We start from the raw sequence: 57,671 nt of genomic DNA, 5'->3' as shown, positions 1-57,671 counted from the left end.
GATGATCTTTTTACTCCCGGCGGCATCACCTTCAGCGCCGAAAATCCACACCTGTTGCTGCACATCGCCGACTCGCACAGCGATGTCGAACCCGTGACCACTCCGCCCGCTCAAGCCTTGAAAGGCAAACCGCAGTTACGCTTCGAGGGCGCGGAACACACGGCTATCGGCGATAACACCCGGCTGCGCTTTGTTGAAAATGCCGAGCCGGTGCTTGCGCAAAACGTAGCGCTGCATCTGCCGAACGGGTTGGCGCTGACCTACGGTCAGGTGCTGGCGCTGGGCGGTGATTTCTACGGAGTCGTCGACCGTCCGATCAACGAAGGTGCGACTCCGACTGATCGCCTTCAGCGCTTCACGGCGGCCTTCGACAGCCTCGCCGTACTGCCCGCTTCAAAGGCCGAAGCACCACAGATTCTCGCGATCATGCAGAAGGAGATCGACGCGGTTAAACAGGCGATCAAGGACGGCAAGAAACCCCATGAGGCTTATGACGCTTTGGGAGATACGTTGTCGGAAGAGTGGAACAAGATTACCGGCGGCGGCAGTTTTGTCTCGGCGCTGTTCCCGCTCGGTCGCTATCTGAAACTGGCGGCGAACAACGCCGACCACTTCGGCGAATGGGCCCGACAGGCCTACATCGCCGGGCACACCGCCGCCCTGCAAACCGCCGCTGCCGCCCACGCCAGTCAGGACGAACTGCAACTGGAACGGGCCTACGCGATGAACGCGTTCGCCGACCACTACCTCACCGATCTGTTCTCCTCCGGGCATCTGCGGGTGCCGCGCAAGGCCATGGCCGCAGCGGTGACACCGAGCGACCTGGGCTCGCTGATCACTCGCTTCATGCATGACGAAGACAGCAAGTTCGGCCTTAAGGTGCGTAACGGACATGGCGAGCAATGGCGGGCGTTCGGTGACAAGCGCTACTTCGACGCCACGGACGCCGACAACCGAAATCAGGTGAATCTGGCGGTGCAGGACTCGGCGGACGAGGTGTATGCCGCCTATTCAAGCGGCAACGTGCCGGCCACCTTCAACGCACTGCAACGGCTGCCGGACCTGACTTTCGTGATGAGTCTGGCCAACAACTTCTCGCCACTGTTCCGCGTTCAAGGCAACAAAGTCCTGCGGCGCAAGGACGTCAACAACCTCAACGACACCGCCACCGTCGACGACTGGTGGGGCTGGAGCACTTACCTGCTGCTCAAGGACTATCACCCAACCGGCAACACGAATTAAGGAGCGATTCGATGACTATCAAATTGAAACTGGAACTGGCCTCGGGCCAATCGTTGAAAGGTGCGCCGCTGCAACTGCTGCGTGACGGCGTGGCCATCGCCCGGGCGTCGGTGGATGCTCAGGGCCAGGCAACGTTCGACGTCAGGCCCGGCCCGGGCAAACTGGCGATCAGGGTGGATCGATCGATTCTGCCCCGCAGCTGAAATGCCCGGACAAGATTGCCCCGGCGCGCCTCACCGATTCGCCGGGTAAAGTGCGACGACTGCCGCGAAGGATCGCGGCAGATCTTTCAAGGAGAACGAAGCATGACGTTTGCCGCTGCACACCTTCCGCAATTCCCCGACCACGCCAGCGACTCGATCATCCTGCGGTTATCGACTCTGGATGACGACCTGACCGTTCAGGTACCCGATGGCCAGAACACACCGCCGAACTGGGATGTGTACCCGATCCTCGGCGATGATCCGGAAGAGCCTGAATGGCAGGGTTTGTCGGAGCCGACCGGCGCCTGGGATGACGCACTGGATGACATGGTCGGCATGACGGGAATTGAACTGAGCATCCCCAGATTCGAACTGGAAAAGTACCTGAACAGTACCGTTGAGCTGCGCTACAAGTTCGCCGATGAGTCCAGTCTGGAGCCGTGTTCCGAACCGTTGAAACTGTACATCGAAGCTTGATCGTCACGCATGACGGGATCAATGACGACCGTTTGTCGCCACTGTCATTTCTGACAGTGGCGCACCGGCACACAAAGAAGCTCAACTGGCGGGGTGCAATAAGATTGCACTCACCCCGACTCAAGGAGAGTTTGTCATGCAGACACTGCAAGTATCACCTTTAAATCTACTTGCCCCAGCGGAAGCACCTCAGGCGCCAAATGGAGTGCTGGACACCCAAAAACTGAATGGCGTTTTTCTGCTCGATTTCTTTTATGAGGGGAAAGCAGCAAACCAACAGATCGACATAACAATTGAAGTCAAGCCCGACCGCTTTAGCCCCCCTATTCCATGGGGCACCAGATTTACGACCTCGACAGCCGGAAAGGAACAGGTCTCTCTGAATTCAAGAAGCCTTTTCGGCTATCAATTCAAAAGTGGGTCCGTAGTAATCAGCTACCTCGTAACGATAGACGGCCCCCCGCAACCATCAAAGGCATTACCGTTATCTATCGTCGACACCGCATGACGTTTTCCCGCCCTTCCAGAGTTCAACCCTGCGCCTGCGCCTCTTCATGCGCCTGACGCAGCCGTTCGCGGCTATTGGTCAGGTGCAGGCGCATGGCCGCGCGGGCGGCATCGGAATCCTGGCGGGCGATGGCCTCGTAGATTTCCTCGTGCTCGCGGCTCAGGCGATTCATGTAGTGCTGCTGATCGTCATGGGCCAGACGCGCCGAGTTCAGGCGCGTGCGCGGAATGATGCTGGTGCCCAGGTGGGTCATGATGTCGGTGAAGTAGCGGTTGCCGGTGGACAGCGCGATTTGCAGGTGGAACTGGAAGTCCGACGCCACCGCATCACTGGCGTGGGCCACGCTTTCGTTCAGCGCATCGAGGGCAGCACGCATGGCGGCCAGTTGTTCGGCACTGCGACGCTGCGCGGCGAGGCCGGCGGATTCGGTTTCGAGGCTGATGCGGAGTTCGAGAATCGCCAGCACGTCACGCAGGGTGACCACGGTGGCGGGGTCGATCCGGAAGCCACTCGGGCTCGGTGTATCGAGCACGAAAGTGCCGATGCCGTGGCGGGTTTCAACCTGACCTGCGGCCTGTAGCCGGGAGATCGCCTCGCGCACCACGGTGCGGCTGACGCCATGAGCTTCCATGATTGCCGACTCGGTGGGCAATTTGTCGCCACGCTTGAGCAGACCATCGCGGATCTGCTCGGTCAGCACCGTCACCAGTTCCTGAGCCAGGCTGCGGCGCTTGCGAGGGAGGCGCGGGGTGTCGATCGGGTTTTCCATGGTCTGCGTTTGTCTCGAAATATCGGCTTGAAGGGCATCATAGCGCAAGCGGGTTGTACGATCACTTGTCACACCATCTCTGTGGGAGCGAGCTTGCTCGCGAAGCGGTTTTTCAGGCAACAGATTTGTCGTCTGAGATGACGCCTTCGCGAGCAAGCTCGCTCCCACAAAGGGTGTGTGATCAGGCCGTCACGGTCTGTTCCACCAGATGCCCGCCATCGATCCGCACATGCCGTGGATGGAAGCGCTTGAGGCTGCTGCGATGGCCGACGCTGACGATGCTCAGGCCCGGCAACTGGTCGATCAGCGCCTGATACAGCGTGGCTTCGTCTTCTTCATCCATCGCCGATGTCGCTTCGTCCATGTACAGCCATTGCGGTGCATAGAGCAGCGCGCGGGCGAAGGCCAGACGTTGCTGTTCTCCCGGCGAGAGCATGCGCTGCCAGTGGTTGGCCTCGTCCAGTCGAGCCACCAGATGCGGCAGACGGCAGGTTTCCAGCACTTGTGCATAACGCTCAGGCGCGTAGGTGTCGCCCGGTTGTGGATAACTCAAGGCGTCGCGCAGGGTGCCGATCGGCAGATACGGTTTTTGTGGCAGGAACAGATAACGCGAGGCCGGCAAGCGAATACTGCCGTGCCCGGCTGGCCACAAATGGCCCATCGCCCGCAGCAGCGTGGATTTACCGCTGCCGGAGCGGCCACTGAGCATCACGCGGTCGCCCTGCTCCACGGTCATGTCGGCGCTGGTCAGCAGATGACGACCGTCGGCTAGATCTAGGCCCAGGTTATGAACCTTCAACTCATCGCCCTGATTCTGCACGTCGATGGCCGGTGCACGTTCTTCGTTGTCGGTCATGGCCTGGCGGAAACTCAGCAGACGATCACACGTGGCGCGCCACGCGGCGAGATCCGAATAGGCGTTGATGAACCAGCTGAAGTTCTCCTGCACGTTGCCGAATGCCGAGTTGATCTGCATCAGCTCACCCAGTTCGATCTTGCCGGTCAGATAACGCGGGGCCGCGACGATGAACGGGAAGATGATTGCGATCTGGCCGTAACCCGAGGTGAAGAACGTCAGGCGCTTGGACACCCGCATGATGTCCCAGAAGTTGTGCCAGACCAGACCGAAGCGATTGCTCAGGCGACGGTTTTCGTTCGGTTCGCCGTTGTACAACGCAATGCTCTCGGCGTTCTCACGTACTCGCACCATGGAGAAACGCAGGTCCGCTTCGAAACGTTGTTGTTGGTTGTTCAGGCCGATCAGGCGTCGACCGATCAGGTGCGTCAGCCAGCTGCCGACCGCCGCATACAGCAGCGCACACCAGAACATGTAGCCGGGAATCTCGATGCCGAACACCTCGATGCTGCCGGACACGCCCCACAAAATGATCGAGAACGATACCAGGCTGACCACCGTGCGGATCAGGCCCAACGCGAGGCTCAAAGTGTTGCTGGTGAAGGTGTTGAGGTCTTCGGAAATCCGCTGGTCAGGGTTGTCGGTGTAGCCGCCCTGCTCCAGCTGATAATAGTTTTTGTGCCCGAGCCAGCGCTTGAAATGGTTCTCGGTGAGCCATGCCCGCCAGCGGATGGTCAGCATCTGCGTCAGGTACAGGCGATACACCGCGCCGAGGATCGCCACCGCCGCAATGCCGCAGAAATACAGGATCAACTGCCAGAACGCCGCCTCGTCCTTCTTTTGCAGGGCGTTATAGAAATCCTTGTACCAACTGTTGATCCACACCGAGATCGCCACGCTGAACAACGTCAGCGCGATCACGGCGATCAGCAACGTCCAGGCCTTGCCCTTCTCTTCGCTGCGCCAGTAAGGCGTGGTCATGGCCCACACCTTGCGAAAAAACTGCCCGCGCACAGTATCGTTGACCGCGGAATATTCAGCGTTCTGATTCATGGAAAAGGCTCGATAAAGAAAAGAACAGACACGCACCGATCATAGATGATCGGTGCGCTTTATCGCGAGGGCTGGCGATGGTCGTTCAGCGCAGGTTCAGCGACGAACCGGGCGCTTCTGCAGTTTGCGCTGCAGGGTGCGACGGTGCATGCCCAGGGCGCGGGCCGTGGCGGAGATGTTGCCTTCGTGCTCGGTCAGCACACGCTGGATGTGCTCCCATTGCAGACGGTCAACCGACATCGGGTTTTCCGGCACCAGGCTGTCGAGGTCGGCGTGCTCGGACAGCAGCGCTGCCAGCACATCGTCGGCGTCGGCCGGTTTACACAGATAATTGCAGGCGCCGCGCTTGATCGCTTCGACCGCAGTGGCAATGCTCGAGTAACCGGTGAGGATCACCACGCGCATTTCCGGGTCCAGCTCCAGCAGCTTCGGCAGCAGGACCAGACCGGAGTCGCCGTCCATTTTCAGGTCCAGCGCGGCGTAGTCCGGCAGATCGGCCTGGGCGATGGTCAGGCCTTCTTCGGCGGAACCGGCGGTGCTGACGCGGAAACCACGGCGGGCCATGGCACGGGCCATCACCCGGGTGAAGGTCGCGTCGTCATCGACCAGCAGCAAATGCGGCAGTTCTTCGCCTTCGACTTGGATTTCGTCACTCATGTTGCTCTCCTCGGGCGCCGTGGGGCAGGCGCAGCTCGGTGAGCGTGCCGCCTTCCTCATGACTATAGAGTTTCACTGAGCCGCCGGCGCGTGTCACGCTGGCCTTGCTCAAAAACAGGCCCAGGCCGAAACCTTTGCCCTTGGTGGTAAAAAACGGTTTGCCGATCTGCTCGGCGATGGCCAGCGGCACACCGGCGCCATGATCGCGGATGCTGATGGTCAGGTCTTCGGCGGTCCAGTCCAGGGTCACCTGAAGGTTTTCCGGGCAGGCGTCGGCGGCGTTGTTCAACAGATTCAACAAGGCCTGGGTCAGATCCGGCGGCGGCGCCACACGCGGCAACGGGCCCTGGCCCAGACGCTGGAAGCGATAACTGGCCTCCGGGCGCATCAGGTGCCAGCGGTTGAGCGCCTCGTCGAGCCACTCGGTGACGTCCTGCATCTCCACCGCCATCCGGCGATTGGCTTCAGCGGCGCGCACCAGTTGTTGCAGGGTCTCCTTGCAGAGCTTCACCTGATCCTTCAGCACCTTCAGGTCTTCCTGAAGCATCGGGTCGTGATGATCCTGCTGCATTTCGTTGAGCAACACGCTCATGGTCGCCAGCGGCGTACCCAATTCATGTGCGGCGCCCGCAGCCTGAGTCGCGACGGCCAACAATTGCTGATCGCGCAGGCCCTCCTCACGACGGATCGCGCGCAACTCTTCCTGCCGGCGCAGCTCTTCAGCCATACGCGCGGCGAAGAAGGTAATCACCGCTGCCGCCAGGGCGAAGCTCAGCCACATGCCGTAGATCTGCAGGTTCTCCCGGGCGACCGGCAGGGTTTCCAGCGGATAGAAATGCGTCAGCATCAGCGTGTACAAGGCCAGCGCAATGCCCGACAGCACCACCGAATAACGCCATGGCAGCGTCACCGCAGCGATGGTCAGCGGCACCAGATAATACGAAACGAACGGGTTGGTCGAACCACCGGAGAAATACAGCAAGGCACTGTGGATAACCAGATCGCAGGCCAGTTGCAACGCGTATTCGAGCTCGGTGACCGGCCACGAAGTACGCAGACGCACAGCGGTGAAAACACACAGCAGAATCGAACAGCCGAGGGTCATCACCAGTTGCACCCACGGCAACGGCAACAGATCCAGCCAGTAGGCCAGGCCCACGGAACCGGCCTGCGCGGCGAGCACCAGGGTGCGGATGAAAGTCAGCCGCCAGAGGTTCTGGCGAGTGGCGGAAGTCAGTTGTACGGGGGCGAGCATGAGCTCTCCTGATGAGCGCTCCAGGCGGATCGCACGGAGTATAACCAAGGCGCGGGCTTGAGAGGCGAAAGTGCGGCAAACGACCACATGGCGCAAAGATTTTCTGCGGCTATAAGGGCGTCTTCGCGAGCAAGCTCGCTCCCACAGGGGAACGCGTCCCAAATGTGGGAGATTCTATGTTGCAGGGGAACCCTGCAATCTTAGATTCGGTTGGTATTCGCTCTGATTTTTCATGAGGGCGAATGCCACCCGGCAAAGCTTACGGGCGAGGATGACCAAAGCCTGAGTTCTGGCTAGACCTCTTGCCAGATAGGATTCATAGAACGGTTTCCAAACAGGGGACCGGCAAGCTGCCATAGCTGCATTGTGTGCAAGACGCCGTAATTCCCCGTCACCTTTTTTGCTCAAGTGGCGAGGACTGTGTTTCTTGCCTGAGTCCTTTGCCTTCAAGTCCATTCCCAGAAAGGCGATGAACGCATCGGCGCTGGCGAACTCACCTCGCATATACGTAGTTGCCAAGCCCGTTGCCGTGAGTTCGCCAATCCCTTCAATAGCTTTGCAGCGTCTGATGTTTTCGCTAATGCCGGCCTCTTGGCTGACTTTGCGAAGTAATTCCTGAATGGCCTGATCAAGCTGTTTGAAATGCTCCAACCCATGGGCCAAAAGATCTTCAAGGAGAGGTTCGTTTGACCAGCTCAGCATGATACTGACTCGGGCCTTCATCAGCTGCGCACGCTTGTTAAGCAGACTTTTCAACACCGTGTAGTGCCGTGGTGGTGGGCTCCAGACCCGCAGCCGGTGCTGTTCACTGGTTAGATAACGCGCCAGAAGACGTGCATCACAAGGGTCGGTTTTTGCACGCTGACCGATGCTTTCGCGGTAATGGCTCACCCGGTAAGGGTCCACGACGTAAACCCGATGCCCCATACCATGGGCCAGTTCGGCCGTGTCCAGGTGGTAGAGATTAGTGGCTTCCAGGGCGATCGAGCTTTGTGCGGGCAGGGTCTTCAGCCAACGACCTACAGACGTGCGGTCGTTGTTGATGACCTGGATAATTTTCAGATCTTCGCGGTAAACGACGATTTCGGCCTTGGCCACATCGACACCAATCACCGTTGGCGAGGTAAGGATTGTCATGACGAATCCTCGGAGATAGGGTTTAAGAGCTTGTCGGGGTCTACCGTAGCGCTGGCTTGCCTCTATCGTCGGTTTTACCGATGAATTCCTTATCGGCGCTTTAGGTAGAAAGGGCGGGACGAGAAGTCTCCCACGGTCCGTACTGGCTAGAGTCGGAATCGAGCTTTTAGTCCCGCCCACCCCTTCAAGTCTAAACATACAAGCGAGCTTGCTCGCGATTGGCTGCGCAGCAGCCACCAGCCATCTGTATAGAAGTTGTAACTGGGCGAACCGGATCATAAAAGCTAGAGTCTGATGGTTTCACGCAGGCCCCCGAACCATCACCTGCGCCCTCATCAAGGAGCTTTCATGCACACATTTCGCCGCAGCGCCGCCCTTCTCGCCCTGACCGTCGGCAGCGTCGCCAGCCTTCCGGCCCTGGCCGCCGATGAGCTGCACTACAACCAGATTTCCCTGCGCGCCGAAGTCAGCCAGGAAGTGGCCCGCGACCTGATGATCGTGACCCTCTACACCGAAGAACAAAACACTGACCCTGCCAAACTCGCCGCCGACGTCAGCACCACCATGAACAAGGCCCTGGCCCAGGCCAAGCAGGTCAAAGACATCACCCTGCGCCAGGGCAGCCGCAACAGCTACCCGATCTACGACACCAAGGGCCAGAAAATCACCGGCTGGCGCGAACGCGCCGAACTGCGCCTGGAAAGCGCCGACTTCGCCGCCCTGTCCAAACTCACCGGCGAACTGCTGACCGACCTGAAAATGGGCGGCATGGACTTCGCCATCGCCGACCCGACCCGCAAGGCCAGCGAAGACAAACTGCTGAAAGAAGCCGTCACCGCCTTCAAGGCCCGCGCACAACTGGCCACCGACGCTCTGGGCGGCAAGGGCTACAAAATCGTCAACCTGAACCTCAACAGCAACGGCTTCCCACAACCGTACATGCGCGCCCCGATGATGATGAAAGCGGCTGGCATGGATTCCGCACCCGTGACGCCTGAAGTCGAAGCCGGCACCAGCCAGGTCAGCCTGACCGCTGATGGCTCGATTGAAGTGTTGATGCAGTGATTGAATGACGGCTGAATGAAAAACCGGCGATCAGAAAATGATCGCCGGTTTTTTTATGCCCGGAATTTGTGGTGAATCATCCACCGCCATCGCTGGCAAGCCAGCTCCCACAGGAACTCCAAATTTACTGAAAGGGCGCAGGAGCCTGTGGGAGCGGGCTTGCCCACGATGAACGATAACGCGGTCGTCAGGTTTGCGGGTCAACTCGATCCAGCGCGCGGTTCACTGCGAGCTCGGCCAGCATGATGATCTGCTGGATGCCGAGCGCCGTACTGCGCTGCGGGCCCGAAAGCTCATTGGCGAAATTGCTCGCGATGGTACTGGCCGACGCCAGGGATTCGCAGGCATTGGCCAGCAGGCTTTCGGTGTCGACGTTGGGCGTGACCATGTACATCGTGCTCGGGCGCGGTTTGGAAGGGTTGGGGCAAAGATAGAAATCGAGGGCGCGTTTGATGGCTTCGCGGTTGCGGGCGAGGTCTTCGGCGCGCATGGCTTCTTCGAGTGGGGTGGGTGTTTCGAGGGGTGGGTCGGGTACGGGCTTGTTCATGGAGCATTTCCTTATGAATTTGCGCCACTCATTTCCGATCTCACTCGAGAAATGAGGTGGCAACTATGTACGGAGTGAGATTACCGGTAAGGAAACCAACCCGGCCGGACCGAAGTCCGCCCGTACATAGCCGCCATAAAGAACTGCCGACAGCATGAACTGGCGGCGATTATGGGGCGGCTTGCTCTGGTTTCCAAATTCAGTAACCGGGAATCTCACCTCCCGATCGCAGAGTCTTCTGCGACAACCAAAGACTAGGGATCGTGCTTCCGACGGACAACCTGAAAACCTTGTGGGAAGGTTCGGTGAATCCCACACATCTTTAAACATTCGAAAATGGAACGCGGAGCGTCCCGGGCTGCATTCCCACGCGGAGCGTGGGAACGATCAAGCAGTCCGCAGTTGCCTTCCGCTTTCCGCTTTCCGCTTTCCGCTTCTCGCTTCTCGCTTCTCGCTTCTCGCTTCCCACCACTCAACACGATGAGCGTTAGCTCGAGTAAAGCTCTTGATCTTTTGGCCCCTTCGGCAGGCTGAGTGGAGGGATTCATCCGGGGGTGGGAGCGCAGCGACCGTGCGGCGAAGCCGCATGCATCGAGAGGAGGTGCAGCGAAGCAAACCGTAGGCGATGCCCCCGGATGAATACCGGAACGAAGGAACCCCGAGCCCCAGCGAGGGGCCGAACGCCGGGGCCCAAGACCTTTGGTTACTTTGGGGCGTTTGCCAAAGTGACCCGCCGTAAGGGCGGAACCCTAAGAAGCCGTTACCGCAGCAACGGATATGCCCCCAACCACCCCAGATATACCGAGATAGACGCATCCCCTCAAAAAACGATATTTCCGCCCCCCCCCAAATCCCCGCTAACCTCAAACAACAACCACCTAAAAACCCACGGGCCACACATGCATAGATCCACCCTAAAACCACTCCTGATCACCCTGGCCCTGACCGCCATAACCCCAATCGCAAACGCAGCAACAACCCTGGTCTACTGCTCCGAAGCCAGCCCCGCAGGCTTCGACCCCAGCCAATACACCAGCGGCACCGACTTCGACGCCTCCGCCGAAACCGTCTTCAACCGCCTAACCCAATTCAAACGCGGCGGCACCGAAATCGAACCCGGCCTGGCGACGAATTGGGACGTAACCCCGGACGGCCTCCAGTACACCTTCCACCTGCGCCAAAACGTAAAATTCCACACCACCGACTACTTCACCCCAACCCGAACCTTCAACGCCGACGACGTCCTGTTCACCTTCCAGCGCCTGCTCGACCCGGAGAACGCCTTCCGCAAGGCCTACCCCGCCGAATCCCCGTACTTCACCGACATGGGCCTCAACACCACGATCAAATCCGTGGAAAAGCTCGACGAAAACACCGTGCGTTTCAACCTGAACAACGTCGACGCCGCCTTCGTGCAAAACCTCGCCATGAGCTTCGCCTCGGTGCAATCGGCCGAATACGCCGCCCAACTGTTGAAAGAAGGTCACGCCGCCGACCTCAACCGGAAACCGGTCGGCACCGGCCCGTTCGTGTTCAAGCGCTACCAGAAAGACGCGCAGATCCGCTACGCGGCAAACAGGGATTACTGGAAACCCGAGGACGTGAAGCTCGACAACCTGGTGTTCTCGATCACTCCGGACGCCGCCGTACGCCTGCAAAAGCTCAAGACCGGCGAATGCCAGGTCAGCGGCTACCCGCGCCCGGCCGACATCGAAGTGATGGAAAAAGACCCGAATCTGCGAGTGTTGAAGCAGGCCGGTTTCAACCTCGGCTTCCTCGCCTACAACACCACCCACCCGCCGCTGGACCAGCTCAAAGTGCGCCAGGCACTCGACATGGCCATCGACAAACCGGCGATCATCAAGGCGGTTTACCAGAGTGCCGGGCAGCTGGCGCAAAACGCCTTGCCGCCAGCGCAATGGTCGTTCGATCCGAACATAAAAGACGCGCCGCACGACCCTGTCAAAGCCAAGGCGCTACTCAAGGAAGCCGGGGTTGCACCCGGTACAACCATCAACCTCTGGGCCATGACCGTGCAGCGCGCTTCGAACCCGAATGCGCGGATGTCGGCACAGATGATCCAGCAGGATTGGGAGAAGATCGGTATCAAGGCCAACATCGTCAGCTATGAATGGGGCGAGTACATCAAGCGCGCCAAGAACGGCGAACACGACGCGATGATCTACGGCTGGACCGGTGACAACGGCGACCCGGACAACTGGTTGGGCGTGCTTTACAGCTGCGCGGCGGTGAACGGCAGCAACTACGCCAAATGGTGCGATCCGGTTTACGACAAGCTGGTTCAGCAGGCCAAGGTATCCACCGATAAATCGCAACGGGTAAAACTGTATCAACAGGCGCAACTGATCCTTAAACAGCAAGTGCCGATCACGCCGATCGCCAACTCCACGGTGTTCCAGCCGCTGCGCAAGGAAGTCACTGAATTCAAGATCAGCCCATTCGGTCTAACCCCCTTCTATGGCGTGGGTATAAATAAGTAACACCCGGCCCCAATCCGGCGCGCACAACGTGACCAGTGCACCGTTTTGGGGCTTCGTTTGCACCGTAAAAACCGTCCGCAAACGGTCAAATGCGTCAGAAGTTATACGGATGCGACATTAAGGTACGTTCGTGCCACGCTTTGACGCCGCCGAGCGCTCTGGATCTTGCATTGGGTATGGGCCCTGCATAAGTATCCGCAGGCACGACTCACGAGGTCGTACCTCACAACTAAAAAATGACAACAAATCATGAGGCCAACATGCTTAAACACGCGGTCATTCCGTTTTTAGTCGGCGCAGGCTTGTTAGCCTCCGCACCTTTCGCCACCGCTGCGACTAACCTGGTGTTCTGCTCCGAAGGCAGCCCGGCCGGTTTCGATCCAGGCCAATACACCACCGGAACCGACTTCGACGCCTCAGCCGAAACCATGTTCAACCGTCTGACCCAGTTCGAGCGTGGCGGTACCGCCGTGATTCCTGGTCTGGCGACCAAGTGGGACATCTCGGATGACGGCCTGACTTACACCTTCCACCTGCGTGAAGGCGTCAAGTTCCACACCACCCCGTATTTCAAGCCGACTCGTGAGTTCAACGCCGACGACGTGCTGTTCACCTTTAATCGCATGATTAACAAGGATGACCCGTTCCGTAAGGCGTACCCGACCGAATTCCCGTACTTCACCGACATGGGGATGGATACCAACATCACCAAGATCGATAAAGTCGACGACCACACCGTCAAGTTCACCCTGAAAGAAGTCGACGCCGCGTTCATCCAGAACATGGCCATGAGCTTCGCTTCGGTACAGTCCGCCGAGTACGCAGCCCAGCTGCTGAAGCAAGGCAAGGCTGCCGACATCAACCAGAAGCCGATCGGCACTGGTCCGTTCGTGTTCAAGAGCTACCAGAAAGACTCCAACATCCGCTACACCGGGAACAAGGACTACTGGAAGCCTGAAGACGTGAAGATCGACAACCTGATCTTCGCCATCACCACCGACCCGTCGGTACGTATCCAGAAGCTGAAAAAGAACGAGTGCCAGGTCACCCTGTTCCCTCGTCCGGCCGACCTCGCGGCACTGAAAGCCGATCCTACGCTGAAGATGCCTGACCAGGCTGGTTTCAACCTGGGCTACATCGCCTACAACGTGATGGACAAGGTCAAGGGCAGCAACGAGCCTAACCCGTTGGCCGACCTGCGCGTTCGCCAGGCGCTGGACATGGCTGTGAACAAACCACAGATCATCGACTCGGTTTACCAGGGCGCAGGCCAACTGGCTGTCAACGCCATGCCGCCGACCCAGTGGTCCTACGACACCACCATCAAGGACGCCAAGTACGATCCTGAGAAAGCCAAGCAGCTGCTCAAGGAAGCCGGCGTCAAGGAAGGTACCGAGATCGTCCTGTGGGCGATGCCGGTTCAACGTCCGTACAACCCGAACGCCAAACTGATGGCTGAAATGCTTCAGTCCGACTGGGCGAAGATCGGCCTGAAAGTGAAGATTCAAAGCTACGAATGGGGCGAGTACATCAAGCGCTCCAAAGGTGGCGAGAACCAGGGCATGCTGATTGGCTGGAGCGGTGACAATGGTGATCCGGACAACTGGCTCAACGTGTTGTTTGGTTGCGACTCCCTGAGTGGCAACAACTTCTCCAAATGGTGCGACAAGAAATTCGACGGCCTCGTGAAAGAAGCCAAGCGCACCACTGACCAGGCCAAGCGCACCGAACTCTACAAAGAGGCGCAACACGTCCTCAAAGATGCAGTCCCTATGACACCTATCGCTCACTCGACGGTGTATCAACCCATGCGCGCCAACGTGCAGGACTTCAAGATCAGCCCATTCGGCTTGAACTCCTTCTACGGCGTCAGCGTCAGCAAATAAAGAAGCAGCGGCGACGTTTTCAGCGTCGCCGCTGTTTTTTTTGCCGAGAAGTCAGGAATTTGCCTACAGCCTTTTCCAACCGGTCTTACCAGGTTGGTTTAGGACGTGTTGCCTTTTCCTACGAGTCTTTAGGACTCAGCGCATTTACTGCCAGACCCACGGCCCCTACCGTCGGGTTCTGACCAGTGACTGCGTGGGCTATCGGTTTTGCTGCCGTATTGGTTTGAGCTCAATGTCGCCACAACTTCCCTGGACGGGATCGCGGCGCATTGAAAAACACTAAGAAAAGAGGGAGCGTCATGCGCCATACCTTGGTTTTTTCCGCATTGCTGGGCGCCGGCCTGTTGGCCGCCACGTCCGCCAGTTACGCCGCCAGCAACAGCCTGGTGTTCTGCTCCGAAGGCAGTCCGGCCGGTTTCGATACCGCGCAGTACACGACGGCGACCGATAACGACGCCGCCGAGCCGCTGTACAACCGACTGGCCGAGTTCGAAAAAGGCGCGACCAATGTCGTACCGGGCCTGGCAACCAGCTGGGATATTTCCGAGGATGGTCTCAAGTACACCTTTCACCTGCGTGAAGGTGTGAAGTTTCATACAACGCCGTACTTCAAACCTACGCGCGATCTCAACGCCGACGACGTGCTGTTCACGTTTAACCGCATGCTCGATCCGCAACAGCCTTTCCGTAAGGCTTATCCGACCGAGTTTCCGTATTTCAACGGGATGAGCCTCAACAAGAACATCGCCAAGGTCGAAAAGACCGGGCCGCTGACCGTGCAGTTCACGCTCAACAGCGTCGACGCCGCGTTCATCCAGAACATCGCCATGAGCTTCGCCGCCATCCTGTCTGCCGAATACGCCGACAAGCTGCTGGCCGAAGGCAAGCCGAGCGACATTAACCAGAAGCCGATCGGCACTGGTCCGTTCGTGTTCAAGAGCTACCAGAAAGACTCGAACATCCGTTACACCGGCAACCCGCACTACTGGGATCAGAGCCGGGTGAAGCTGAAGAACCTGATTTTCGCGATCAATACCGACGCTTCGGTACGTGTGCAGAAGCTCAAGGCCGGCGAATGCCAGATCACCCTGCACCCGCGCCCTGCCGATGTGCCGGCACTGAAGAACGATCCGACACTGCAATTGATCGAGAAGCCGGGCTTCAACCTCGGCTACATCGCCTACAACGTGCGCCACAAGCCGTTCGATCAGCTCGAAGTGCGTCAGGCGCTGGACATGGCAGTGAATAAACAGGGGATTCTCAACGCTGTTTATCAAGGCGCCGGCCAACTGGCCGTCAACGCCATGCCGCCAACCCAATGGTCCTACGACGACACCATCAAGGACGCCGCCTACAACCCGGAAAAAGCCAAAGAGCTGCTCAAGGCTGCCGGCGTCAAGGAAGGCACCGAGATCACCCTGTGGGCGATGCCGGTACAACGGCCGTACAACCCGAACGCCAAACTGATGGCCGAGATGCTCCAGGCGGACTGGGCCAAGATCGGTCTGAAAGTGAAGATCGTCAGCTACGAATGGGGCGAGTACATCAAGCGCACCAAAAATGGCGAGCACGACATCAGCCTGATCGGCTGGACCGGTGACAACGGGGATCCGGACAACTGGCTCGGCACGCTGTACAGCTGCGACGCCATCGGCGGCAACAACTACTCCATGTGGTGCGATCCGGCTTACGACAAGCTGATCAAACAGGCCAAGGTCGTCACCGACCGTGACCAGCGCACCGTGCTCTACAAACAGGCCCAGCAACTGCTCAAGCAGCAAGTGCCGATCACGCCTGTCGCTCACTCGACGGTCAACCAGCCACTGAGCACCAAAGTCGAAGGGTTCAAAGTGAGCCCGTTTGGTCGCAACGTGTTTTCGGGTGTCAGCATCGATTAAACACAAAACCGATTAGCCGCAATGCTGAGGGGGCCGTCTACCCCCTCACGCAAGCGCTTTGCCGAAATTCGCCAATCAGGCCTTTTGCAAACGTTTGCGATGTGTGAATGAGTTCTAAACCAATAACCGGCCAACCCAAAAAAGCCGGCATAAAAAGAAAGTAAAGGAGCTTCACCCATGAAACTGAGCAATACCGCGATATTGGCCTTGGCCATCAGCAGCATCACCGCCACGGCTTACGCGGAAACCCAAAGCCAGGCGTTCACCCCGGTGACCGTCAACGAGAAGAGCGCCCAGGCTGAAGCCACCGGCTTCCTCGAAGGTCAGTCGATCAGCGGCTCGACCCGTAACTGGTACGCCAACGAACAACTGAAACGCGGCGGCAAGTTCACCTATCGCAAGGATGGCGTGGCCACCCCGACCGACCGCCGTATCAACTGGGTGCAAGGCACCATCGTCAAGTACAACTCGGGCTTCACCGAAGGCACCGTCGGTTTCAGCACCGAAGTGGCGGCGTACAACGCCATCGCGCTGGAGCGTGATCGCGAGAACCTGGCGTCCAACAACGGTGGCGCACCGGGCACCCGTCCAGGCGCGGGCAACAACCGTACCCTGACCCGTGAAGGCGGCGAAGCCCAGGGCCAGTGGAGCAAAGTCGGCCTGGCCAACGTCAAGGCGCGCATCTCCAACACCACCCTGACCGCCGGCCGCATGAACTTCAGCAGCCCGCAGGTCGACGTGATCGGCAACCGTCCGCTGCCATCGAGCTTCGAAGGTGTTGCGATCCACAGCGAAGAGCTGAACAACCTGTCCTTCGACCTGGCCTCGTTCGACCGCGTTTCGCCGCGTACCGAAGAAAGCCTGAGCAAGTTCCGCTCCGAATACGGCGCGATCGATGCCGAAGCCGACCACGTCCACACCGGCGGCATCTCGTACCAGCCGTTCGCCAGCCTGACCACCAGCCTGTGGGGCACCCAGGCCGAAGACCTGTGGAACCAGTACTACTTCGGCGCCACCCACGTGCTGGGTGACAGCTCGGTTCTGGCTCTGACCACCGGTCTGAACTACTACAAGACCGTGGACGAAGGTAAGAAGAAACTGGGTGAAATCGACAACGACACCTACTCCCTGTCGTTCGGTCTGACTCACCAGGCGCATACCCTGACCTTCTCCTACCAGGAAGTGAACGGTAACGAGTACTTCGACTACCTGCACGAAACCAACGGCATCTACCTGGCCAACTCCCTGCTGTCGGACTTCAACGGCCCGAACGAGAAATCCTTCCAGGTGGCCTACGGTCTGAACATGGCCGAATACGGCGTGCCAGGCCTGAAGTTCAACATCTACCAGGCCCGCGGCTGGGGCATCGACGGCACTCACTACAAGGGTGGCGGCTACGATGGCGTGCAGTCGATGGACGGCGAGCACCACTATGAATACGGCATCGGTGCCGCTTATGCGGTACAGAGCGGTCCTCTGAAAGCCACCACCGTTCGTGCGACCTACACCGCGCACCGCGCGAGCGAGAACCAGGCTGACGGCAGCATCAACGAGTTCCGTCTGGTGACCACCGTTCCATTCAACATCCTGTAAAAACGCCAGCCGACGGCTGACTCAGTGACGAGTCGGCCGTTCGGCTTTTTGTCTTCAACCGATTGCAGAGGGTTCTTGATGAAAATGCTTCCCCTACGTGCGGCCATCGCGGCTGCGTTGCTGAGTGTCGCTGTCGGCGTCTCGGCCAAACCCTTGGTGGTCTGCACCGAAGCCAGCCCGGAAGGCTTCGATATGGTCCAGTACACGACTGCAGTCACTGCCGACGCGGTGGCCGAAACCATCTTCAACCGCCTGGCGGACTTCAAGCCCGGCACCACCGAAGTGATTCCGGCGCTGGCCGAGTCCTGGGACATCAGCGAAGACGGCCTGACCTACACGTTCCACCTGCGCAAAGGCGTCAAGTTTCACACCACCGAATATTTCAAGCCGACCCGCGACATGAATGCCGACGACGTGGTCTGGAGTTTCCAGCGTCAGCTGGACCCGAATCACCCGTGGCACAAGCTGTCGAGCGTGGGCTTCCCGTACTTTGAAAGCATGGGCTTCAAGGAACTGCTGAAAAGCGTCGAGAAAGTCGACGACAATACCGTCAAGTTCACCCTGACCCGTCGCGAAGCTCCGTTCCTGGCCGACATCGCCATGGCGTTCTCCTCGATCTACCCGGCCGAATACGCCGACCAGTTGCTCAAGGCCAACAAGACCGGCGACCTGAACAACAAACCGGTCGGCACCGGCCCGTTCATCTTCCAGCGTTACGCCAAGGACGCCCAGGTACGCTTCAAGGCCAACCCGGACTACTTCCGTGGCAAGGCGCCAGCTGACGCGCTGATCCTGGCGATAGCCACCGACAACAACGTGCGTTTGCAGAAGCTCAAGGCCAATGAGTGCCAGATCGCGTTGTATCCGAAACCGGATGACATCCCGAGCATCAAGAAAGACAGCAACCTGAAAGTCGATGAAATGGACGCAATGACCGTCTCGTACATCGCCATGAACACCACGCACAAGTACATCAGCGACGTGCGGGTGCGCAAAGCGATCGACATCGCCTTCGACAAGGAAGCCTACGTCAACGCCCTGTTCGGCAAAGGCAACGCCTCGGTCGCGGTCAACCCGTACCCGCCGACCCTGCTGGGCTACAACCACGACCTGAAGAACCCGCCACGTGACCTCGACGCCGCCCGCAAGCTGCTCAAGGAAGCCGGCGTACCGGAAGGCACCGTGTTTACCCTGTTTACCCGCAACGGCGGCGGCCCGACCAACCCGAACCCGATGCTCGGCGCGCAGATGATGCAGGCTGACCTGGCGAAAGTCGGGATCAAGATCGACATCCGCGTCATGGAATGGGGCGAGATGCTTAAACGCGCCAAGGCCGGCGAACACGACATGGTTTCGGCCGGATGGGCGGGCGACAACGGCGACCCGGATAACTTCCTGACGCCTATGCTCAGTTGCGAAGCCGCCAAGAACGGCGAAAACTACGCTCGCTGGTGCAACGAGAAATTCCAGGCCCTGCTCGACGAAGCACGGGCTAAAGTAGATCCGGCCGAACGCGCCAAACTGTATGAAGAAGCGCAAGTCATCTTCAATCAGGACCAACCGTGGATCAGCATGGCCCACACCCGCATGTTCACCGCAATGCGCAACAACGTAGAGGGTTATCACATCAGCCCTCTGACAACCAATAACTTCGCCACCACCCAGGTGAAGTAGATAAGAAACTCCCGGCGCCCCTGACCCCAGGGTCGCCGGGCACGCCTAACCGGCTGATGAGGTACCACACACGATGTTTAGTTTTATTGCCCGCCGACTGGGGTTATTGATCCCCACGTTTTTCGGCATCACCTTGCTGACTTTCGCGTTGATTCGCATGATTCCCGGCGACCCCGTGGAAGTGATGATGGGCGAACGTCGGGTCGACCCCGAAATGCACGCTCAGGCAATGGAACGCCTCGGTCTGAACAAACCGCTGTACGCCCAGTACCTGGACTACATCGGCAAACTGGCCCATGGCGACCTCGGCGAATCCCTGCGCACCCGTGAGAGCGTATGGACCGAGTTCACCTCCCTCTTCCCGGCGACCCTGGAACTGTCCATGGCCGCCCTGCTGTTCGCCGGCATCCTGGGCCTTCTGGCCGGGGTGATCGCGGCACTCAAGCGAGGATCCCTGTTCGACCACGGGGTGATGGGCATCTCCCTCGCGGGTTATTCGATGCCGATCTTCTGGTGGGGCCTGATCCTCATCATGTTCTTCTCGGTGAGCCTGGGCTGGACCCCGGTGTCCGGGCGGATCGACCTGCTTTACGACATCGAGCCGCGCACCGGCTTCATGCTGATCGACACCCTGCTGGCCGATGACATGGGCGCGTTCCTCGATGCCCTGCACCACCTGATCCTGCCGGCCATCGTGCTCGGCACCATCCCGCTGGCGGTGATCGCGCGGATGACCCGGTCGTCGATGCTCGAAGTACTGCGTGAAGACTACATCCGCACCGCCAAGGCCAAAGGCCTGTCGCCGTCGCGCGTGGTGTTCGTACACGGCCTGCGCAACGCGCTGATCCCGGTACTGACCGTGGTCGGCCTGCAAGTCGGCACCCTGCTGGCCGGTGCGGTCCTGACCGAAACCATCTTCTCCTGGCCCGGCATCGGTAAATGGCTGATCGAAGCCATTGGCGCCCGGGACTACCCGGTTGTGCAAAACGGCATCCTGTTAATCGCCTGCCTGGTGATTCTGGTCAACTTCGTGGTGGATATCCTCTACGGCTTTGCCAACCCACGCATCCGTCATCAGCGCTGAGGTCAATACCCATGAGCACTCCAACTTCCTCAGTAGTCACCGCCGCCACCGCCGTGGATCAAAGTCTGCTGTACCCGTCACCGTACAAAGAGTTCTGGCAGGCTTTCGCCAAGAACAAGGGCGCCGTCGCCGGCCTGCTGTTCATGCTGCTGGTAATTTTCTGCGCGATCTTCGCGCCGTGGGTCGCCCCGCATAACCCGAGCGAGCAATACCGCGACTTCCTGCTGACGCCGCCGGCGTGGCTCGAAGGCGGGCAGATGCAATTCCTGCTCGGCACCGATGAACTGGGTCGCGACCTGCTGTCGCGTCTGATCCAGGGTTCGCGCCTGTCGCTGCTGATCGGTCTGTCGTCGGTGGTGATGTCGCTGATCCCGGGGATCCTGCTGGGTCTGTTTGCCGGTTTCTTCCCGAAAATGGTCGGCCCGACCATCATGCGTCTGATGGACATCATGCTGGCCCTGCCATCGCTGCTGCTGGCCGTGGCGATCGTCGCCATCCTCGGCCCTGGCCTGATCAACACCGTGATCGCGATTGCCGTGGTTTCGCTGCCGTCCTACGTGCGTCTGACCCGTGCCGCCGTGATGGGTGAGCTGAACCGCGACTACGTGACCGCCGCGCGCCTGGCCGGTGCCGGTCTGCCGCGCCTGATGTTCATCACCGTGCTGCCGAACTGCATGGCACCGCTGATCGTTCAGGCGACCCTGAGCTTCTCCTCGGCGATCCTCGATGCCGCCGCCCTGGGCTTCCTCGGCCTCGGCGTCCAGCCGCCAACCCCTGAGTGGGGCACCATGCTGGCTTCGGCCCGCGACTACATCGAACGCGCCTGGTGGGTGGTGAGTCTGCCTGGTTTGACCATTTTGCTCAGCGTGCTGGCAATCAACTTGATGGGCGACGGCCTGCGCGATGCGCTGGACCCGAAACTCAAGAACGCCGCCTGAGGAGATTCCCATGTCACTGTTAGAAATCAAGAATCTCAACGTTCGCTTCGGCGACAAGAACGCCACTCCGGTCGTCGACGGCCTCGACCTGAAAGTCGACAAGGGCGAAGTCCTGGCGATCGTGGGCGAGTCGGGTTCCGGCAAGTCCGTGACCATGATGGCGCTGATGGGCCTGATCGAGCACCCGGGGATCGTCACCGCCGACTCACTGAGCTTCGACGGCAAGAACATGCTCAAGCTGAACAACCGCCAGCGTCGGCAGATCGTCGGCAAAGACCTGGCGATGGTGTTCCAGGACCCGATGACCGCGCTGAACCCGAGCTACACCGTCGGTTTCCAGATCGAAGAAGTGCTGCGCCTGCACCTGAAAATGTCCGGCAAGCAAGCGCGCAAACGTGCGATCGAGCTGCTGGAAAAAGTCGAAATCCCGGGCGCCGCCAGCCGTATGGACGCCTACCCGCACCAACTGTCCGGCGGTATGAGCCAGCGTGTGGCGATTGCCATGGCGATTGCCGGCGAGCCGAAACTGCTGATCGCGGACGAGCCGACCACCGCACTCGACGTGACGATTCAGGCACAGATCATGGACCTGCTGCTGGCGTTGCAGAAAGAGCAGAACATGGGCCTGGTGCTGATCACCCACGACCTCGCCGTGGTGGCCGAAACCGCCCAGCGCGTGTGCGTGATGTACGCCGGTCAAGCCGTTGAAGTCGGTCAGGTGCCGCAACTGTTCGACATCCCGGCCCACCCGTACAGCGAAGCGCTGCTCAAGGCGATTCCGGAACACAGCCAGGGTGCCGAGCGTCTGGCCACTCTGCCGGGCATCGTTCCCGGCCGTTACGACCGCCCGCAAGGCTGTCTGCTGTCGCCGCGCTGCCCGTACGTGCAGGACAGCTGCCGCGCGCAGCGTCCGACCCTTGACCCGAAAAGCAACAGCCTCGCCCGCTGCTTCTATCCGTTGAACCAGGAGGTGGCGTAATGGCCGTCGTACTTACCGCCCGCGACCTGACCCGTCACTACGAAGTCTCCCGTGGCCTGTTCAAGGGCCATGCGACCGTACGCGCCCTGAACGGCGTATCGTTCGAGCTGGAAGCCGGCAAGACCCTCGCCGTCGTCGGTGAATCGGGCTGCGGCAAATCCACCCTCGCCCGCGCCCTGACCTTGATCGAAGAGCCATCGTCCGGTTCCCTGAAAATCGCAGGCCAGGAAGTGGCCGGCGCCGACAAGGCTCAGCGCAAACAACTGCGCAAAGACGTGCAGATGGTGTTCCAGAGCCCGTACGCTTCGTTGAACCCACGGCAGAAAATCGGCGATCAACTGGCCGAACCGCTGTTGATCAACACCAACCTGTCGGCCGCCGAGCGTCGCGAGAAAGTCCAGGCGATGATGAAGCAGGTCGGCTTGCGTCCCGAGCACTACCAGCGTTATCCGCACATGTTCTCCGGCGGTCAGCGTCAGCGTATCGCGCTGGCCCGCGCCATGATGTTGCAACCGAAAGTGCTGGTGGCGGACGAACCTACTTCCGCACTGGACGTGTCGATCCAGGCGCAGGTGCTGAACCTGTTCATGGACATGCAGCAGGAGTTCAACACCGGTTACGTGTTCATCTCGCACAACCTGGCGGTGGTGCAGCACGTGGCGGATGACGTGATGGTGATGTACCTCGGTCGCCCGGTGGAAATCGGTCCGAAGCACGACATCTACGCCCGTCCTCTGCACCCGTACACCCAGGCGCTGCTGTCGGCGACTCCGACCATCCACCCGGATCCGGACAAGCCGAAAATCAAGATCGTCGGCGAGCTGCCCAACCCGCTGAACCCACCGCCTGGCTGCGCGTTCCACAAGCGCTGCCCGTACGCCACCGCGCGTTGCAGCAGCGAAGAGCCGGCCCTGCGCCAGCTCGACACGCGTCAGGTCGCGTGCCACTACGCCGAGCAATTCCTCGACGGCGCGGCATGAAAAAACCCGCCCCGTTTCCCGGGGCGGGTTGTTGATGAGTTGACCAAACCCCTTCTGCCCCGATTGCGCATCGATCGGGAAAGAAGGGGTTTTCTTTCGCCCGGAATCTACGTCTGGCTATCGCCTTCGTCCGGATCGTCGGTGTCCGGCTCATCGGTGGTCGAGTCGTCATCGTCGGCGCTGCCACCCTGACCCTGATCGCCCGGCTCGGACGCGGACTTGGCCAGCATCAGCGCGCTGTGCCCCACCTGCCCGCTGTAGACCTGGGTATCGTGATCCTCGCACTCGGCCCAGGCCGTCGCGGTGCCGAGGGACAGCATCACCATCACTTTCAACAGCAGCAAAACGCGTAGCAACCTGTTTTTCATAGCCGAGTCCATCCTGTTCCAGGTGAGAAATTCATGCTGACCTGACGCTGATTGAAATCTAGTTCCGATCCGCCGGGTTCACCAGATAGGACGCTAACCAATGCCCGGAAATGCCATGCGTGGACAGACCGGTTTCGAATAACGCTCATAACCGGATCGGCTAAGCGAGGCCGTCTATCTGGAGCGCTTGATGAGCAGCCACTAAAAAGCCCCCGAGGCTTACGCAACGGGGGCTTTGGAGGGAACAGCTCAATGCTTAGTGATGCTCACGGGTCGCACGGAATTTCACGTCCGGCCAGCGCTCTTCCATCAGGGCCAGGTTGACGCGGGTCGGTGCGAGGTAGGTCAGGTGACCGCCGCCGTCCAGTGCCAGGTTTTCCACGGCCTTGTTGGAGAATTCCTCGAGCTTCTTCTTGTCGCTGCATTCGATCCAGCGCGCGGAGTACACGGTGATCGGCTCGTAGGAGCACTCGACCTTGTATTCCTCTTTCAGGCGGCTGGCGACCACATCGAACTGCAGCACACCGACGGCGCCGAGGATGATGTCGTTGCTGCGCTCCGGGAAGAACACCTGGGTCGCGCCTTCTTCGGCCAGCTGTTGCAGGCCCTGGCGCAGTTGCTTGGATTTCAGCGGGTCGCGCAGGCGTACGCGGCGGAACAGTTCCGGGGCGAAGTGCGGGATACCGGTGAAGCCCAGGGTTTCGCCTTCGCTGAAGGTGTCGCCGATCTGGATCGTGCCGTGGTTGTGCAGACCGATGATGTCGCCGGCGTACGCCTCTTCCAGCTGTTCACGCTCGGAGGAGAAGAACGTCAGGGCGTCGCCGATGCGCACGTCCTTGCCGGTACGCACATGACGCATCTTCATGCCTTTCTCGTACTTGCCGGAGCAGATACGCATGAAGGCGATGCGGTCGCGGTGTTTCGGGTCCATGTTCGCCTGGATCTTGAAGATGAAGCCCGAGAACTTCTCTTCCACCGGCTCCACGGTGCGCTCGTTGGCTACGCGTGGCAGCGGACGCGGGGCCCAGTCGACCACGGCGTCGAGGACGTGATCGACACCGAAGTTGCCCAGTGCGGTACCGAAGAACACCGGGGTCAGTTGACCGTCGATGAACTCCTGCTGGTTGAACTCGTGGCAGGCGCCCTGCACCAGTTCCAGTTGCTCGAGGAAACGATCGTACTCGTCGCCCAGATGCGCGCGGGCTTCGTCGGAATCGAGCTTCTCGATGATCTTGGTTTCGGTGCGTTCGTGACCGTGACCGGCGGTGTAGACAATGATGTAGTCGTCGGCCAGGTGGTACACGCCTTTGAAGTCGCGGTAGCAACCGATCGGCCAGGTGATCGGCGCAGCCTTGATCTTCAGGACGGCTTCGATTTCGTCGAGCAGTTCGATCGGGTCGCGGATGTCACGGTCGAGTTTGTTGATGAAGCTGACGATCGGCGTGTCACGCAGACGGCAGACGTCCATCAGGGCAATCGTACGTGGCTCTACACCTTTACCGCCGTCGAGAACCATCAGGGCCGAGTCCACCGCAGTCAGGGTGCGGTAGGTGTCTTCGGAGAAGTCTTCGTGGCCCGGGGTGTCGAGCAGGTTGATCATGTGTTCGCGATACGGGAACTGCATGACCGACGTGGTGATCGAGATGCCCCGCTGCTTTTCCATCTCCATCCAGTCGGATGTCGCATGGCGGTCGGATTTACGGGATTTCACCGTACCGGCCACGGCAATCGCCTTGCCCATCAGCAAGAGCTTTTCGGTGATGGTGGTTTTACCGGCATCGGGGTGGGAAATAATGGCGAAAGTGCGGCGTTTCGCGACTTCGGCGGCCTGTCTGGTCATGGGAAATCGCCTGGCGGTGATTCAAAAAAGGGCGGCGATTATAGCCCAACTCGATTCAATAACCGAACCGTTGAGCACATTAAGGGTGGCCAAATGCTGCCTCAGATGGGAACCTTTTAAAGCACGGAGACGTCCATCCCCTGTTACGACAATTCGTCAGGGGCTGAAAAATCAGCAAGTTAGCCTGACGAGGCTGCGCTCATGGCTCGCTTTCAGACCGCTTTTGCCGGGCTGAAAAAAAGCTGCTTCTCGCGAACGCTGACTTCGGCAGCCAGGCATGGCATGCCACACGGAGCAGCGCTCGCCGACTAAAAAAAAGGAGTCCGCCTGTGGCTATCCGCTATGGCAAAGGGCTGATGGGAGGTGCGGTGGTGATCGCGCTCCTGGCCCTGCTGGTCCACTGGATCGGCATCAACACGATCGAACACTACCGCGACGATTTGTTGTTTTACCTGCAAGCTCATCTGATTCTCGTCCTCGCTTCAATGCTGGCCGCCCTGGTCGTGGGCATTCCCGCCGGTATCTTCCTGAGCCGTCCGACCATGGTCGGCCGCGCCGAACGCTTCATGCAGATCTTCAACATCGGCAACACCGTGCCGCCGCTGGCCGTGCTCGCAATTGCCCTGGGGATTCTCGGCATCGGCAGCGGTCCGGCGATCTTCGCTTTGTTCCTCGCCTCGCTTTTGCCGATTGTGCGCAACACCTATGAAGGCCTGAAAAACGTCCAGGGTTCGCTGAAAGAAGCCGCCGTCGGCATCGGCATGACCCCGCGTCAGGTGCTGTGGAAAGTCGAATTGCCCAACGCCGTGCCGATCATCGTCGGCGGTGTGCGGGTGGCGCTGGCGATCAACGTCGGTACGGCGCCGCTGGCCTTCCTGATCGGCGCCAACAGCCTCGGCAGCCTGATTTTCCCCGGCATCGCCCTGAACAATCAGCCGCAACTGCTGCTCGGCGCCGCGTGCACCGCGCTGCTGGCCCTGCTGCTCGATGGCGTGGTCACCCTCGCCAGCCGCCTCTGGCTGGAACGTGGTTTGCGCCCGTCTTAAGGCCTTGCGAAGGAATATTTATGAAAAGACTTAGTTTGATTCTGGGCTGCTTGCTGCTCTTCGCAGGTATCGCCCAAGCCGCCGACAAACCGGTGATTCGTCTCGGCGCCCGGGTGTTCACCGAGCAGACCCTGCTCGCGGAAATCACCGCGCAATACCTGCGCAGCAAAGGCTACGACGCGCAGATCACCGGCGGCCTGGGCAGCAACCTCGCCCGCAGCGCCCACGAAACCGGACAGCTGGACATGCTCTGGGAATACACCGGCGTGTCGCTGGTGGCCTACAACCATGTCACCGAAAAACTCGACAGCGAACAGTCCTACGCCCGGGTGAAAGAACTCGACGCGAAAAAGGGCCTGGTCTGGCTCACACCGTCGAAATTCAGCAACACCTACGCCCTCGCCCTGCCGAAAAAAGTGGCCGAGGAATATCCGCAGATCAGCAACATCAGCCAGTTGAACGACGTGCTGAAGGCTGAAGCCAAGACCAATCACCTGGTGGCGCTGGACACCGAGTTCGCCAACCGCTCCGACGGCCTGGACGGCATGGTCAAGCTGTACGACATGAACCTGACCCGCCAGAACATCCGGCAGATGGACGCAGGTTTGGTCTACACCGCCCTGCGCAACGGTCAGGTGTTTGCCGGTCTGGTCTACACCACCGACGGTCGCCTCAACGCGTTCGGGCTGAAGCTGCTGGAAGACGACAAGCATTACTTCCCGGACTACACCGCCGCGCCGGTGGTGCGTCAGGCCTATCTCGACGCGCACCCGAAACTGGCGGAGCAACTCAAGCCACTGGCCGAACTGTTCGACGACGAAACCATGCGCCAGCTCAACGCGCGGGTCGATGTCGATCACGAAAGCCCTTCGAAAGTCGCTGCCGATTTCCTGCGCCAGCATCCACTGAATTAAAGGAGGAAAAGTCATGGAATTTTTGAACGCCTTTTCCCACCTCGACTGGCAGCAGGTGATGCACCTGACCTGGCAGCACATCACGCTGGTCGGCATCGCCGTCAGCCTGGCGATTCTCATCGGCGTGCCGCTGGGCATCCTGATGACGCGCTTCCCGAGCCTCGCCGGTCCCTTGCAGGCCAGCGCCACGGTGTTGCTGACCGTGCCGTCGATTGCCCTGTTCGGCCTGCTGCTGCCGTTCTACTCGAAATTCGGCCAGGGCCTCGGCCCGATGCCGGCGATCACCGCCGTGTTCCTTTATTCACTGCTGCCGATCATGCGCAACACCTACCTCGCCCTGACCGGCGTCGAACCGGGCATCCGTGAAGCCGCACGCGGCATCGGCATGACCTTCGGCCAGCGCCTGCGCATGGTCGAGTTGCCGATTGCGGTGCCGGTGATCCTCGCCGGTGTACGCACCGCCGTGGTGATGAACATCGGCGTGATGACCATCGCCGCGACCATCGGCGCCGGCGGTCTCGGTGTGCTGATCCTCGCCTCCATCAGCCGTAGCGACATGTCGATGCTCATCGTCGGCGCGCTGCTGGTCAGTCTTCTGGCGATCTTCGCCGACCTCATTTTGCAGTGGCTGCAACGTTCGCTGACTCCAAAAGGACTCCTCAAATGATCGAACTTCAAAACCTCAGCAAGACCTTCCAAAGCAACGGCAAAGATGTGAAAGCCGTGGACTCGGTAAGCCTGACCGTCAATGAAGGCGAAATCTGTGTGTTCCTCGGGCCATCGGGTTGCGGCAAAAGCACCACGCTGAAAATGATCAACCGCCTGATCAAGCCGACCTCGGGCAAGATCCTGATCAACGGCGAAGACACCACCGACCTCGACGAAGTGACCCTGCGCCGCAACATCGGTTACGTGATTCAGCAGATCGGTCTGTTCCCGAACATGACCATCGAAGAGAACATCGTGGTGGTGCCGAAACTGCTCGGCTGGGACAAACAGAAATGCCACGACCGCGCCCGCGAACTGATGAGCATGATCAAGCTTGAACCCAAGCAGTATCTGCATCGTTACCCGCGTGAACTGTCCGGCGGCCAGCAGCAACGGATCGGCGTGATCCGCGCGCTGGCGGCGGATGCGCCACTGCTGCTGATGGACGAACCGTTCGGTGCGGTCGACCCGATCAACCGCGAGATGATTCAGAACGAATTCTTCGAGATGCAGCGTGCGCTGAACAAGACCGTGATCATGGTCAGCCACGACATCGACGAAGCGATCAAGCTGGGCGACAAGATCGCAATCTTCCGCGCCGGCAAGCTGTTGCAGATTGACCACCCGGACACCCTGCTCGCCCATCCGGCGGACGATTTTGTCAGCAACTTCGTCGGCCAGGACAGCACCCTCAAACGCCTGCTGCTGGTGAAAGCCGAAGATGCGGCAGACAACGCGCCGTCGGTGAGCCCGGAAACCCCGGTGGCCGATGCGCTGGAGTTGATGGACGAGCATGACCGTCGCTATGTCGTGGTGACTGACGCGGAGAACAAGGCGCTGGGTTATGTGCGCCGTCGTGACCTGCATCGTCAGACCGGCACCTGTGCGCAATTCCTGCGCGAGTTCAACGCCACGGCGGCGTACGACGAGCATTTGCGCATTCTGTTGTCGCGCATGTACGAGTTCAATCGGGCATGGTTGCCGGTGATGGATGCCGAGCGAGTGTTCCTCGGCGAGGTCACGCAAGAGTCGATTGCGGCATACCTGAGTTCGGGTCGTTCACGCGGAATGAAGACCAATATTGTGTCGCCAGCCGAGGCGGTGGCCTGATCAAAAGCAAAAGGGCTGTTCGACAGCCCTTTTTTTCGACCGCCGGAACCTGAAAGTCGTGATTTTTTTGCCGACGATGAGCCGGCAAGAAATATCAACACATCAGAAGGCTGAATCCGTCCGAAGATATCAGCCTTGACCGGCAACTCCCCCCTCACCTCCCCTTCTCGCCGCCAACGTCGCCGATGTTGAAGTGATCGTACTTATCCATGACTTGGCGCGCATCAGCTTCGAACGTGCAGGTATTTTTAACACCTGAAAATTATTGCGGAACATCTGACCGTCATCTCGGTCGGCTACAAAGAGTGATATCCGCGACGCACGCCAGAAGCGTGCAAAAACGCGACATTTTTAGTTGATCTCAGGCCCCTCACGCCCTAAAGTTCGCGCCGAACGTCCATGCTGGAAACGATCCATCCGGCTCAAGTACTGACGACGAGACAGCAAGGCCAAGGGAAAGAAAGCTTCATTTCCCATGGCCTTTTTGCTTTCGGCGACATGCCTTGGGAAGTAGGCGAACCAAAGTGGGGATACGGAGGGCGTTCAGGAGGGTGTGTCATCAATGAATTCACGAGTGCGCCGGGTCTGCTTTTGCGCAGGGCAAGGCGCGAGGCCCGCAGTTTGGTTGTTCCAAATAAGGGACGAGCAACGCAGCCCTGCGCAAAAGCAGGCCCGGCCCTTCGGGTTGTGCCTGAGCGCGCGCCATGCTGCGTTGCAGGCCTTGCGAAGGGAGCGACCATTAGCGGCGGCCTGCGCCTTGCCTGGCACGCGCTCAGGCGCAACGCACTCGCGAATTCATTGATGACACACCCTCGCACCCATTGATTTCACGAGTTTGCCCATAGGAGCTCCCAAGTATGTCGATCCAGGTCGAAGACTATTTCGCGCGCGAAACCTTTCAGAAAATGAAGGCGTTCGCCGACAAACAGGAAACCCCTTTCGTGGTGATCGACACCGCGATGATCGCCCAGGCCTATGACGACCTGCGCGCCGGTTTCGAATTCGCCAAGGTCTACTACGCGGTCAAGGCCAACCCGGCCGTCGAGATCATCGACCTGCTCAAAGAGAAAGGTTCGAGCTTCGACATCGCCTCGATCTATGAGCTGGACAAAGTGCTGAGCCGTGGCGTCAGCGCGGACCAGATCAGCTACGGCAACACCATCAAGAAATCCAAGGACATTCGCTACTTCTACGAGAAGGGCGTGCGTCTGTTTGCCACCGACTCGGAAGCCGACCTGCGCAACATCGCCAAGGCCGCACCGGGCGCCAAAGTCTATGTGCGCATCCTGACCGAAGGCTCGACCACGGCCGACTGGCCACTGTCGCGCAAATTCGGCTGCCAGACCGACATGGCCATGGACCTGCTGATCCTCGCCCGCGACCTGGGCCTGGTGCCATACGGCATCTCGTTCCACGTTGGTTCGCAACAGCGCGACATCAGTGTCTGGGACGCGGCGATCGCCAAGGTCAAAGTGATCTTCGAACGCCTGAAGGAAGAAGACGGCATCCACCTCAAGCTGATCAACATGGGCGGTGGCTTCCCGGCCAACTACATCACCCGCACCAACAGCCTGGAAACCTACGCCGAAGAAATCATCCGCTTCCTGAAGGAAGACTTCGGTGATGACCTGCCGGAAATCATTCTGGAGCCGGGCCGTTCGCTGATCGCCAACGCCGGCATCCTGGTCAGCGAAGTGGTGCTGGTCGCGCGTAAATCCCGCACCGCCGTGGAGCGTTGGGTTTATACCGATGTGGGCAAATTCTCGGGCCTGATCGAAACCATGGACGAAGCGATCAAGTTCCCGATCTGGACCGAGAAGAAAGGCGAGATGGAAGAAGTCGTGATCGCCGGCCCGACCTGCGACAGCGCCGACATCATGTACGAAAACTACAAGTACGGCCTGCCGCTGAACCTGGCGATCGGTGATCGTCTGTACTGGCTGTCGACCGGTGCGTACACCACCAGTTACAGCGCCGTAGAGTTCAACGGCTTCCCGCCGCTGAAATCGTTCTACGTGTAAGCGACGCTTCAACTGAAAAGGCCCATGCGTGCATGGGCCTTTTTTATTTGCGCAACCAGATCTCAAGATGGTTGAGCATTGTCATGAATTCATCGGCGCCCTCTTGGGTGGCGGCCAGGTGGAAATTCAACTCGCCGAGTTTCGACGCGCGCTCTGCCCTCAATAAGTCATTGAACAGCATGTCTATGCGCAAGCCGGTTTCTTCGAGAAACACGCTGATGGACGAACTCACGGAAGCCAATCCGCTAAATAACCCGGCAATATCAACTTTGTATTCTGCGGCTCTGACGAGCGGATCCGCTGACGAATAAGCCACGTCCCAAACCGGCGTCGTGCGCACTTCACGAAACAACTCCTCGACCACCGTCGGCTGGGTATGACACTGGCACGAGCGATGATCCATTGCTCTGCCAAATACCGACTTGAGACCGAACGACTCGTCATGCACCTCGGCGATGGTGTATTTCAGTTGGCGAATCGCCGCCCTCAGCGAGGAAAAACGAAGCGCCAGTTCGTGAACGAGGTCCGGGACATCGGTTGGGGGAAACAACTTCCAGGTCGGCGACCTGGATAAGCTGTACAACTTGAAATCCACCTGACTGAGAGGCTCGTTCCTTGAAGTATTGCGGGTGATTTCCAGCGTTTCGGCGGTGAACGTAGCGAGATCCGCGATGTAAGTACTGCACAGGCGCCGAGCCTCTTCGGTGCGCTGCCAGAACGCCTGCAAGTAGCGTGCATTGAAACTGGCGTTGTTCAAACGCGAATCACTGGCCAGTACCGCCAATTGATGACCGCTGGCTCTGCGACGCTCAAACACCAAAGGAATATTGTTGAAGGTGGGGTGAAGAGAACCGAGGAAACTTGTATATCGATCCAGCACGCGTCGTTGCGCTGTGGAGAATTCATAGGCAAGTGTTTTCATGAGTGGCAGGGAAGCGGTGGACATGTCGTCCACCGCCTCGACTCCTTACTGCTGAACAGTTTTCAGGTACTGCCTGAAGTCGGCAATTCGGGTGATTGCTTCAGCCGCTCGCTGCTCGACCGGCTGCGACTTGTCTTGCTTGAAGTCCCGGGCGAGAGACTCAATCCGGGTTACCAGATTCGAGAACTCATTCGCGTATCCCCAGCGCTCTTCGTCCAGTTGGTCGAGGACTCGCACCAGCTGAATCTTTCCATCGGTCTGTTCAATATCGTTGATGAGCTGCTTCAACTGCGCCCTTAGATCAGCCGCTTTTTCCTTGAGCTTGTTGTAAGCCGCCAGCATGTTCAGATAGGAAATGGCCTCACCGATGCCCGAGATCATTTTTTTCAAGGTATCAATGGCGAACAGTGCAATCTGGACCTGCGGTGGCGCCAGCCCCAAGGCTTTCAGGTTATCCAGGGTCAATCGGGCCTCCTGACCGATTTTCTCTACCCCGGCTTTCGCGATCAGCTCGAGCGCTTCAGACACCGATTTCATCTGCTTCTCGAAATCGACGACTTTTTCTTCAGACTTGACCTTCAGTGCCTCCGTGAAAGCCCGATCCTGTTGCAGGGTTACGATCCATTGCGCCGAAGCCGACCGGTCATAGGCGGTACTCAAGCCGTTGTGGGTCATCTTCAAATCGGCCGCGTATTCGGCGACTTTCATCGAAACATTCTTGAGGTCGCTTTCCATTTCCTCGTGGATTTCATTCGCGTCTTCCGGGTAATCGATCAGTTCGATTTGAGCTGTCTTCAGTTTGTTCTGCGCACGTTCCAGATTGATCCCTGTCGTCTGGGCCTGATTACGAATTTCAAATGTGGCTTTCTGGATAGCGACTGTCAGCCCATTCATTGTGCGGACGGTACCCGGCAGATAATTGAACTGTTCGCCCAGCATTTGAGCAGTGACATTACTTGTTTGAACAGCCGCAGCGTGAGCGCGTAACGCAGCGCCATCAAAATCCGAAACGGCTGGATTATTATTTAGCGAGAACATCACTGCTTTACTCCTGAAAATCGTGAAACTGCTTCCATACTCTTTATCTGCCGCCGCGAACACGCCCAGCAGTTGATCGGAACTCGCCTGGATCTGCTCCCACGGATCAATAATGCCGAGAATCTGGTTCTTGAACCTCCTCAGGGACGTTGCCTCCTGAAGCAGATCAACTTCTTTGACAGAGGCATATATATAGGTGCTCAGCGCATTCCATACCAGCATCAGGTTTTGCGTAGCGACTTCAGCCTCGATCGCTACATAGCTGAGGTTCTGCAAATCATCGCGCACTTTGTTCAGGGAACTCAGCGTCTGGTTTTTGCTGGCCATTACCTGGTTGGAGGTCTGTTGTTCCGCCTTCAACCGGTTTCGCTCCTTACGGATCTTTTCAGCCTTGACGCCCTGATAAATACCGAGAATCAAACCACCGATATTCAGGGTCGCTGCCGACCTGATCGCTTCTTGAACCAACTGATCATATTGCTTGTTCAGTTCATCGATTTCTTTCGAGCGCTGATCGATTTCGCCCTGCAGGGCCTGGATGTCTGCCTGATAGGTATTGCGCGACACGAACTCCAGTCGCAGCTTGATTTCCGGCAACACGATCTCGCGCATGTCAGCGCCGAAATTGTCGATTTCTGACCTGACATCTTCGGCCTTCGCGTGGCACTTCATGACTTTGTCCAGCATGTCATTGAGGTAGGCCTTGATTTCCGGAACATCGCCGGACGGCAAGCCCAGGTCGGGAAGCCCCGGAATCGTGCGCTTCAGCTGCAGATACTCTTCCGGCGTATTGATATCGAATTCTTCCAGGTATCTGGAGGCTTTCAGGTCATCGTAGATTGCTACGATGCCCTTACCCGTACGAATGATGTTGCCGGCAAAAATCTTCAGATCGGTACCCGTGAGCATGATTTTTTCACGCAGCGGGGACCAGCGCTTCGCGTGGTCGTAGGTGTACGTGAATGTCCGCAGGAAGTCTGTTGCCTTGAGACCAACGCCCCCTGCATCCCCGGCGCCATAGTTCAGATAAGCAACGACGTCCGCCAGCCGAACCGGAAGCGACAGCCCCAGAACCTCATACTTGCGCAGGCTGATAATCTGCTCTTTGGTTAATTGAATACCGGTTTCCCGATTGTATTCTTCACCCTCGCCGAGCGAAGCACTTACAAACATCCGAGGCGCTTTTGCGGCGGCCTCGACAATCTTGCTGTCCATCTTGAATTCCATAAGAGACTCCTTGTCTTCTTCGGATATTTAATAAAAGTCATTTTAGATACGACATCATCGTTCGACTCATTTCAACTTGAGCGCCGACATCGCAAAACAACCTTAGGACAGCAAGACAACAATCAACAAGCATTCAAATATTAGCAATCAAGACAAATAAGCCACTCACCCGAATACTTATCCGAAAACAGCCATATCAACTTGATAAAACCAACTAACCGCAGAATAAATAATTACAAAGCAATTAACTCTGCCAGCCGAAATTTATAAGCGTCGGCCATGGCGCGGATTTGCGGATGTTGTGCATTCAACAAGGACACACTGGCGACTCGCAGGAAATTCACATTGCCCGCGTCCAGTGCCTTGCGTAGCCAGCCAAGTGCGTCATCGATGCGCCCCTCGTCGGCAAGCACCGCGGCGTGGCTGAACTGCCCCCGAAAATCGCCGCCCTCGGCCGCACGCCGATACCAGTCACGTGCCGTTGGCAGATCTTGCGGACAGTGACGCCCCTCTTCCAGATACCGGCCCAACAGGTTCATCGACTTGGCATGTCCCGACTCTGCAGCGCGGCGGTACAGGGCAAGGGCTTGCGGCTGATTCTCGGGTGTTCCACGCCCGGTGGCGTGCAGGTTTGCCAAGTTGTACATCGCCCAATCCAGCCCCGCGTCGGCGGCCGTCTGGTAATGGCGCGCGGCGAGTTCGGCGCTGGCCACACAACCCCATCCGTGTTCATGGCAGCGGCCGAGCATGTTGCGCGCCATCAGATGACCTTGCCCTGCGGCGATTTCAAACCAGCGCAATGCCAGCGGCTGATCCTGAGCAATACCGTGACCATCGAGCAGGATCTGCCCGAGCAGCGCCTGCGCTTCCAGCACGCCCTCACCCGCCGCCAGCAGAATCGCCTGAGCCGCACGAGCCGGGCTTTCTTCGAGCATGGCGGTGAGGCGTTCACCGTCGAGGACTTCTTCACGACGTAACCGAAAGTCCGCCACTTACACCTCGACCCAGCGACGCAACAAGTTGTGATAGGTGCCGGTGAGGCGGATCAGCGACGGGTGATCGGGCATGTCGTGGGTGAGTTGCTGGATCGCACCGTCCATCTCGAACAGCAAGGCACGCTGGCTGTCTTCGCGCACCAGACTTTGCGTCCAGAAGAACGAGGCATAACGCGCCCCGCGAGTGACCGCATTGACCTTGTGCAGGCTGGTGCCGGGGTACAGCACCATGTCGCCGGCGGGCAGTTTCACCCGTTGGGTGCCGAAGGTGTCCTGGATTTCCAACTCGCCGCCGTCGTAGTCCTCCGGCTCGCTGAAAAACAGCGTGGCCGACAGATCCGTACGTACGCGCTCGATGCTGCCCTTTGGCTGGCGCACCGCGTTGTCGATGTGGAAATCGAAACTGCCGCCCGCCGTGTAGCAGTTGAGTAACGGCGGAAATACTTTGTGCGGCAGTGCAGCCGACATGAACAGCGGATTTTTCCACAGGCGTTCAAGCATCGCGGCGCCGATTTCCTTGGCCAGCGGATGGCCTTCCGGCAGCTGCAGATTGTGCTTGGCCTTGGCCGATTGATAGCCGGCGGTGATCTTGCCATCGGCCCAGTCAGCCTGTTCCAGAGCCTCGCGGATGCGCTGCACTTCTTCTTTCGCGAACAGCCCGGGGATGTGCAGCAGCATGGCAATGTCACCTGATGGCAAAGAGGCGGCAATGGTATTGATTCTTATTGGCTGTGTAAAACCCGCTAGACGAATGAACTGGCAAAAACCGTAAGGTTAAATTGTAAAGAATGTAAATTCAGTGCGAATAACAATGTTTCGCAATTGATACGAATACCTGTTTACCCTATATTCCGCCGCCTCAAATCCTTGGGGAGGGGAATAAAAATGGCACGTCAACAAGCACAATTACCGGTCAGCTCACCACGTCTGCTCGCTTCCGCCATCGGCGTGGCAATCACCGCCGGCTCCGCAGGCCACATGGTGTTCGCCGCCGAAAAAACCGACAGCAAAGCCACCGGCAATGCCATCGCCCTGGACGCCACCGCCATCACCGGCGAAGCCCAGGACTCGACGTCCTACCAGGTCGAGAAAGCCTCCTCGCCCAAGTACACCGCACCGCTGGTTGATACGCCGCGCTCGGTCACCGTTATCCCGCAACAAGTTCTGAAAGACACCGGCGCCCTAAACATGCAGGACGCGCTGCGCACCGTACCGGGCATCACCTTCGGTGCCGGTGAAGGCGGCAACCCGCAGGGCGACCGTCCGTTCATCCGTGGTTTCGACGCCCAGGGCGACACTTACCTCGACGGTGTGCGCGACACCGGCTCCCAGAGCCGCGAGATCTTCGCCGTAGAAAACATCGAAGTCAGCAAGGGCCCGAACTCCGCCATCGGTGGTCGCGGCGCGGCGGGCGGCAGCATCAACCTGGTGAGCAAGAAAGCGCACCTGGGCAACTCGTTCGACGGTGGTTTCACCTGGGGCTCCGACCAGACCCAGCGTTACACGATGGATGGCAACTACCAGTTCAGCGACACCGCTGCCGGCCGTCTGAACCTGATGAGCCACGAGAGCAACGTCGCCGGTCGCGACAAGGTCGACTATGACCGTTGGGGCATCGCGCCGTCCCTGGCCTTCGGCCTGGGCACCGACACCCGCGTCAACCTCGACTACTACCATCTCGAAAGCAACGACACGCCGGATTCGGGCATCCCTTACACGATTCCGGCCGGTGGCTCGGCGGCGCGTACCAAGTCCAACCCGGACAAGCCGTACGCCGGCGGCGATCACAGCAACTTCTACGGTCTGGATCGCGATTTCCGCAAGGGTCGCACCGACACCGCGACCTTCGCCATCGAGCATGACCTGAGCGACTCGCTGACGATCAAGAACACCCTGCGTCACGGCACCAGCATGCAGGATTACATCCTGACCCAGCCGGACGACAGCAAGGGCAACGTGAACAACGGCAGCGTCTGGCGTCGTGCGAACACTCGCGTGAGCAACACCGAGACCACCACCAACCAGACCGACCTGTTCGGCAACTTCTACGTCGCCGGCTTCAAGAACAGCTTTTCCACCGGTGTCGAATACACCCGTGAGGAAAGCAGCAAATCCTCGTACAACGTCAACACCGACACCACGCCGCGTACCTCGGCCGTGACCACCAACTGCAACCCGGGCCTGATCGGCGCCGCCAGCGGCTACAACTGCACCTCGCTGTCGAACCCGACCCCGAACGATCCGTGGAACGGCGCGATTTCGCGCAACTACGCCGGCACCGACACCCAGTCCGATACCTACGCGCTGTATGCTTTCGACACCCTGGAGCTGTCCGAGCAATGGCTGGTGAACATGGGCCTGCGTTACGACCACTTCGAAACCGGCTACAAGACGTACACCAACGCTGGCCGCACCACCTCCAAGGGTTCGGACACCAGCGAGTTCGTCACCGGCCAGTTCGGCGTCGTCTACAAACCGGCAGAGAACGGCAGCATCTATGCGTCCTACGCCACCTCCGCCACACCGCCGGGCAACACCCTGGGTGAAGGTCAGGAAGGCAACCCGCTGGGCGGCACGCCAGATCGTAACGGCAACCTGCTCAAGAGCGACATGGAGCCGGAAACCACCAAGAACTACGAAATCGGTACCAAGTGGGATCTGCTGAACGATCGCCTGTCGCTGACCGCCGATATCTTCCGCACCGAGAAAGAAAACGCGCGTGTCCAGGTTGATACCACCTCGTACGAAAACGCCGGCAAGACTCGTGTACAAGGTATCGAGTTGTCCGCCAGCGGCAAGATCACCGACAAGTGGCAAGTGTTCGCCGGTTACGCCTACATGGACAGCGAACAGGTTGACGGCGGTGACCTGCCGGCCAACAAGGCCAACAACGGCAACGAGCTGCCTAACACGCCGAAAAACAGCGCCAGCCTGTGGACCACTTACCAGGTCACGCCGAAGCTGACCATCGGTGGCGGTGCGTTCTACGTGGATGACGTGTTCGGCAGCGTGGCCAACACCACCATGGTCGATTCCTATGTTCGCTACGACGCGATGGCGGCGTACAAGCTGAGCAAGAACGTCGACCTGCAACTGAACGTGCAGAACCTGACCAACGAGACCTACTACGACAAGGCCTTCTCGACTCACTTCGCCAACCAGGCGGCGGGCCGTACGGCATTGCTGAGCACCAACTTCCACTTCTGACAGAAGCCGGAAGCACCGGGCCCCGTTCATTCATTTGAGCGGGGCTTTTGTGCGTAATAAAGAACGTTTCTCGATAAGCCACGGCATAATGCACGCCGTGAACACAATTTCCGAACGGACAAGGCAAGCGACGTGTTGAAGAAAACCCTGTTCCAGTTGCACTGGTTTTTTGGCATCACTGCCGGGCTGGTGCTGGCCCTGATGGGCATCACCGGCGCTGCCTATTCGTTTCAGGACGAAATTCTCAAAGCCCTCAACCCCTCCGTGTTGCAGGTGGAGAAACAGGTCGCCGGCGTCCTGCCGCCCGCCGATCTGGTGGCGCAGATCGAAGCAGCCTCGGGCAAGAAAGTCTCGATGCTCTCGGTCGAGACCGAAAGCGGCAGCGCCGGGCGCGTCTGGTTCACCCCACCGAAAGGTGAACGCCGTGGCGAGATGCGCTACTTCGATCCCTACACCGCCGAGTTCAAGGGCGACGCTACCGGCCAGGACTTCTTCGGCCTGATGCTGCAACTGCACCGGTTCCTCGCCATGGGCGATACCGGCCGCAACATCACCGGTGCCTGCACCCTGATGCTGCTGTTCTTCTGCCTGTCCGGCCTGTACCTGCGCTGGCCACGTCAGTGGAACAGCTGGCGCGTATGGCTGACCCTCGACTGGAAGAAAAAGGGCCGCAGCTTCAACTGGGACCTGCACTCGGTGTTCGGCACCTGGTGCATGCTGGTTTACCTGCTGCTGGCACTGACCGGACTGTCCTGGTCCTACGAGTGGTACAACAAGGGCCTGACCAGATTGCTTTCCGATGCGCCGCAAAACGAACGCGTGCGCGGCGGTCGCGGCCCGGCCCCTGAAGGTCCGGCGCCGACCGCCGATTACGCCGCCATGTGGGTCAGCATCTACAGCGCCGCAGGCCCGGGCCTCGCCTCCTACAACATTCGCATGCCGCCAGTGGCCGGCCAACCGGCGACCGTGTTCTATCTGCTCGACAGCTCGCCCCACGACCGCGCGCTGAACCAGATCACCCTCGACCCGGCCACCGGCGTCGTCAAACGCGTCGACCGCTACGCCGACAAAAGCTTCAAGGCGCAATTGCTGACCAGCATTTATGCGTTGCACGTAGGCAGCTATTTCGGACTGGTCGGGCGGATCATCGTCACCGTCGCGGCCGTCTTGATGCCGCTGTTCTTCATCACCGGCTGGTTGCTGTACCTGGATCGCCGACGCAAGAAAAAGCAGATCAAGGATGCCCGCAAAGGCCTCGACCAACCGGCCGGCGATACACCGGCGTGGCTGATTGGTTTCGCCAGTCAGAGCGGTTTTGCCGAGCAACTGGCGTGGCAGACCGCCGGCCAGTTGCAGGCCGCCGGATTGCCGGTGAAGGTGCAGCCGCTGGCGAATGTCAGCGAGCAGGATCTGCGCGAATCGAACAACGCGTTGTTCGTGGTCAGCACCTTCGGCGACGGCGAAGCGCCGGACAGCGCTCGCGGTTTCGAGCGCAAGGTATTGAAGAACGCCTCGACCCTCGACAGCCTCAACTACGCGGTGCTCGGCCTCGGCGACCGTCAGTATCAACACTTCTGCGGCTTCGCCCGACGCCTGCATCAATGGCTGGGCGAGCACGGCGGCAAAACCCTGTTCGCCCCGGTGGAAGTCGACAGCGGCGATCCTTACGCCCTGCGCCACTGGCAGACCCAGCTCGGCCTGATCACCGGGCAAGCACCGGTCGACACATGGCAGGCGCCGAGCTACGAGAACTGGACGCTGGTGCGCCGCGAGCTGATGAACCCGGACAGCAGCGGCTCTCCGGTCTTCCTGCTCGGCCTGACCGCGCCGACCTCCCGCAGCTGGCTGGCCGGCGATCTGGTGGAAGTGCTGCCACGCAACTGCCCGTGGGCGATCGAACATTTCCTCGACGGCCTCGGCATCCGTGGTGAAACCAGCGTGAAGGTGAACGGCCTGGAAGAGTCGCTGGAAGTCGCCCTCGCCACCCGCCAGCTGCCCGAGCATCGCGCGCATCTGGTGGGCCTGCACGCCCAGGCGTTGGTCGATGCGATGGTGCCGCTGGCGATGCGCGAATACTCGATCGCCTCGATTGCCGCCGACGGTGTGTTGGAGCTGATCGTGCGTCAGGAACAGCATGCCGACGGCAGCCTCGGCATCGGCTCCGGCTGGCTGACCGAGCATGCTCCGGTCGGCGGCAGCATCAGCCTGCGGGTTCGCCGCAACAGCGGTTTCCATCTGCCGAACGCTCCGGTGCCAATGATCCTGCTGGGCAACGGCACCGGCCTTGCCGGGCTGCGCAGCTTGCTCAAGGCGCGGATCGCCGACAATCAGCAGCGTCATTGGCTGCTGTTTGGCGAGCGCAATCGCGAGCACGATTTCCTCTGCCGCGCGGAGTTGGAAGAGTGGTTGATCAATGGCGATCTGGAACGCCTCGATCTGGCGTTCTCTCGGGATCAGGCCGAAAAGATTTACGTGCAGGATCGCCTGCGCGAATCGGCCGGCGAGTTGAAAAAATGGCTGGCGGACGGTGCAGTGATCTACATCTGCGGCAGCCTTCAAGGCATGGCATCAGGTGTGGATCGGGTGCTCAATGAAGTGCTGGGCGCCGCTGAAGTCGAACGCCTGATCGAACAGGGTCGCTATCGTCGCGACGTTTACTGACACCACAATCCCTGTAGGAGCGAGCCTGCTCGCGATGACGGTTTTACATTCAACACATTCGTTGTCTGTTACATCGCTATCGCGAGCAAGCTCGCTCCCACAAATTGTTTGCGGTGAACTCAGGCCGGTGACAGCTTCTGCTCAAACACCGCAACACCCTCCAGATCCCGCAACACCACGCTCATCTCCCCGCTCTGCCCGTCAATGTTCACCTCACCGAAAAACTGAAACCCGGCAAACGGCGAGGCGTTCTGTACCGCCGGCGCTTTCTCGAACACCACTTGCGGGCCAAAGGTCTTGTCCAGCGGATTGGGGCCGAAACTGCCGGCATTCAACGGCCCTGCGACAAACTCCCAGAACGGTTCGAAATCCTGGAACGCCGCGCGATCAGGGTGATAGTGATGCGCCGCGCAGTAATGCACGTCCGCCGTCAGGAACACGAAATTGCGCACCTGCTGCGCGCGCAAAAAGCCCAGCAGTTCGGCGATTTCCAGCTCACGTCCCTGCGCCGGGCCGGGGTCGCCGTTGGCCACTGCTTCCCAGCGCGCAACACCGGGGCTGACCTCGCCATCCGGCACGCCGAGACCGATCGGCATGTCGGCGGCGATGACTTTCCACTGGGCTTTCGACGCCTTCAATCCGCGCTTTAGCCAGTTCAGTTGCTCACGCCCGAGGAACGGTTTTTCCGCCCCGAGGTTGTCGTCGTTGGCGCCGCGATAACTGCGCATGTCGAGCACGAACACATCGAGCATCGGCCCGTAACTCAGCTTGCGATAGATCCGCCCGCCGCCATCGGCCGCCTGCAAACGCATCGGCGAATATTCGAGCCAGGCCTGACGCGCACGCCCGACCAGGGTGTGGATATTTTTTTCCTGATAACGCTCGTCGAGCTGCTTGCCCGGCGACCAGTTGTTGACCACCTCATGGTCGTCCCACTGCCAGATCTGCGGCACTTCGGCGTTGAAGCGGCGGACGTTTTCGTCCATCAGGTTGTAGCGATAATTGCCGCGATAATCGTCGAGGGTCTGGGCGACCTTGCTCTTGGCTTCGGTGGTGAGGTTGCGCCAGATCCGGCCACCTTCCGTGGTCAATTGCGCCGGCACCGGGCCGTCGGCGTAGATGGTGTCGCCGCTGTGGATAAAGAAGTCTGGCAGGCGCATGCGCATGGCTTCATAGATGCGCATACCGCCGATATCGGGGTTGATGCCGAAGCCCTGGCCGACGGTGTCGCCGCTCCACACGAAGCGGATATTGCGCCGTGCCGTCGGTGCGCTGCGCAAGTGGCCAAGCCACGGTTCGCTGGCGACGCCGGTGCGGGCGTCCTTGAAATACACGCGGTAAAAAATCGCCTGATCGGCGGGCAGTCCGGTGAGTTCGACGCGGGCGGTGAAATCGCTGCGGGCATCGGCCAGCGCCGAGACGACCCGGCGCGGATGGCGGAACTGACTGCGGGTGTCCCACTCCACCACCATCTGCGCCGGGCGGTCGGCACGGCTCCAGATCATCGCGCGGTCGCCCTGCAAGTCGCCGGATTGCACGCCGTCAGTCAGTTGCGGTCGATCCTTGACCGACGCGATCACGGCCGGCGCCAGCCCCGGCATCAGCAGTCCGGCGCCGACGGCTTGCATCACGCGCCGGCGACCGGGATTGAAATCGCTCATGGTGTTCTCCCTGAAAAAAGGAAAACTTAAGCACGGGATCATGAATTGGGGATGACAACACATTCCCTGTGGGAGCGAGCTTGGTCCGGGCGGCGATCCGACGAAAGCGTCGGATCAGTCAACACATCTGTTGAAGGTCAAACCGCGTTCGCGAGCAAGCTCGCTCCCACAAGTTTTCGCAGTGTCACGCCTTCGCGGGCTCCAGCGCCAGTTCCACGGCCTCCGGCCGCTTGACCAGCGCATACACCACCGCTGTCAGCAGGCTGCCCGCGACGATTGCCAGCAGGTACGGCAGCGCATGGTTGATCGCATTCGGAATCGCCAGCACGAACAGGCCACCGTGGGGCGCCATCAGTTTGCAACCGAAGTACATCGACAACGCACCGGTCAGCGCACCGCCGGCAATGCTCGCCGGGATCACCCGCAACGGGTCTTTCGCAGCAAACGGAATCGCCCCTTCGGAGATGAAGCACAACCCAAGCACCAGCGCCGCTTTACCGGCTTCGCGCTCAGTCTGGGCGAACTTGCGCCGGGCGATGAACGTGGCGATACCCAGACCAATCGGCGGCACCATGCCGGCAGCCATGGTCGCGGCCATCGGTGCATAACTCTGCGAGGCCAGCAGCCCCACCGAGAACGCATACGCGGCCTTGTTGATCGGCCCGCCAAGGTCGACGCACATCATGCCGCCCAGCAGCACACCGAGCAGAATCGCGTTGGTGGTGCCCATGCTGTCGAGGAAATGCGTCAGCGCCGCAAGCATCCCGGCCACCGGTTTACCCACCACGTAGATCATCACTAACCCGGTGAACAGGCTGGCGAACAACGGGATGATCAGAATCGGTTTCAGCGCTTCCAGACTTTGCGGCAGCGCCACATACCGACTGATCGCCTTGGCCGCGTAGCCTGCGATAAACCCGGCAACGATCCCGCCAATGAAGCCGGCACCCAGGGTGCTCGCCAGCAAACCGCCGATCATGCCCGGCGCGAGCCCGGGACGGTCGGCAATCGACCAGGCGATGTAACCGGCCAACAACGGCACCATCAATTTGAACGCGGTCTCGCCACCGATCTGCATCAGCGCCGCCGCCAGCGTGCCTTCTTCCTTGAACGCGGTGATGCCGAACACGAACGACAAGGCGATCATCAGACCGCCCGCCACCACCATCGGCAGCATGAATGACACACCGGTCAGCAAGTGTTTGTAGACGCCGCTTTTCTCTTGTTTGGCCGGGGCCTTGCCGTCGCTCGCAGCGCTTTCCTGCTTGCCTTCGGCCAGGGCTTTTTTCAGCGTGGCTTCGGACTGCTTCAAGGCAATGCCGGTGCCGCAGCGGTAGATTTTCTTGCCGGCGAAACGCTCGGTGGCGACTTCAATGTCAGCCGCCAGCAGCACCACGTCAGCCTCGGCGATGGCTGTCGCGCTCAGCGGATTTCGCGCGCCGACCGAACCCTGGGTTTCGACTTGCAGGTCGTAGCCCAGACGCTTGGCAGCTTGCTGCAAGGCTTCGGCGGCCATGAAGGTGTGGGCGACGCCGGTCGGGCAGGCGGTGACTGCGACCAGTCGCGGCGCTTGAGCACTGGCAACCACGGGCAACGTTTCGGCAGCGACGTAAACCTCGGCCTCGACGGCGCCACGCCGCAGTACTTCTTCGACATCCTGCAGGGCTTGCGCCGGCGCGATCCGAAAGACTTTCTTGCCGATGAACCGGTTCATGTCCACAGGCCCCGTGGCCACCAGCAACACCCACTCGGCGGCCTCGATGGTGGCCGCCGACAACTCGCGTTCCGGGTGCGCCGCATCCACCACTTCGACGCTGGTGCTCCAGCCCTGACGCTGGGCCGCGGCATCCAGCAGCCGGGCGCACAGCACACTGGTGACCATGCCGTTCGGGCAGGCCGTGACAATGGCTAACTTCATGACAAACCCTCTTATTGTTCTGTCAGGGGGCGCACGCGCACGCCCTGTTCGAGCTGCGCCAGTTGCGCAGCATCGTGAATACCGAAACCGATCTGGGTCACCGCCTGCGCCGCGATCGCCGTGGCCGTGCGCAGGGTCTGTTCCGGCGTGTCGGCGCTGAGCAAACCGTGGAGCATGCCGGCCAGCAACGAATCGCCGGCACCGACCGTGCTGGCGACGCTGACCTTCGGCGGCGTGGCATGCAGCGCCGAACCGACGCTGAACCAGTTCACACCATCGGCGCCGTGAGAAATCACTACATGCTCGATGCCTTGGGTGTGCAACCGATTGGCCGCTTCAACCTGAGACGCGTGGGACACCACTTCACAGCCCAGCGCATCGGCCAGCTCTTCGGTGTTCGGCTTGATCAGCCACGGGCCGGCCTTGAGCGCCGCGCGCAAGGCATCGCCGCTGGTGTCCAGGGCGACTTTCAGACCCAACGCCTTCAAGCGCTCGACCAGTTCGCGCAACCACTGTGCAGTGACTCCGCGCGGCAAACTGCCGGCGACCACCACCGCGTCATGCCCCGGCGCGATCTGCACCAGACGATCCAGCAACGCCTGTTGCGCCACCACGCCGACCACCGGCCCTGGGCCGTTGATGTCGGTGATGCGTCCGTCCTGTTCCGCGACCTTGATGTTGCTGCGGGTCTCGCCGGGCACCCGGATAAACGCATCGGTGAAGCCACGTTTGGCGAACAGGGTTTCGAAGGCTTGCAGATTGTCTTCGCCGAGAAAGCCGCTGACCGTCAGTTGATGACCGAGGTCGGCCAGCACTTGCGCGACGTTGACGCCCTTGCCGGCGGCGTGGGTGTGCATCTCGTCGCTGCGGTTGACCTGACCGGCCTCAAGACGTGGCAACTGCACCGTAAGGTCCAGCGCCGGGTTGAGGGTCAGGGTGAGAATCTTGGCCATTACAGAGCCTCCACTAATGCGCGCACTTCGTTGGCGCTGCCCACGGCCAGGGCTTGTTGAGCAAGGGTTTGCGTCTGAGTCAGGCTGAGTTCGCGGATGCGCGCCTTGACTTCGGCGATGCTGCGCCCGGAGACGCTCAGCTCATCCACACCGAGGCCGACCAGCACCGGCACCGCCAGCGGATCCGCCGCCAGCTCGCCGCAGACACCGACCCATTTGCCATGGGCATGGGCTGCGCGCACGGTGATGTCGATCAGTTGCAGCACCGCCGGGTGCAGGCCGTCAGCCTGGGCGGACAGGGTTGGATGACCACGGTCGATGGCCAGCGTGTACTGGGTCAGGTCGTTGGTGCCGACGCTGAAGAAGTCGACTTCCTTGGCCAGCACTGGCGCCAGCAAGGCAGCGGACGGCACTTCGATCATGATCCCCAGTTGCAGATCGGCCACCGGGATTTCCAGGCGCAGGCGTTCGGTCATGTCGCGGGCCTGACGCCACTCTTCGACGCTGCCGACCATCGGGAACATGATCCGCAACGGACGGTTGTCCGCCGAACGCAGCAAGGCGCGCAACTGCGCTTCCATGATCTGCGGACGCTGCAAGGTCAGGCGAATGCCACGCACGCCGAGGAACGGGTTTTCTTCCTTGGCGATCGGCCAATACGGCAGCGGTTTATCGCCGCCGACATCGAGGGTGCGCACCACCAGCGGCCGACCGGCGAGGCCGTCGAGGACGCGGCGGTATTCGGCTTCCTGAGTCGCCTCGTCCGGCGCTTGCGGATGGGCCATGAAAATCAGTTCGGTGCGCAGCAGGCCGATGCCTTCGGCGCCCTGCTCCACCGCGCTGATTACACCGGCGCTTTCGCCGATGTTGGCGAACACTTCCACCGCGTGGCCGTCGGTGGTGTGCGCCGGTTGATGGCGTTGTTCGGCGGCGGCTTTCAGGCGTTGTTCGCGGGTGTCACGTTCTTCGCTGGCGCGTTGCAGGGTCGCGGCGTCCGCGTCCACATGCAGGCGACCGCGCTGGCCGTCGAGCAGCAACGGCGTGCCCGGTTTCAGCAGCAACACCGCAGCGCCCGCACCGACCAGCGCCGGAATGCCCAGCGCGCGAGCCACGATGGCGCTGTGCGCGGTGGCGCCACCACGGGCGGTGAGAATCCCCGCGACCCGCGCCGGATCCAGACGCGCCACGTCGGACGGACCGACCTCGTCCATCACCAGAATGTACGGTTGCTCAGGCTCGGCGGGCGTCTGCACGCCACACAGTTGCGCCAGCACCCGTCGGCCAATGTCGCGCAGGTCGGCGGCACGTTCGGCGAGCAACGCGTCCTGCAACGCTTCCTGTTGTTTCGCGGCGGCCTCGATCACGGCCATCCAGGCTGCTTCGGCGCTTTCGCCCTGCTTGAGGCGAGTGTCGACTTCGTCGGTGAGTTCCGGGTCGTCGAGCATTTCCTGGTGGGTGATGAAAATCTCGCGGATCGCCTTGGCCTTGCTGCGTTCGATCAGGCCTTGAATGTCCTGACGCACGTCGGCCAGCGCTTGCTTGAGACGTTCGCGCTCGATGGCGGCAGACTCGCCGCGCAACGGGTAATCGATGGTTTGCTGGACCTGAATGTGCGCCGGGCCGATGGCGATGCCGGGGGCGGCAGGAATCGCTTGCAGCAGGCTGCCGGAGGCCGGGGCGCTCAGGACTTCGGCGATGTCGGCGATGACTTCGCGCTGTTGGCTGACTGCGGGTAGTGGTTCGACTTCTTCGCCGAGGCCTTCTTCGATGGCGGCCAGCAACGCCGGTAAGGCGTCAGCGGCGATGCTCGGTTCGGCGATGATTTCCAGCACCTGTCCGCGACGGGCGCCGAGGCTCAGCAGTTTGCTCAGGCTCTTCACCGATACGGCGCTGTCCTGACCGTCGACGATGCGCACACGGATTTCGCCGTCAAAACTCTTCGCCAGTTGCGCGAGGATCTTCGCCGGCCGCGCGTGCAGACCATGGGCGTTGGCCAATGCGATACGTGCGCTCGGCCAATCGGCCGGCAACTCACCGCCGAGCACCTCGAGGACTTTGCGGCTGCTGGTGGCGCGGCCCAGTTCATGGCCGCGACCTTCGATCAGCAACGCGCACAAACGCTCAAGCAACGCCTGATGCGCTTCACCGAGGCTGGCCAGACAGAACAGACCGCTGAGCGGCTGGCCGAGGTAGCGCATCGGTTTGTCCGGCGTGACGAACGCCAGGCCCGGGCGCTTCACGGTCTGTTCGCTGTGCAGCCACCACAGGCCATCGCCCAGCGGCAGCGCTTCAACTTGCTGCAACACCCCTGCGAAACCGTTGCTCACGCAATCGGCCTGGCGCAGCAGACGCGCACCACGCCAGACCAGTTCTTCAAAATCGTCGGCGGAGACCCCAAGGCCGATCATCTGCGCATCCAGCGCCAGCTCTTGCGGCGCGCCTTGCAGCAGTTTCAGCAGCGCTTCGGGCGAACTCGCGCGGCGCAGGGCCTGACCCAGATCGGTTTCACCGAGGGCGCGGGTCAGCAGTTGCAGCAGGCGCAGGTGTTCGTCGGATTTGGCCGCGATGCCGATGGCCAGATAAACGATCTGGCCATCGCCCCAGTCCACGCCGTCGGGAAACTGCATCAGGCGCACGCCGGTGGCGAACACCTGATCGCGGGTTTCGGGCGTGCCGTGGGGGATCGCAATGCCTTGGCCGAGGAAGGTCGAGCCCTGAGCCTCCCGGGCCTGCAGGCCAGCGAGGTAGCCGTCGGCGACCAGACCATCGGCGACCAGATGACTGGCCAGCAATTGCAAAGCGGCGGGTTTATCCGCAGCCGACTGGCCCATGGATATCTGCTCTACAGTGAGCTCGAGCATGCGATCTCCTTTTTGGCGCGGTGGCGCGCCAGGTATTGTTTTGAATGGTTGCAGCTTAGGCGCTATGGGCCATCCTTTTCAGGAGGCAGTTTTGGCGGTTTCACGGCAGAACCGGCCAAAGGCGTCTAAAACGTAGAAAATACGCTTGCTGAAACGTTTAATCTAGATTGATCGGCACGTTACTCGATAATGTCCCATCCTTGAAGTCCAACTTGTCGGATGCGCTGAGACAATGGTCGCCTGCCTGAATCGGGTAGGATTGGCGAAAATGTCGCGGCAAGCTCGAAAAAACAAGGAAATCCCGGGTTGAAACTCAGTGATATCGCGCGGTTGGCCGGAGTGTCCGTGACCACCGCCAGCTACGTCATCAACGGCAAGGCCGAACAGCAACGCATCAGCACCGCGACCGTCGAGCGAGTGCGGGCGGTGGTTGATCTGCACGGCTTTACCCCCAATCCACAGGCGGCCGGGCTGCGCAGTCGGCACACCCGGACCCTGGGTTTTATCCTGCCGGATCTGGAAAACCCCAGTTACGCGCGGATCGCCAAACTGCTGGAGCAAGGCGCCCGGGCGCGGGGCTATCAGCTGCTGATCGCCAGCTCCGACGATGCGCCGGACAGCGAGCGGCAACTGCTGCAACTGTTCCGTGCCCGACGCTGCGACGCGTTGATCGTCGCCAGTTGTCTTCCGTCCGGTGACGACAGTTATCGTCAGTTGCAGGCCAAGGGTTTGCCGATCATTGCCATCGACCGGGTGATGGATGCCGAGCATTTCTGCTCGGTGGTCAGCGACGACCGCGAAGCCAGCCTGCACCTGACCGAAAGCCTGCTCGACCCGCAGCCGAAACAGATCGTGCTGCTGGGCGCCCGTCCGGAGCTGAGCATCAGCCAGGAACGTGCGGCCGGGTTCAAGCAAGCCTTGGCCGGGTTCAAGGGCGAAGTGCTGATCGAGCACGCCGAATCCTTCAGCCGCGAGTGCGGCAAGCAATTGATGGAAGAACTCCTGCAACGCCTCGGGCATTTGCCGGATGCGCTGGTGACCACGTCCTACGTGCTGCTGCAGGGCGTGTTCGACGCGCTGCATGACTTCCCGCTCAAATTCCGCCCGCTGCGCCTCGGCACATTCGGTGACACCCAGTTGCTCGACTTCCTGCCGCTGCCGGTCAACGCCATGGCCCAGCAGCACCAGTTGATCGCCGACAAGGCGCTGGAACTGGCACTCGCAGCCGTCGAGCAATCGGACTACCAGCCTGGCGTGCAGGCCATTGCCCGTACCTTCAAGCAGCGTATTCACCGGGACTGAGCCGTGGAGCTGATCGACAGCCACACCCATCTGGACTTCCCCGACTTCGACGCCGACCGCGCGGCGCTGCTGAACGAAAGCCGCGCCCTCGGGGTGCAGCGAATGGTGGTGCTCGGGGTCTACGAGGGGAACTGGCAGCGGGTGTGGGATCTGGTGCAAAGCGATGCCGATCTGTACGGGGCGTTCGGATTGCACCCGGTCTATCTCGATCAGCATCGGCCTGAAGACCTGCTTGCACTGGGCGATTGGCTGACACGGCTAAAGGGTCATCGGCAACTGTGCGCGGTCGGCGAAATCGGCCTGGACTACTTCATCGAAACCCTCGACCGCGAACGCCAGCAAGTGCTGTTCGAGGCACAACTGCAACTGGCGGCGGATTTCGAACTGCCGGCGCTGATCCATGTACGGCGCAGCCATGCGGCGGTGATTGCCACGCTCAAGCGCTTCAAGCTCAAGCGCGCCGGGATCATCCACGCCTTCGCCGGCAGCCGTGAAGAAGCGCGGGAATACATCAAGCTCGGTTTCAAACTGGGTCTTGGCGGTGCGCCAACCTGGCCGCAGGCGTTGCGCATGCACCGGGTGCTGGCCGACTTGCCGCTGGATTCGGTGGTGCTGGAAACCGACTCTCCGGACATGGCGCCCGCCATGTACCCCGGCATTCGAAATACGCCGGCGCATCTGCCGGCGATCTGCGACTCACTGGCCGCGTTGATGAACATCAGTGCGCAACAACTCGCCGCCGCCAGTACCGCCAACAGCTGCGACGTGTTCGGCTGGTAGTCAGTCGGCGTGGGCCTTGGCCGCGTCGAGAATCAGAGTCAGGTGCTGGCGCTGCCGGGCATAACGAATCACCGCGAAGTACACGAAAATCGCGATCAGCGACGCGTTCAACTGCTCGGTAACGCTGAGCAGACCCACCCATTCCATCACCAACGCCACCAGCAACGCGGTGCACACCGTCACCAGCGCACTGGCGCGCATCAGGCCGAGTGAATCGAGCGAACGAAAGCGTTTTATCTGCTTCGGGCAGCGCAGCTCCAGGCTTTTCTGGCAATGCGCACAGGTGAACGCTTCGTGGATCGATATGGCGTTGAGCTGCCAGGGTTTGAGCACCAGCGTGGTCTGGCAGTGGGCGCAGCGGCCCTGGACGCCCAGGGTTGCGACGGACATGTGCGATCTCCTCCAAGTGGTCAATGAACTGAGCTTGGTTCATTGAAGACGAAAAACCAGCCCCCGGAGGAAAACAGGATTCTGCTTACAGATGTAAGCAAAAAAGTACTACAACCCATTCCGAAAAAACCTGCCTCACAGGAGGCAGGTCGATTCAAACCCGGAACGCGCTGATCAACTGCTTCAACTCGACCACCTGCGCCGACAACGCGCGACTGGCATCTTCGGTCTGATGCGCGCCTTCTGCGGTGCGCTCGCCGGCACGGTTGATCTCGACGATGTTCTGGTCGATGTCGTGGGCGACGGCAGTCTGCTGCTCGACGGCGGCGGCGATCTGCTGGTTCTGGTCGACGATCATGCCGACAGCACCGAGGATGTTTTCCAGCGCCTGCTGGACTTTTTCCGACTGCCCCACCGTGCCGTTGGCCATCTGATGGCTGACGCCCATGGCCTTCACCGCCGCGCCGACGCCACCGTGGAGTTTGGCGATCATCTGCTCGATTTCTTCGGTCGATTGCTGAGTGCGTTTGGCCAGCGTGCGGACTTCGTCAGCGACCACGGCAAAACCGCGTCCCTGCTCACCGGCCCGCGCGGCCTCGATCGCGGCGTTGAGCGCCAGCAGGTTGGTCTGCTCGGCGATGCTCTTGATCACTTCAAGAACGCGACTGATCGACTGGCTGTCGCTGGCCAACTGGTTGATCACCAGCACCGATTGATCGATTTCGCTCGCCAGTGCCGCGATGCTGCCCTGCTGCGATTCCACCAACCCGCGACCACTGATGGTTTCGTCGTTCACGCTGTGGGCGCTGCTGACCGCTGCCGCTGCACTGCGTGCCACCTCCAGCGACGTCGCCGACATCTGGTTCATCGCGGTGGCCACTTGTTCGATCTGCGTGCGTTGCCCGGCGACCGCCTGATTGCTTTGCGCCGAGACGTTTTCCACTTGCCCCGCCTGTCGCTCGACCTCGCCAACGGTGTGGCCGACCCGTTCGATCAGGTCATGGATTTTGCGCACCGTACCGTTGAACACTTCGCCCAACTCGCCGAGTTCATCACGGCTGTTGGCGCGGAAATTTACTGTCATGTCGCCTGCCGCGACTTTATCCATCATGGCGCCGAGGTTTTTCAGGGTGGCGCGGGTCGACGCATAGAAGCCGCCGTAGAGATAGAAAATCAACACGAACACCACCGACAACGCCACGGCTTGCAGCACCATGTGCGTGCGGTTTTGCCCCAGACGCTGCTGCAACTGGGTGTCGAGGAATTTCAGGGTGGCGTCGTTGAGCTGATAGGTCTGGTCCATCAGCCCGGTGACCTGGTCATAAAACGCCTGCCACGGGGCGTCGAGCGTTTCGGCCATCACCACTTGCTCTTCGATCAGGGTGCTGGCCTGTTTCAGCGTGGCCTTGCTGGCCTCCGCCGGGGTGCTCAGGGAGTCACGGGCGGCTTTGCTCGAACCCAGCGCGTCCTGCAATTTCAGGCCATATTCGGCCTGAAGTTTTTCGATCTGCACCAGCAACTCGTCGAAGCGGGTGCTCGACGAACTGTTGAGAAAGCCCTGGCCCAATGAATACGAGCCCATCGCCCGACCTTCGCCCAAGGCCTGGGTGACGGCCGGCGTAGTCGCAGTGATCAGCTCGCTGAGCTGGCGTATGTCGCCCTGATTGTCGCGACTCAACCCGGCCTGGCTGGCCACGATCTGGCTGAAAACCTGCGCATTGCCCAGCAGTTTGCCGATCAGCGCACTTTTGCTTTGCAGGGAGTTTTCCGCTTGCTGGTTCTTGAACGCAGCGATCATTTCATCGCGCTTGGTCTCGAAGAATTTGATCTGCTCAGGATCCTCGGTCATGGGCGTCAGCCCTTGCAGGCGCGCCAGGACGTTTTGCTCAAGGCCGGTGATCTGCGCCTCGACATTGCCGGCTTTGCCGGATTGGCCGAGGGTGACGTTGATCTGCACCAGATTGTTGAGGGTTTCCAGATCCCGGCGCAGGGTCAGGCTGCTGCCCAGCAGGTCGAGGCTCTGCAGCTCCACCCGGGTGCCCTGGAATTCGCGGTAGGAATCGCGCACCAGATAGAAATTGGTCACCAGCATCGGCACCAGGAACAGCACGCTGATCAGGCTGAACTTCATGCCGAAGCTCAAGCGGTTCATCAGCGAGACGGCGGGATAGAGCAAGCTCTTCACTGGAAGTCTCCCTTGGTTTTTCTTGTTTTTATTGGCAGGCGCGGGGCGACAGCAGATAGCCACTATCGGGCGCCATCTCTGTATAGCTCAAATCGAAGGGAGGTTTTGTAACTTAAGGTTAACGAGGGGGATTGCCCCCCTCGTCACTTGAACGACCTACGCCAGCACTGTCCACAGGGCAAAGCCTGCATACCACAGCACCGCCGCCCGCAGCAGCAGTTCCCACAGGCAGTCGAGGGTGTTGATGCCTTCGGGACCGACAGCGGCCGGCGGGATTTCCCCGGCAGCCAGCCCGACCCTGTTGATCAGTTGCGCAGCGCTGATGTTCCAGTTCAGCAGTTCGTGCAGCATCACCCGGCTGACCGCGACGAAATTGCCGACCAGGGCAAGGCTCGCCGCCAGCAGACGCACCGGCACCCAGTCGAAGGCATGACGCAGTTGCCCGGCCCGTTCGGCCACCGCCGGGTTCTGGGCGTGTTCTTCCGCCAGCGCCAGCAAGCGATAGCTCAGCGCCGCGACCGGGCCGAGCAGGAAGTACCAGAAAATCACCGCAAAGAAACTCTGGTAGGCCTGCCACAACAGATGACGTTGCACTTGCTCCAGCAATTGTTCGCCGCTTTCGGCGCAGATGTTCAGATCTCGCTTGGCCACATGGGCAGCGGCCTGCAGGTCCTCACGGCGCCAGGCGTCGCGAAACGGTCCGAGCTCGCCGAGCAGGTCACCCCGCCCCAGGCTGTAAATCACCACCAGCAAATGCACCGGCAACGCCAGCAGACCGTAGGCCACCGGGTCCAGCACCACCAGCAGCAATCCCAGCAGCGCCACCGGCAACAGCACCAGGACGGTCAACACCAGCCACGGCTGTTTGGCCAGCCCGCCGATTTCCAGCTTGTGCAGTTCGCGAATCCATCCGCCATCGCGTTGAACCCGTTGGCGCAGGGCCGAGAACTTCTCGATCCATACCGCCAGCAGTAACACCAGAAAACTCATTGTCCTTCCTCTTGTGCCAGGGCGGCGCGGTAGCGTGCCCAGTCGAATGCGGGTCCGGGGTCGGTTTTGCGTCCGGGGGCGATGTCGCTGTGCCCGCAGATGCGCTCGACAGTGATCGCCGGAAACGCTTTTTGCAAATGGCGGGTCAGCAGGATCAACGCCTGATACTGCGCATCGGTGAACGGCAGATCATCGGTGCCTTCCAGCTCGATGCCCACCGAAAAATCGTTACAGGTTTCCCGTCCCTCGAACACCGAAACACCGGCATGCCAGGCACGCTCAAGACAGGAGACAAACTGGGTGACCTTGCCGTCACGTTCGATCAGAAAATGCGCAGACACGCGCAGGTCGGCGATCCCGGCAAAGTAGGGATGTTCCGTGACATCCAGACGATTCTGGAAAAATTCCTGCACCTTGCCGGTGGCGAACTGCGCCGGTGGCAGGCTGATGTTGTGGATGACCAACAGGGAGACTTCGCCCGCCGGGCGTTCATTGAAGTTGGGCGAAGGGCAGACCTGCACCCCGTGACACCACCCGCTTGCGGGATCCAACTGCATACCGATTCCTTCAACGCCGACTGTGTTGGCGACCAGTATGCCGTGATCGGCCCCCGGCGCGCGATCACTTGCCGCGATTGAGCCGACGCAGATTGCCGAGCACCGACTCCAGCGCCCGGTCGAACAGCAAGGTGTCGTCCAGCGCCCGCACCGCGCCACGACGAAACGCCAGGGCCAGTTCAGTGCGGTCGCGCTCCAGCACTTTCATCCCGGTGCGGTCGACAAACACGTACTTGTTGGTAGCCTCGATGATCGCCGCCAGTTTGCAGCGCAGGGTGTGCTCTTCGTCTTCTTCGAACGCCACCCAACTGCCCAGGCGCAACTGATCGACCTGACGAAAACCTGCGTCGTCGGCCGGTAAACGCGCCGGCGTGCGTGGCTGGAGGCCGTCGTCGGCCATCTGCAAGACAATCGCCTGCGACACTTCGATCATTTCCGGCAATGCGGTTTGATCCGGCTCGCTGGACGGTTCGAGCAGGCGCACATGCAGCGCTTCCAGCTCACTGAAAAAGCCGCTGGTGGCAAACGGATCGAAGGCCGAACTGCTCAGGCCGTCGCGCAATGACTTGAGCAACCCCGGCACCAGCGCCAGCAGACGCAAGCCGGCTTCGGCGCCGTCGTGGCGCTGCACGCTCCAGATCAATTGCTCCATGGTCTGCACGTCGGCCTGCCATTCGGCAGACTGATCGCCGTGCTTGAGGCAAGTCAGCAGCAACACCTTGCTCCAGGCCTCCTGCACGAACGTCACCACCGACGGTGGCAGGACTTTGCCCAGCAACGCCTGATTCAGCGCCTGCTCGACACGCTGGCGGGCCAGTTCGGTTTTCGCCCGGCCCTCTTCGGCATCGCGCAAACGCTGTTCAAGCAATTCGCTGCGGCGACGCTCGTCACTGGTGAACGCGAGGAAGTCCGCCAGCAACTCGGAAAAAATCGCCGGGTCATCGACGAAGTCTGTCAGCAGGCGCTGCACCACTTGCTCGATGCGCAGGTAGAGGCTGTCGCGCGCATTACCGTCGCACTCGCCCCAGCCCATCGCCGCTTCGGCGATTTCATTGAGCAGGCGACGCGCCGGGTGGCTGCTGCGGCTGAAGAAGCTTTTGTCGATCACCGCGACCTTCAACATCGGGATCTGCAACCGGGCGATCAGCGCCTTGAGCGAATCCGGCAGGTTGCGATCATCGAGGATGCAGTCGAAGACCATGGCCACCAGATTGATCACGTCCTCGTCCGCCCCGCCGACGATTCGTGATTTGCCGCTGCGCACGCTGACCCGGGTCAGCAACTGTTCAAGCTGATGACGCAGATCGAAGTCGTCCTGCACCGCCAGCGCCGGTACATATTGCTGCAAGTGCGAGAGCAGGCGCAGCAGGTCGCGGGTGGAAATCGGCTGCGCCGGGGCGCTGGGCTCAAGGGTCGGCGCGACCGTACCGCGCACGTGCAGCAGCAGCTCCTGCAACGCGGCGAAGACCTCCTGCACGCCCGCATCGGTCTGGGTTTTGTCGACGCCCTCGAATTCGCTCTGCACGCTGGCCACGGCCTGATCGATGGCGCGACGGGCCGGTGCCGGCTTGAGCTCGGGCAACACGCCCGTGGCGATCAGCAGTTGATTGGCTTCGGCGTAGAGTTGATCGGTATCGGCCAGCACATACCGCTCGAACAGTTTGAGCAGGATCAGTTTGACCTTGATCTCCACCCCCAGATTGCGCCCCGCCTGCAGGAAGTATTCGCAAAGCATCGCCGGGCCCAGCGGGTTGTATTGATCGTCCAGGGTCTTGCCCAACAGCGCATTGAATCGCGCGGTCAGTTGATCGAGGGCGACCCCGTCGCGATTCAGCACGCGGCCGACCATGGTTTCGACCGCGACATTGCGCTCCATGTCATCGGTTCGCGCGGTTGTGTCCTCATGCTGCAAGGCGTGAGAAAGCACGGTGGGGACGGGATCGAATTGAGTGAGGCCGACAAAGGCTTCGAAGAATTGCTCGAGAAACCCGCGCTCGATGTTCTTGCGCTTGAGGCGCAGGTCGCGCATGGCTTCGAAAAAGATGTTCTGCTCGATGTCGTTACGCGCCCGGTCGGCCATTTCGAACAGAGTGTCGTCGGCGTTATCGAACAGTTCCTGCAAACCGTTGCGCAGGCGCTGGGCAGCCTTGTCGCGAACCTGAAGCAGAATCACAGGCAGGCGGGCGAGCGGCGAGTGAGTCGCCTGATCGGTAGTGGCCTTGTGCAGAGGCACTACATTCCCGTCGTTGTGCATCCAAGCCTCCTGAAACGGTGATTTGCCGACGTCAAACTCATGGCGTCAAATGCAAGGCGGATTATCTTGCAAAAGATGTCCCCGGCGCCAGAGCCGTCAGGGTTTCCCCTATGCGCCGACACCTTGCAGTGACCACGACAGAAACGGGTTTGCTCAAAGAAAATCGACCGGATGCAGCGCTGCGTGGCTGTTCTCGCCTTGGGTTGGCCGACGCCATGCCCCTATAATCGGGCCACTTAGTTTGTGGAGCCCGTTATGCCGAATCTACGTCTCGCCGATTTGACCGCCGAAATCGAAGCCAACGTGCGCCGTGCGTTGCTCGAAGACATCGGCAGCGGCGACATCACCGCGCAACTGATCCCGGCCGAACGCCTGGCCAAAGCCACCATCATCACCCGCGACGCCGCCGTCATCAGTGGCACGGCCTGGGTCGATGCGGTGTTTCGCCAGCTCGATCCACG

Annotated in this window: 45 protein-coding genes (2 of these 45 only partly in view); 24 read left to right on the top strand and 21 right to left on the bottom strand. The window is 60.3% G+C overall.

Going from position 1 to position 57,671, the window contains the following annotated elements; genetic code table 11:
• The 4 genes from ABTV87_RS04260 to ABTV87_RS04245 form a co-directional block, all read left to right on the top strand.
• Positions 1–1,242, top strand: partial view of a phospholipase gene (locus ABTV87_RS04260; protein ID WP_258712911.1) — the 3' portion only. Its footprint begins 57 nt before the window's first position; 1,242 of the gene's 1,299 nt are visible here — the last part of the coding sequence; the start codon falls outside the window, past its left edge; the stop codon is at positions 1,240–1,242.
• Between the two features lie 11 nt (positions 1,243–1,253).
• Positions 1,254–1,445: a hypothetical protein gene (locus ABTV87_RS04255; RefSeq protein WP_085608067.1), complete on the top strand. Its 192-nt coding sequence runs from the start codon at positions 1,254–1,256 to the stop codon at positions 1,443–1,445.
• A 102-nt stretch (positions 1,446–1,547) separates the two neighbouring features.
• Entirely contained in the window at positions 1,548–1,922 is a 375-nt protein-coding gene (locus ABTV87_RS04250; protein ID WP_085608066.1) for a hypothetical protein, read from the top strand.
• Between the two features lie 136 nt (positions 1,923–2,058).
• A complete protein-coding gene (locus ABTV87_RS04245; RefSeq protein WP_433899038.1) occupies positions 2,059–2,430 on the top strand; it encodes a hypothetical protein in 372 nt (123 codons plus the stop codon).
• A 22-nt stretch (positions 2,431–2,452) separates the two neighbouring features.
• Here the strand turns inward: ABTV87_RS04245 and ABTV87_RS04240 are convergent, their stop codons facing one another.
• The 5 genes from ABTV87_RS04240 to ABTV87_RS04220 form a co-directional block, all read right to left on the bottom strand.
• Entirely contained in the window at positions 2,453–3,199 is a 747-nt protein-coding gene (locus tag ABTV87_RS04240; protein ID WP_085608064.1) for a FadR/GntR family transcriptional regulator, read from the bottom strand.
• Positions 3,200–3,380: 181 nt separating this feature from the next.
• A complete protein-coding gene (locus tag ABTV87_RS04235; RefSeq protein WP_007953641.1) occupies positions 3,381–5,108 on the bottom strand; it encodes an ABC transporter ATP-binding protein/permease in 1,728 nt (575 codons plus the stop codon).
• A 96-nt stretch (positions 5,109–5,204) separates the two neighbouring features.
• Entirely contained in the window at positions 5,205–5,765 is a 561-nt protein-coding gene (locus tag ABTV87_RS04230; RefSeq protein WP_003221630.1) for a response regulator transcription factor, read from the bottom strand.
• On the bottom strand, positions 5,758–7,020 hold the full coding sequence (locus ABTV87_RS04225; RefSeq protein ID WP_011332442.1) for an ATP-binding protein: 1,263 nt from the start codon (positions 7,018–7,020) through the stop codon (positions 5,758–5,760). Before ABTV87_RS04225 ends, ABTV87_RS04230 begins: the two co-directional genes overlap by 8 nt.
• Positions 7,021–7,194: 174 nt before the next feature.
• On the bottom strand, positions 7,195–8,157 hold the full coding sequence (locus ABTV87_RS04220; protein ID WP_221535734.1) for an IS110 family transposase: 963 nt from the start codon (positions 8,155–8,157) through the stop codon (positions 7,195–7,197).
• Between the two features lie 348 nt (positions 8,158–8,505).
• On the opposite strand from ABTV87_RS04220, the gene ABTV87_RS04215 reads away from it, so the two are divergent.
• Positions 8,506–9,222, top strand: coding sequence for an SIMPL domain-containing protein (locus ABTV87_RS04215; protein ID WP_085729587.1), 717 nt, complete (start codon positions 8,506–8,508; stop codon positions 9,220–9,222).
• A 187-nt stretch (positions 9,223–9,409) separates the two neighbouring features.
• Here the strand turns inward: ABTV87_RS04215 and ABTV87_RS04210 are convergent, their stop codons facing one another.
• The gene (locus ABTV87_RS04210) at positions 9,410–9,769 is read right to left on the bottom strand and encodes a DUF6124 family protein (protein ID WP_375745432.1); all 360 of its coding nucleotides are present in this window, start codon (positions 9,767–9,769) and stop codon (positions 9,410–9,412) included.
• An 899-nt stretch (positions 9,770–10,668) separates the two neighbouring features.
• Here ABTV87_RS04210 and ABTV87_RS04205 point away from each other — a divergent pair.
• From ABTV87_RS04205 to ABTV87_RS04165, 9 genes are all read left to right on the top strand, one after another.
• Positions 10,669–12,270, top strand: a complete 1,602-nt coding sequence (locus ABTV87_RS04205; protein ID WP_433899037.1) for an ABC transporter substrate-binding protein — start codon at positions 10,669–10,671, stop codon at positions 12,268–12,270.
• Positions 12,271–12,530: 260 nt separating this feature from the next.
• The gene (locus ABTV87_RS04200) at positions 12,531–14,156 is read left to right on the top strand and encodes an ABC transporter substrate-binding protein (protein WP_085608059.1); all 1,626 of its coding nucleotides are present in this window, start codon (positions 12,531–12,533) and stop codon (positions 14,154–14,156) included.
• 299 nt (positions 14,157–14,455) lie between these two features.
• Entirely contained in the window at positions 14,456–16,054 is a 1,599-nt protein-coding gene (locus ABTV87_RS04195) for an ABC transporter substrate-binding protein (protein ID WP_085608058.1), read from the top strand.
• Between the two features lie 177 nt (positions 16,055–16,231).
• The gene (locus tag ABTV87_RS04190) at positions 16,232–17,647 is read left to right on the top strand and encodes an OprD family porin (RefSeq protein ID WP_007953663.1); all 1,416 of its coding nucleotides are present in this window, start codon (positions 16,232–16,234) and stop codon (positions 17,645–17,647) included.
• A gap of 78 nt (positions 17,648–17,725) precedes the next feature.
• On the top strand, positions 17,726–19,321 hold the full coding sequence (locus ABTV87_RS04185) for an ABC transporter substrate-binding protein (RefSeq protein WP_007953664.1): 1,596 nt from the start codon (positions 17,726–17,728) through the stop codon (positions 19,319–19,321).
• 73 nt (positions 19,322–19,394) lie between these two features.
• Positions 19,395–20,405: an ABC transporter permease subunit gene (locus ABTV87_RS04180; RefSeq protein ID WP_007953665.1), complete on the top strand. Its 1,011-nt coding sequence runs from the start codon at positions 19,395–19,397 to the stop codon at positions 20,403–20,405.
• A gap of 11 nt (positions 20,406–20,416) precedes the next feature.
• Positions 20,417–21,343, top strand: a complete 927-nt coding sequence (locus tag ABTV87_RS04175) for an ABC transporter permease subunit (protein ID WP_085608057.1) — start codon at positions 20,417–20,419, stop codon at positions 21,341–21,343.
• A 10-nt stretch (positions 21,344–21,353) separates the two neighbouring features.
• A complete protein-coding gene (locus tag ABTV87_RS04170; protein ID WP_007953667.1) occupies positions 21,354–22,322 on the top strand; it encodes an ABC transporter ATP-binding protein in 969 nt (322 codons plus the stop codon).
• On the top strand, positions 22,322–23,302 hold the full coding sequence (locus ABTV87_RS04165) for a peptide ABC transporter ATP-binding protein (protein WP_007953682.1): 981 nt from the start codon (positions 22,322–22,324) through the stop codon (positions 23,300–23,302). Before ABTV87_RS04170 ends, ABTV87_RS04165 begins: the two co-directional genes overlap by 1 nt.
• A 107-nt stretch (positions 23,303–23,409) precedes the next feature.
• On the opposite strand, the gene ABTV87_RS04160 is transcribed toward ABTV87_RS04165, so the two are convergent.
• A complete protein-coding gene (locus ABTV87_RS04160; RefSeq protein ID WP_433899036.1) occupies positions 23,410–23,670 on the bottom strand; it encodes a hypothetical protein in 261 nt (86 codons plus the stop codon).
• A 256-nt stretch (positions 23,671–23,926) separates the two neighbouring features.
• Positions 23,927–25,510 (bottom strand): peptide chain release factor 3, encoded by a 1,584-nt coding sequence (locus ABTV87_RS04155; RefSeq protein ID WP_085608055.1) that lies wholly within the window; start codon positions 25,508–25,510, stop codon positions 23,927–23,929.
• Between the two features lie 356 nt (positions 25,511–25,866).
• Between ABTV87_RS04155 and ABTV87_RS04150 the strand changes: the two genes are divergently transcribed.
• The 5 genes from ABTV87_RS04150 (at position 25,867) to ABTV87_RS04130 (ending at position 31,309) form a co-directional block, all read left to right on the top strand.
• Positions 25,867–26,556, top strand: coding sequence for an ABC transporter permease (locus tag ABTV87_RS04150; protein WP_172667905.1), 690 nt, complete (start codon positions 25,867–25,869; stop codon positions 26,554–26,556).
• Positions 26,557–26,576: 20 nt separating this feature from the next.
• Positions 26,577–27,470, top strand: coding sequence for a glycine betaine ABC transporter substrate-binding protein (locus ABTV87_RS04145; RefSeq protein WP_433899035.1), 894 nt, complete (start codon positions 26,577–26,579; stop codon positions 27,468–27,470).
• A 13-nt stretch (positions 27,471–27,483) separates the two neighbouring features.
• On the top strand, positions 27,484–28,137 hold the full coding sequence (locus tag ABTV87_RS04140; protein ID WP_007953690.1) for an ABC transporter permease: 654 nt from the start codon (positions 27,484–27,486) through the stop codon (positions 28,135–28,137).
• Complete coding sequence (locus ABTV87_RS04135; RefSeq protein ID WP_007953692.1) at positions 28,134–29,288, top strand: osmoprotectant ABC transporter ATP-binding protein OsmV; 1,155 nt, start codon at positions 28,134–28,136, stop codon at positions 29,286–29,288. The genes ABTV87_RS04140 and ABTV87_RS04135 overlap by 4 nt, the downstream gene beginning before the upstream one ends.
• A gap of 857 nt (positions 29,289–30,145) precedes the next feature.
• Positions 30,146–31,309: a type III PLP-dependent enzyme gene (locus ABTV87_RS04130; protein ID WP_007953693.1), complete on the top strand. Its 1,164-nt coding sequence runs from the start codon at positions 30,146–30,148 to the stop codon at positions 31,307–31,309.
• 43 nt (positions 31,310–31,352) lie between these two features.
• Here the strand turns inward: ABTV87_RS04130 and ABTV87_RS04125 are convergent, their stop codons facing one another.
• The 4 genes from ABTV87_RS04125 to ABTV87_RS04110 all read right to left on the bottom strand — a co-directional run bounded on the left by ABTV87_RS04125 (position 31,353) and on the right by ABTV87_RS04110 (position 36,169).
• Positions 31,353–32,255, bottom strand: a complete 903-nt coding sequence (locus ABTV87_RS04125; RefSeq protein ID WP_433899834.1) for a hypothetical protein — start codon at positions 32,253–32,255, stop codon at positions 31,353–31,355.
• A gap of 21 nt (positions 32,256–32,276) precedes the next feature.
• Entirely contained in the window at positions 32,277–34,496 is a 2,220-nt protein-coding gene (locus tag ABTV87_RS04120) for an alpha-xenorhabdolysin family binary toxin subunit A (RefSeq protein ID WP_433899034.1), read from the bottom strand.
• 233 nt (positions 34,497–34,729) lie between these two features.
• On the bottom strand, positions 34,730–35,488 hold the full coding sequence (locus ABTV87_RS04115) for a tetratricopeptide repeat protein (protein WP_433899033.1): 759 nt from the start codon (positions 35,486–35,488) through the stop codon (positions 34,730–34,732).
• Entirely contained in the window at positions 35,489–36,169 is a 681-nt protein-coding gene (locus tag ABTV87_RS04110) for a Fe2+-dependent dioxygenase (RefSeq protein ID WP_007953697.1), read from the bottom strand.
• Between the two features lie 207 nt (positions 36,170–36,376).
• Here ABTV87_RS04110 and ABTV87_RS04105 point away from each other — a divergent pair, with 207 nt between their 5' ends.
• Complete coding sequence (locus ABTV87_RS04105; RefSeq protein ID WP_085608048.1) at positions 36,377–38,698, top strand: TonB-dependent receptor; 2,322 nt, start codon at positions 36,377–36,379, stop codon at positions 38,696–38,698.
• A gap of 132 nt (positions 38,699–38,830) precedes the next feature.
• On the top strand, positions 38,831–41,359 hold the full coding sequence (locus ABTV87_RS04100) for a PepSY domain-containing protein (protein WP_433899032.1): 2,529 nt from the start codon (positions 38,831–38,833) through the stop codon (positions 41,357–41,359).
• A gap of 119 nt (positions 41,360–41,478) precedes the next feature.
• On the opposite strand, the gene ABTV87_RS04095 is transcribed toward ABTV87_RS04100, so the two are convergent.
• The 4 genes from ABTV87_RS04095 to ptsP all read right to left on the bottom strand — a co-directional run bounded on the left by ABTV87_RS04095 (position 41,479) and on the right by ptsP (position 48,752).
• Entirely contained in the window at positions 41,479–43,020 is a 1,542-nt protein-coding gene (locus ABTV87_RS04095) for an alkaline phosphatase D family protein (RefSeq protein ID WP_221534397.1), read from the bottom strand.
• A gap of 184 nt (positions 43,021–43,204) precedes the next feature.
• A complete protein-coding gene (locus ABTV87_RS04090; RefSeq protein WP_258712898.1) occupies positions 43,205–44,938 on the bottom strand; it encodes a PTS fructose-like transporter subunit IIB in 1,734 nt (577 codons plus the stop codon).
• A gap of 11 nt (positions 44,939–44,949) precedes the next feature.
• Complete coding sequence (gene pfkB, locus ABTV87_RS04085; protein ID WP_258712897.1) at positions 44,950–45,891, bottom strand: 1-phosphofructokinase; 942 nt, start codon at positions 45,889–45,891, stop codon at positions 44,950–44,952.
• Positions 45,891–48,752 carry a phosphoenolpyruvate--protein phosphotransferase gene (ptsP, locus tag ABTV87_RS04080; protein WP_258712896.1) on the bottom strand — a complete coding sequence of 954 codons (2,862 nt, stop codon included), beginning with the start codon at positions 48,750–48,752 and terminating at the stop codon, positions 45,891–45,893. The genes pfkB and ptsP overlap by 1 nt, the downstream gene beginning before the upstream one ends.
• A gap of 306 nt (positions 48,753–49,058) precedes the next feature.
• On the opposite strand from ptsP, the gene cra reads away from it, so the two are divergent.
• Together cra and ABTV87_RS04070 are read left to right on the top strand one after the other, a co-directional pair.
• The gene (cra, locus tag ABTV87_RS04075; protein ID WP_007953710.1) at positions 49,059–50,054 is read left to right on the top strand and encodes a catabolite repressor/activator; all 996 of its coding nucleotides are present in this window, start codon (positions 49,059–49,061) and stop codon (positions 50,052–50,054) included.
• A gap of 3 nt (positions 50,055–50,057) precedes the next feature.
• The gene (locus ABTV87_RS04070; RefSeq protein ID WP_258712895.1) at positions 50,058–50,834 is read left to right on the top strand and encodes a TatD family hydrolase; all 777 of its coding nucleotides are present in this window, start codon (positions 50,058–50,060) and stop codon (positions 50,832–50,834) included.
• On the opposite strand, the gene ABTV87_RS04065 is transcribed toward ABTV87_RS04070, so the two are convergent.
• The 5 genes from ABTV87_RS04065 to ABTV87_RS04045 all read right to left on the bottom strand — a co-directional run bounded on the left by ABTV87_RS04065 (position 50,835) and on the right by ABTV87_RS04045 (position 57,210).
• Positions 50,835–51,224, bottom strand: coding sequence for a hypothetical protein (locus ABTV87_RS04065; protein WP_007953715.1), 390 nt, complete (start codon positions 51,222–51,224; stop codon positions 50,835–50,837).
• A gap of 154 nt (positions 51,225–51,378) precedes the next feature.
• The gene (locus tag ABTV87_RS04060; protein ID WP_221534403.1) at positions 51,379–53,409 is read right to left on the bottom strand and encodes a methyl-accepting chemotaxis protein; all 2,031 of its coding nucleotides are present in this window, start codon (positions 53,407–53,409) and stop codon (positions 51,379–51,381) included.
• 156 nt (positions 53,410–53,565) lie between these two features.
• The gene (gene ampE, locus ABTV87_RS04055; RefSeq protein ID WP_221534405.1) at positions 53,566–54,399 is read right to left on the bottom strand and encodes a regulatory signaling modulator protein AmpE; all 834 of its coding nucleotides are present in this window, start codon (positions 54,397–54,399) and stop codon (positions 53,566–53,568) included.
• Positions 54,396–54,956, bottom strand: a complete 561-nt coding sequence (gene ampD, locus ABTV87_RS04050; RefSeq protein WP_085608039.1) for a 1,6-anhydro-N-acetylmuramyl-L-alanine amidase AmpD — start codon at positions 54,954–54,956, stop codon at positions 54,396–54,398. Before ampD ends, ampE begins: the two co-directional genes overlap by 4 nt.
• 64 nt (positions 54,957–55,020) lie before the next feature.
• On the bottom strand, positions 55,021–57,210 hold the full coding sequence (locus ABTV87_RS04045; RefSeq protein ID WP_433899031.1) for a DUF1631 domain-containing protein: 2,190 nt from the start codon (positions 57,208–57,210) through the stop codon (positions 55,021–55,023).
• 255 nt (positions 57,211–57,465) lie between these two features.
• Here ABTV87_RS04045 and nadC point away from each other — a divergent pair, with 255 nt between their 5' ends.
• Positions 57,466–57,671 carry the beginning of a carboxylating nicotinate-nucleotide diphosphorylase gene (nadC, locus tag ABTV87_RS04040; RefSeq protein WP_007953729.1) on the top strand. The gene runs 643 nt beyond the window's last position, so only the first 206 of its 849 coding nucleotides appear in the window; its start codon is at positions 57,466–57,468; its stop codon lies off the right edge, out of view.

Source organism: Pseudomonas sp. PSE1(2024) (assembly GCF_050990555.1).
Lineage (GTDB): Bacteria > Pseudomonadota > Gammaproteobacteria > Pseudomonadales > Pseudomonadaceae > Aquipseudomonas > Aquipseudomonas aphyarum.
This window is presented reverse-complemented; position numbering and strand designations above follow the sequence as displayed.

Bases quoted from the DNA above. Each gene is read 5' to 3' on its own strand.
- ABTV87_RS04255 (WP_085608067.1), top strand. From the start codon at position 1,254: ATGACTATCAAATTGAAACTGGAACTGGCCTCGGGCCAATCGTTGAAA.
- ABTV87_RS04250 (WP_085608066.1), top strand. From the start codon at position 1,548: ATGACGTTTGCCGCTGCACACCTTCCGCAATTCCCCGACCACGCCAGC.
- ABTV87_RS04245 (WP_433899038.1), top strand. From the start codon at position 2,059: ATGCAGACACTGCAAGTATCACCTTTAAATCTACTTGCCCCAGCGGAA.
- ABTV87_RS04240 (WP_085608064.1), bottom strand. From the start codon at position 3,199: ATGGAAAACCCGATCGACACCCCGCGCCTCCCTCGCAAGCGCCGCAGC.
- ABTV87_RS04235 (WP_007953641.1), bottom strand. From the start codon at position 5,108: ATGAATCAGAACGCTGAATATTCCGCGGTCAACGATACTGTGCGCGGG.
- ABTV87_RS04230 (WP_003221630.1), bottom strand. From the start codon at position 5,765: ATGAGTGACGAAATCCAAGTCGAAGGCGAAGAACTGCCGCATTTGCTG.
- ABTV87_RS04225 (WP_011332442.1), bottom strand. From the start codon at position 7,020: ATGCTCGCCCCCGTACAACTGACTTCCGCCACTCGCCAGAACCTCTGG.
- ABTV87_RS04220 (WP_221535734.1), bottom strand. From the start codon at position 8,157: ATGACAATCCTTACCTCGCCAACGGTGATTGGTGTCGATGTGGCCAAG.
- ABTV87_RS04215 (WP_085729587.1), top strand. From the start codon at position 8,506: ATGCACACATTTCGCCGCAGCGCCGCCCTTCTCGCCCTGACCGTCGGC.
- ABTV87_RS04210 (WP_375745432.1), bottom strand. From the start codon at position 9,769: ATGAACAAGCCCGTACCCGACCCACCCCTCGAAACACCCACCCCACTC.
- ABTV87_RS04205 (WP_433899037.1), top strand. From the start codon at position 10,669: ATGCATAGATCCACCCTAAAACCACTCCTGATCACCCTGGCCCTGACC.
- ABTV87_RS04200 (WP_085608059.1), top strand. From the start codon at position 12,531: ATGCTTAAACACGCGGTCATTCCGTTTTTAGTCGGCGCAGGCTTGTTA.
- ABTV87_RS04195 (WP_085608058.1), top strand. From the start codon at position 14,456: ATGCGCCATACCTTGGTTTTTTCCGCATTGCTGGGCGCCGGCCTGTTG.
- ABTV87_RS04190 (WP_007953663.1), top strand. From the start codon at position 16,232: ATGAAACTGAGCAATACCGCGATATTGGCCTTGGCCATCAGCAGCATC.
- ABTV87_RS04185 (WP_007953664.1), top strand. From the start codon at position 17,726: ATGAAAATGCTTCCCCTACGTGCGGCCATCGCGGCTGCGTTGCTGAGT.
- ABTV87_RS04180 (WP_007953665.1), top strand. From the start codon at position 19,395: ATGTTTAGTTTTATTGCCCGCCGACTGGGGTTATTGATCCCCACGTTT.
- ABTV87_RS04175 (WP_085608057.1), top strand. From the start codon at position 20,417: ATGAGCACTCCAACTTCCTCAGTAGTCACCGCCGCCACCGCCGTGGAT.
- ABTV87_RS04170 (WP_007953667.1), top strand. From the start codon at position 21,354: ATGTCACTGTTAGAAATCAAGAATCTCAACGTTCGCTTCGGCGACAAG.
- ABTV87_RS04165 (WP_007953682.1), top strand. From the start codon at position 22,322: ATGGCCGTCGTACTTACCGCCCGCGACCTGACCCGTCACTACGAAGTC.
- ABTV87_RS04160 (WP_433899036.1), bottom strand. From the start codon at position 23,670: ATGAAAAACAGGTTGCTACGCGTTTTGCTGCTGTTGAAAGTGATGGTG.
- ABTV87_RS04155 (WP_085608055.1), bottom strand. From the start codon at position 25,510: ATGACCAGACAGGCCGCCGAAGTCGCGAAACGCCGCACTTTCGCCATT.
- ABTV87_RS04150 (WP_172667905.1), top strand. From the start codon at position 25,867: ATGGGAGGTGCGGTGGTGATCGCGCTCCTGGCCCTGCTGGTCCACTGG.
- ABTV87_RS04145 (WP_433899035.1), top strand. From the start codon at position 26,577: ATGAAAAGACTTAGTTTGATTCTGGGCTGCTTGCTGCTCTTCGCAGGT.
- ABTV87_RS04140 (WP_007953690.1), top strand. From the start codon at position 27,484: ATGGAATTTTTGAACGCCTTTTCCCACCTCGACTGGCAGCAGGTGATG.
- ABTV87_RS04135 (WP_007953692.1), top strand. From the start codon at position 28,134: ATGATCGAACTTCAAAACCTCAGCAAGACCTTCCAAAGCAACGGCAAA.
- ABTV87_RS04130 (WP_007953693.1), top strand. From the start codon at position 30,146: ATGTCGATCCAGGTCGAAGACTATTTCGCGCGCGAAACCTTTCAGAAA.
- ABTV87_RS04125 (WP_433899834.1), bottom strand. From the start codon at position 32,255: ATGTCCACCGCTTCCCTGCCACTCATGAAAACACTTGCCTATGAATTC.
- ABTV87_RS04120 (WP_433899034.1), bottom strand. From the start codon at position 34,496: ATGGAATTCAAGATGGACAGCAAGATTGTCGAGGCCGCCGCAAAAGCG.
- ABTV87_RS04110 (WP_007953697.1), bottom strand. From the start codon at position 36,169: ATGCTGCTGCACATCCCCGGGCTGTTCGCGAAAGAAGAAGTGCAGCGC.
- ABTV87_RS04105 (WP_085608048.1), top strand. From the start codon at position 36,377: ATGGCACGTCAACAAGCACAATTACCGGTCAGCTCACCACGTCTGCTC.
- ABTV87_RS04095 (WP_221534397.1), bottom strand. From the start codon at position 43,020: ATGAGCGATTTCAATCCCGGTCGCCGGCGCGTGATGCAAGCCGTCGGC.
- ABTV87_RS04090 (WP_258712898.1), bottom strand. From the start codon at position 44,938: ATGAAGTTAGCCATTGTCACGGCCTGCCCGAACGGCATGGTCACCAGT.
- pfkB (WP_258712897.1), bottom strand. From the start codon at position 45,891: ATGGCCAAGATTCTCACCCTGACCCTCAACCCGGCGCTGGACCTTACG.
- ptsP (WP_258712896.1), bottom strand. From the start codon at position 48,752: ATGCTCGAGCTCACTGTAGAGCAGATATCCATGGGCCAGTCGGCTGCG.
- ABTV87_RS04065 (WP_007953715.1), bottom strand. From the start codon at position 51,224: ATGTCCGTCGCAACCCTGGGCGTCCAGGGCCGCTGCGCCCACTGCCAG.
- ampE (WP_221534405.1), bottom strand. From the start codon at position 54,399: ATGAGTTTTCTGGTGTTACTGCTGGCGGTATGGATCGAGAAGTTCTCG.
- ampD (WP_085608039.1), bottom strand. From the start codon at position 54,956: ATGCAGTTGGATCCCGCAAGCGGGTGGTGTCACGGGGTGCAGGTCTGC.
- ABTV87_RS04045 (WP_433899031.1), bottom strand. From the start codon at position 57,210: ATGCACAACGACGGGAATGTAGTGCCTCTGCACAAGGCCACTACCGAT.